This is a genomic window from Bradyrhizobium sp. WSM3983 (assembly GCF_000473045.1).
Taxonomy (GTDB): domain Bacteria; phylum Pseudomonadota; class Alphaproteobacteria; order Rhizobiales; family Xanthobacteraceae; genus Bradyrhizobium.
Genome location: NZ_AXAY01000007.1, coordinates 286651 through 337438, shown reverse-complemented (window position 1 = coordinate 337438; position 50788 = coordinate 286651). Strand labels below are relative to the sequence as shown.

Genomic DNA, 50788 nt, shown 5'->3' with positions numbered 1-50788 from the left:
GTCGGCATCATCCTGCTGATCGGCATCGTCAAGAAGAACGGCATCATGATGGTCGACTTCGCGCTCGATGCCGAGCGTCAGCGCGGCCTGTCGTCGGCCGAAGCCATCTTCGAGGCCTGCCAGGCGCGCTTCCGCCCGATCCTGATGACGACCATGGCGGCGCTGTTCGCCGGCATTCCGCTGGTGGTCGCGACCGGACCGGGCACGGAGCTGCGCCGCCCGCTCGGCATCACCATCATCGGCGGCCTGTTCGTCTCGCAGATCCTGACGCTCTACACCACGCCCGTGATCTACCTGCTGATAGACCGGCTGCGCCGGTCGCGAGCGCCGGTGCCAAACGTTGCGGCAGCGGAATGAGCCGGCCCGGCAGACCTAGACTGCGTCGTCGGGCCGACCGATGATCTGCAACTTCCATTTCATCTGCGGCTGGCTCTGCCTGACGCAGAACCGCCCGTCGATGACGGGGAGCTTGAGGACGGAGCTGGGCTGGTTGCGGCAGCAGCTCTGGGTGCTGTCGGGAAACCCCGGCTGGTAGACGTAAAGCCGGGTGTAGAAGGGCTCGACCGAGATCAGCAAATCGACCGTCTTGATGGCGCGAGGGATCTTGCCGCTGAGATCGATCAACCGATCTCCGGGATTGCAAGCGAGCGTTACGAGTGCGAGGGCCCAATACACCATCTGAGCTTAGCCGAACGATCGGAGGACGTCAGCGCGAAAGCGCGGCTCGCCCTGCCCGCCGAGTTGATCAGAGCCACCCGGTAAGGTTGACCGGTTAGGTTAAATTCCGAGTCCTGTTGCTCATGCTGCGAGCCTCACTATTGGTTCCTTATGGGCAAGAAGCAATCCAAGCCTTCAACAAGTCAACCGCCGACGGCGGCGCTCAGTCGCATGCGCGAAGAAGTGCTGAGGCTGAGGCAGGAAGTCGAACTCGAACAAGCACGAGCCGATGCCATCGCAGCTCAGCGACACGATCATTTGAAACGGACCGATTAGGCCGCCGACGAAGCGCTCCATAGGTGCAGACTAGTCCTGCCCACCGCGAGGCTTTTTGTCGTCGCCGCTTCGCATCGCACAGACAACTCTCTGGGCCAAGACCGCATGATCGGTCCCGTTCCGGTCAGCCGGATTCCCGTCGCTTGCTGCCGCTCGCAGTCTCGAAAGTTCGGAAAGAGACTTCAGAGTCAGCTTTGGCTTGAGGCGCACACCACCAGAACGCAAGAAGGACATGGGTGTAATCTCATGTAAAATGCCAAGTCTAACGGCTGCGCTGCAGCCGTCAATTCGGTCGCGCGTAGGAAGAAAGACTATCAGGGCCTCCGGTATCAGCGAACGAAGGGGCGTTGGCCCAACTCCATCGTTTCACCCATTGTCTGCCCAGGCACGGCTCGCGCTCGCTGCGGAGGCAGGCTTCTTGGTCCCCTTACCCGTCGGCCCGAGCGAGTAGACATTGTATTCGCCCTGCTCCGAGACGGAGTATTGATAGGGGCGCCCCCACGGATCGAGCAAAGTCCTGGCGTTCTTCAAATAGGGGCCGTTCCAGCGAGGCGCTTCCGGCGTCGCTTCGACCAATGCCTTCAGTCCAGCGCTCGAGCTCGGATAGGAGCCATTCTCCACATAATACATCTCGAGCGCCGTGTTGATGTTCTCGATCTGAAGCTGGGCGGATTGCGTCTTCGCCTTTCCGAAATAGCCCATCACTTGCGGCGTCGCCATGGCGGTAAGCGCGGCGAGGATGCCCATCACGACGAGCAGCTCAAGCAACGTATACCCGGCCACAGCTCGGCGACGCCTGCCATGACGAAGCTTCCTGACGCGCTGTGGCGCCGAAGATTCATTCGTGTCGACGGTCATGATGCCCCCAAACAAGTATCCTTGCATTTCGGGGTATCCTCATCTCGCCTCGTGTTCACCGGGTTAACGGAACCGGGAACTTCGAGCCAGTCTGAATACGGGGATAGCGAACCGGCGAGAATGCTCGGCCACACGAAAGCCAGGCGTTAAGCTTTTCGGCAAGTTAATGGCACTCATGAGCGAATCGAATCCGCCATCAAGCTTAACCGGCGAGTTCATTTGTATCGAAATCCGCGCTCCTATAGGTCTGCACCGTAGATCGAAAAAAACAGAAGTTCGTCAAATGTTTGCGGGAGAGCTCGACTTGCAGCGCATCAACGTCTCCAAGAGCACTACACGCGACCCGATCGAGAAATCGCTGTGCTTGCGCTATGCAGAGGTTCTCGCGCTTCGCGAGGCCGTGCGGAAGGAGAGCTCGACCTTGACAGCGAAGAGGCCCAGGCGGAGCGGCAGCAAACGGACGCGCGTGAACGGCAAGTGAGATTGGTGTTCACGCACGCCTCTGACCGATGCCGGCGACGCGCTCTCCTTGCGATCATCGGCTAAAGCCGTAGACCGAGCCCAATCCTTCAGCGCAGAGACCTGGTATCAATTGCAGCGGTTAAGGCTGCGCAATCGCGGACCGTCGAACCAGACCAGGCGGCACCGCGTGACGTCGGGCCGGCCATAGGCATCACGCGCCCACTTCCCGTAAATCGCGTATTCGCCGTAACCGAAGGGATAGTCGTAACCGTCATCCAGCCTGTTGTCGACGTAACGAGCGACAGGATAGGAGAGGTCTGGCGTCACGACGCTCACCACTGGAGGCGCAATCCGCGCGAGGCGTGCATCATATCCATACGCGCCGCGCCAATGAGGCTTGCGATAGAGTCTCGCCCCGTCGCCCGCTTCGACGATGGAAGGAGCGAGTATCGCGATCATCGCGACAGTGGCGACGGTAAACGTCGTGGCTTTCATCGATCTCCTCGCTCCGTTCGCCCTCCCCTTGTGCGACGATGACCAGCCTATCCTACTCTCGGCTGAGGCGCGTACTGCTCGCCCGAGACGTGGTTAAGCCTTCGAGCGCAACGAGGCCGAGAAATGCCGGTTAACGCGGGGAGCGCAGCCCCTCGGAGAGGATCTCACCGCGAAAAAATATGGACGCTTCGCGTTTTGCCCTGCATAAGCGAGGAATGAATAGATCGATTGTCACAACCGCGCTTGCAATTGCCGCCTGGGCCGCAATCTCGCTGATTGGCTATGCCACGCTGACCAAGGTGCAGTTCATCTATTTGATCTACAGCAGGATCAAACCGTTCCTTTTCGGGGTGAGTATCTCGACGTGGGCCCATTTGGAGCACGCCATCGCGTTCCTGACACTGGGTAGCCTGTTCGCATTGGCCTACCCTCGGCGCACACGCATGGTTTGCGCGATCGTGATCGGAAGCGCCATCATCTTCGAGTTGCTTCAGACCCTGACCCCTGATCGCCACGGCACCTTGTTCGACGCGTCCGAGAAGATCGTCGCGGGCTGTGCGGGCATTGCCGCGATCAGACTCGTTCAGCTCGTTTTGGCGACCAAGAAGGAAGCGTGAACCTCGAGCGCGCATCCAACGATTGGGTAGTGTCTCAGTTTGAAATCTCGTCGGCTTCGCGCTTCTTGTAGGGACCGCGAATGGCGGGGCCCGGGTTGGCGGCGTCGATCAGCGCAACCACGTCCGTCATCTTCATAACCCGGTCGATCAGGCCCGACGCCATTGCCGGCGTCGCGCCCAACGTCTTGTGGACGCGGCAGAAGTTGCAGAACACGAAGTAGAGCGCCAGCGCGTGGCAGTGATTCTCAAACTTCTTGCTGAACGCATTAGTGAGGCGGGTGAACCGGCGCATTGACATGCGCATGGTCAAGTTCTGCCGCTCCACAAAGGACGTGTTGATAAGGTCCGGGTCGGGGTTGCCCATGATCGGGGTCTTGATCGCGCCAATACACTTGGGCGGGCTGTAGCGGCCAGCGCCAGCGTAGTCCGCCGCGAAAATCTTGTTCAGCATCGCATAATCGGCGTCAAAATCGACCGCTGCCACGGCCTTCAAGTAGGCCTTGTGACCGCCCGTGGTGAGCTGGACCTTATTGGCAAGCCGGGCCTTCAAGTCGCCCATGAATGCAATGCCGGTGTGCTGACTGCGGTCGCCAACGTGCCACGACACGATCAGCTTGGAATCGGTATCCAGCGCCGTCCACGTCCAGACGTCACCAGCAGCCTCAGGGGCGGCCTTAGCGAACTTGACGTCCCTCTGCTTAGCGTAGCTAAACGACCAAATCTCATCGCACTGGACGGCCTTGGCGACTACGCCGCGCACGGTCTTGTCGTGGAGGGCCGCACAAGCCAGTCCAGCGTCGATCAGAAGCTTGGAAACCGTGTTGATCGACACGCCAGTTACCCGCGAGACCGAACGCATGGACGATCCCTCGCAGAGCATCAGAAGGATTTGGACGCGGGTCTGGAGCGGCAGCTTGTTCACACATTTCATAATGAACTTTTTGTGCTTACAGTCAAGCAAATATTTCAGTTTGCAGATTTGCGCAAACTTGCTAAGCTGCTGCTATGCATCGAAATTTGGATCAATTCCGCGCGCCAAGCCAGTTGATAGACGCCCTTTTGAAGGAAAAGGGATGGACTAACAGAGTGTTGGCAATCGTGCTCGGGATGGACGAGACCGCTGTCTCGCGAATCGTCAATGGGAAGCGTCCGGTCGACGCAGAATTGGCTGTGACGCTCGAAGAAGCGTTCGCCGTCCCCGCAGAGGATTTTCTCGAACTTCAGCAGAGTTACGACTTGGCCCAAGCCCGGCTTTCTGCCCGGCATGATCCCGTCCGCGAAACCCGCGCTCACCTATTCGGCAAGCTGCCCGTGGCTGAGATGATCAAGCGGGGCTGGATCAATGCCAAGGACGTGAAAGACCCGATGGTCCAGCCCGAGCTGGTGCGTTTCTTTGGCGTCGATCGAATTGAGGACATTGAAATCCTTCCTCACGCCGCGAAAAAGACTGAGGTTAATACTGAGGCGACTCCTGTCCAGCTCGCTTGGCTTTACAGGGTAAGAAAGATAGCGAGCGAAATGCTCGTTCCTCGGTACGCTACTTTTGGAGCGACGCAGGCTGCATCAAAATTGAAGCCGCTTCTGGTTGCTCCAGAAGAAGCTCGCAAGGTGCCGAAGGTCTTGGCGGAGCACGGCATTCGGTTTCTCATCGTTGAATCGCTCCCATCAGCCAAGATCGACGGCGTGTGTTTTTGGCTCAACGAGACGTCACCCGTCATTGCGCTATCGATGAGGTTTGATCGGATCGACAACTTTTGGTTCGTGCTGCGGCATGAGCTGGAGCACGTTGCCCGCGAGCACGGCCGTTCAAAAATGATGCTCGACGCGGAGCTTGAGGGGGAAAACGCGGGGACAGGGGCGCAGATCAACGAAGAAGAGCGGATAGCAAACGCTGCTGCGGCTGAGTTCTGTGTACCGAAGAAGATGATGGACGCCTTCATAGCTCGTAAGGCGCCCATCTTCAGCGAGAGGGATATTCTCGCGTTCTCCAAGATGATGAATGTTCATCCTGGATTGATTGCCGGTCAATTGCGGCACCGAACGGGCCGTTATGATCGGTTCGTAAGTTACCTTTCCAAGATCAGATCCATCGTGACGCCGAATGCGATCACAGATGGATGGGGGGATGTTGCTCCCCTCGGCAACTAACGGAGACAGAAAGTGTCCAAGAAGCGAGAAATGCAGCGTTTGATTAGAGCGTACAAAGACGAGACGGGTGATCGTGAACTCGATATGCGCAAGGTTGCGCGTTGGGCTGTCAGCAAAGGTTGGTCGCTCCCGAAGCCAGCAGACCCGATGGAAGTGCTCGCCCGCGATTTTCAACGGCGGCGCGAGAAGTCATCGACTACGATAAAAAGACAGGGAAACCGTTCCGCATCTATCACGCCCTCAAGGCTTCGCAGGGCGGCACCCAACTTCACTTCTTCGTTGATATCGAAGAGGCAACCCGCAGCCAGATGTTGGTCTCTCTGGTGAACCGCCGGGAGCAAATGGTCAGCGACGGCCTTATGCTCAGCTACGATCAGGACCACTGGAACGACGCCCACGCAAGCGAAGAGCCAATCCAACTCCCGATGGACCTGACTTTCGATATCGAATTGCGCAAGAATGTGCCTGATGAAGATGAGGGGGCGGCCTAACGGTCGCCCTTCTTCCAGCGGGCCTCAGCGGCCAAGCGCGCTATTTCTGATCGCTGCTGCGGCGTCAGGCTGGCCGCTCTGGCTTTTCCGCCACGCTTGCCGAGGGCGGCTGCCGCTTTAGTTTCCGGCTCTCCGTCCTCAATCTCGCCGGTCGCGATCTTGGCGATCATGATGGCGTTGCCGATAGCGTCGGCGGGTCGCCTCTCGCCCTTAGGGCCTCTTGGCATCAGCGTTCCTATTTGTGGTGAATCTCGTTTTCGGTTTCCCAACCCTGACGCCAGAAGTCGTGGTCAGGCGAGACAGGCGGATAAGGATTGTCGCGCTCCAAATCCTTGTTGTCACGCCAAGCGTCTTGCCCATGCTGGAAAGCCTTTTGATGCGCCGCGTCGCTTCTATCGCTCATAATTTCCCGTTCTGCTTCCAAATAATCAGACGATAGGCTAATGCTTAGCGGTAAGCTTCGCAAGGGAGAGGCAAAATGGAATTGAATAGGTTGGGCAAATCGCCGTTCAATCGCACTGAAAACAGCGTCCACCAAAATATGGAAAGCGCGAATGTCGTAGAGGTCCGTTTCCTCGGACCGGAGAACACCAGCGATTTTCGGCTGGACCTGACTTGGGACGACGTTGAAAAGCTCATCGTTGAATTTGTGACGATGAAAGAACCAAAAGCCGTCTTGCTCGATCAAGCGAAGTCGCTAGGCGTTGCGGCGCGGCGAGCTGGCTGGATTCCAAAGGCCGAAAATTCAAACTGAGACACTACCAACGATTGCGTGCCTATCCCAACAGGAAACTCATCGGATCGAACACCCATGCCAACCAAAGCCCGACGGCGAGATGAGGGCCGAACGGAATGGCATGCCGGCCATCGACCTCATAGCGCGCCGACTTGAGCAGAAAGGCGCTGGCGAGCGCCGAGACGACTGCGATCAAAAGCAGTGCTGGAAGCGAGCGAAAGCCGATCCAGAATGTAGCGGCAGCGAGAAATTTCACGTCGCCAAAGCCAAGCCCGTCATAGCCGCGAGTCCAACGATAAATCGCACGAAAAGCCGCAATCGCTATCGCCACGACGACGACCTCAGCGAGGCGGTACATGACCTCGTCCGGATCCAGAATCCAGACCGCCGCCAAGCCGCTTGCAGCCATCGCGCCGACAAGCTTGTCCGGGATGATGCCAAAACGGGCGTCAATTGCGCAGATGGCGGCCAGGAGGGTGGCGAGCGCAACGCTCAGCACGAAATAGGCGATCCACTTCTGGTCGACTTGGCCGCTCAGGAGGATCCAGAACAATCCGAAGACCAGGAGCCAGACGACAAGCACCTGGTCTCGGTAGGGCTCGCGACAAACCAGAGCGCGCGTCAGGTAGTAGCCGGTACGCCTCGCCGTTTTACGTAGCTCCGTGATCATTTCAGGACGGTCAGCGGTAGAGTCTGCCGTTCACCGTCGGCCTCGAGCACAATCTCGTTCGGCTTGACCTCGGAGAGCCGCCAACCCGACCATTGCTCATTCAATGCGATCCAAATCCCCACCGGGTTGTCCGATGAGGTCAGGAACGCCTTGGCTCGCTCGCCATTCATGAAGACGCCTCTGAGCGCGACGCTGGGGTCAAGCATGGTCCGGATCGGCGCCGCCGCCTCGGTGGCCGCCGGCGCCGGCGTGGTCAGTAGGCCCTGACGATTTCTGGAGAACAGCGGCCGCTGCAGGATATTCTCATAGCCGCCGGTCCGGCTTTCCTGACGCGCTGCGACCAGTGTCCCCCGGCCGTCCCACGTTGACTGGCTGGCGACGGCAACCTCCAGTGCGACGATGGTTGCGACCGGCGTCACGACGGCAAGGCCGATCAACACGGCAAGCCCGATCAACAGGCCACGCCTTGGCGGGGTGATCGCCATCAGCTCGCGACGGCTCGGAAAATCATTGCGCAAGAACAAGCGCGAAGCCACCGACGCGGCCAGTTGGCGCGGCGCCGAGATCTCCCGCCAAAGCTGCCGGTGGCCGGACTGGGATACCACCTCCGTCATCGGCTTGCCGCCCTAGCGGCTTCGCCGGGCCGGTTCTCGCTCAGCAGCGGGCCAGGCGGCGGGCTTCCCGGGTTGCGCAGGGCGCCCTCGATCGTCAGGCTCACCCGCATCCGGCTGTCATCGCCGTCACCAAGCGAACGCAGCGAGAAATCCGTAATGAACAGAAACGGGGTCTGTGTCTCGATGGCGGAGATGAGCTCCCGCACGGCGGCTGACGCCCCTTCGACCTCGAGCCGTACCGGGATTGCACGCCATTGTGCCGCCTGCCGGCCCGGCAGACCGCGAATGGTTTGGATCGCGAGGCCCCTGGTGCTCGCCAGAGCCTGCAGGCTCGCCTGAAGATCGGCGCTGGCGACCCGCTCTTCCGCACCCGGCAAATAGGGATCAATGTCCTGCGCGGTCGTTTTGGCGAGCCTTGCGGCCTCATCCGTGACCCGCTGGATCTGGGCGAGCTGTGCCGCATTGTCGAGGATGTCGTCGTTGCGCTCGCCGAAATGCGCAACGAGCGGTCCCAGGATCAGGAAACCGACGGTCAGCACGATTGCGCCATTCAATCCCGCGAAGAGGAGGCGCCGCTTGAGAAGTCCGTCGCCATTCATGACTCCGGCCTCTCCGCCGCCTTGACGGGACGGCCCGCGCCGATCTTTCGTACCTTCAGCGTCATGCGGAACCGGTCCTTCCGCTCAGTTGCGTCCGGGGTAATCGGACCGGCCAGAGTCGCGCCGGCAAAAATACGGGAGGCATCCACAGCGCGCACGAGCCGGGCCGCATTGGACGACAATCCCGCAAGGCTTACCACGCTCCCGGTGATCCGGAGCTCGGTGAGGAAGGTGTGGTCCGGAATCACGCGGGAGAGTTCGTCCCAGATCGCGAGACTGCCCGGCTCCGTCTTGAGCGCGATGAGGCGAAGCGGGACGCCGGCGCCCTGCGATCCGTCCTGGCCCCCCTGTTTGGCCTCATAGAGCGCGTCTTCAAGTTGCCCCGCCCTGATCGATTGCCACGTTTCGACAGAAGCCAGGGCAAGAGCGCAAACTGCGACCAGCGCGATCGCCAGCGTGCGGATCGCGCGAAACGCCCATGGCGGGTCCTGGCCCTGCGCGGCGCTGAAGGTGACGACGCTGAGCGGCTTGCCGCTCGGCTGTTTCGCGGCGATGAAATCGATGTCCGAACTTCGCCAGCCAAGCCGGACGATCTCGGACTCCGCTCGATCCTTCGGAATGATCCAGTGACGAAACTCCACCACACCTGCGCGCGGCGTTTCATCCGCCGGCGTTGCGCCATGCCAGATTTCGGCAGGCTGGAACGGCGTGCGATGGATGATCTCCTGCGCCAGGACTCGCGTCAGGACATCGAGCTCCGATCGAGGCACGTTGAGCCGGCGCTGAAAGAAGCGATCGGCTTCCAGTGCGACGCCAATCTGCACCGCGTCACGCTCGCATCCAATTTCAGCAAGCCAGGCGTCGACCTGCGGACGACCAGAATTGCCAGCCGCGAACCGCTTCTCGTGCACGCCCGACGGAGCGACCAGACGACCTATCAAAGCGCCCTGCTCGTCCCACATGAACAGGCGAGTAGCAGTTTCCGCTTGCAGCAGATGTCGCCAGGCTTTCGGGGTGCATTCGCGCAGCTCGTTCAGCCACCAGCACGAAAACTGTCGCCACGCCGTGGTCAGCGTGCCGAGCCCTTCGAACCGTGCCACCGTGACGTCGGTCATCGGCTTGCCTTCCCGCCAATCCAAGCTTTCGATTCGGCAATCCTATTTACTAAATCTTTACGGGAGGTAACGCCGGACCACGATCCGCAGGCTCAGGATCCCGGCTGATTGCGGAGAGCGACAATTGCCGCAGGCCCATTCCGCCCGGAGTCCTCGAATTCGAAGCCAACCTCGACCAGCGAAGGCAGCCGCTCCGCCTTGATCCAGTCGTTGCGCCATGCCGGGTCACCTTGCGAGCTCGAGACGCCGAAATAGCGAAAGTGGACTCCGCGGACACCCTTCAAGACGACGGTCGAAGCCAACGGCGGCTTGCGCTCGCCGTCCTTCGGCGCTCCGAAGACATCGAGGATCAGTTCGTCGCCGCTGCGGCGAATGCGAATGTCCTGCAAGCCTCCCGGCAAGGCGCGTCCCTCACTCAGCGCAATGAAACGCATTCCCTCGCGCCCGCCCTCGAACAGAACGCCCCCGGGCTGGGAAGGATTCGCCGTCGGCATTGCCGAGGCGATGAAGCCACGCAAGCTTTCGACCACGGAGTTTGTTTCCATTTCCACGCCATTGCGACGATCCGCATCGAACGCCCGGATGGCTGTCGACAATCCGCCAACGATGAAGCCGGTCAAGACGGTCAAAAGTGCAAGCGAGACCACAAGCTCGATCAATGTGAGCCCACGTTCGCTCTCGCGCCCGATCGGCGCGCGCATTGTCCGGCAACGCCGTCGCCCCTTCACTGCGCGGCTCCCTGGGCGAATTTCAGTGCCGCCAGTCTCGTCTCAAGTCCGCCGTCCGCCTGCACGACGATCTCGACCCATATCGGCACGATCTGAGACTTCGGCCCCGGTGTAGCGCCTTGCTGGCGCGAGTTTCCGATATCCACGACCGAGACAATCTCCCGCCACTGATACCGTCCGATGCGTCCCTCACGACGTCCGCTTTTCAGCGAAGTCGCCCGTCCTGCAGCTTCGAGCCTGGATTCGGCGATCCGATCGAGGATATGCTTGGTCTGAAGTTTGGCATCGGAGCGCAGCGCCGCCGTAATGCCGGCGGTCAAAGCTCCCAGACCGATGGCGAGCACAGTGAACGCCACCATCACTTCGATCAACGTGAAACCGCGTTGACGCAGCAGGCCGGCATTGCCGGTCATCGGTCGGCGCAGACCGAGGCGAGCGGGCATCATTCAATCCTCGGCTCACCAGTGAACCAGTTGACGATGATCCGCTCCTTTTGCCCTTTGTAGCTGAGCAGAATCTCGCCGCCGCTCGACTGACCATCCGGATAGAACCGCACCCCGCCGACCCGGCCACGCCGCTCGGTTTCTGCAACCGTCAGAGCGATCTCCATCCCGCTGGGCAATTGGCGCATGGCATCGACGGCACCGAAGCGCCCGTTCCGCGTATCCACGTCGACCACAATTTCCGCATTGCGGGCCCGCGCCCGGCTTCTGGCAAGCTGCAGGGTCGCCGCGATCGCGCGCGCTTCCGCACTCGTGCGCGCAGCCGCCGATCTCGGCTTGGCGGCCAGAACCGATACGACGACGAGCGCCATGATCACGAGCACCACGAGCGTTTCGATCAGCGTGAACCCCGCCGATCCGGTGTCAGAGCGCCTCATTGATAAGCCAGATTGTTGATGGAGAGGACGGCGCTCATCACCTGAAGGATGAGAGCTCCGACCAGACCACCGATTCCCACCGTAAGGAGCGGCGTGAGCAACCCTACGAGTTGCTCGATCTTGCCTTGGACTTCGGTTTCCAGATTGGCGGCAACGCGAGCCAGCATCTTTGCCAATTGCCCGGTCTCCTCACCAACCGCGACGAGGCGGATGGCGGCCGGAGGTAGCAAGCCCGCTCCGTCCAGAACCTGGCTCAACGCATTTCCTTCCGGCACGCGACCGACCGCTTCTCCATAGCGAGCCTTGAGATGTCGGTTACACACCAGGGAGAGCGCAGTTTGCAGCGCCGTCATGAGCGGCACTCTTGCGTCGATCAAGCTGCCCACGGAGCGGGCAAAGTGGCCGGCTTCGCGACGCTGAATGACGGCACCGACGACCGGCAGGCGGCATTTGAGATGGTCGACCTTCCTCATCATAGAGGCGTCACCGGCGATCCTGCGGTAGATGACCAAGCCGGCCGCCGTCACGAGCCCGAGCCAGATCAAGAGCTTCGGCCAGCGCTCCGGTAGATCGGCCAGGACCGCCAGAATGCCCGGCAGTGGCAGACCCGCATCGGAAAAGATCGGCAACAAGTTCGGAATGAGCACCAGAACGATGACGGCGATCGATACCAGCGACATCATCAAGAGAACAGCGGGATAAACCAGAGCCGCGCGGACCTTGTTTCGGACGTCGACCCTTCGCGCCAGCATCTCGCTGATCTGCGTCAGCGCCTGCGAGGTTTTCCCGCCGGCTTCACCGCCGGCAAGGATGGCGACATAGTCGGCGGGGAAAACGTCGGAGCGGCGCGCCATGGCCTCCGAAAGCTGGAGGCCGGACAGGATATCCTTGAGCAGGCCGTTCGCGAGGCCAATCTGTTTGCGCGATGCACCGGCACCGGCCAGCACCCGAAACGACGCATCGACAGGAACCCCGGAGCTGACCAGTGACGCCAGCTCGGCCGTAAATGCAGACAGCTCCTTCAATCCGACCCGTTCGGAGCGCATCCAGCCTCGCCTCGGTGCCTTCCGTTCATCCGGATGCACCTGCGACGACGCGGCGTCTTCGCAGAGCGTCGTTTCCACCGGCGTCAGCCCGGAGCTGTAGAGCGCTTCGATGGCAGCGTCGAGCTCATCGGCAACGATCTTGCCCGACGTGACGATGCCCTGGCTGGTGTAGGCGCGATACTGGAAGGTGGACACGCAAAGCTCCCTAGCTCGTTCGCGACACCCTGAGAACTTCCTCGATGGTCGTCTCGCCCAGCGTCACCTTGACGAGACCGCTCTCATAGAGAGTGTGGAATCCGGCACCTCGTGCCCGCGACATCAACGCCCGCTGATCATCGCTTCTCCTGCCGATCGCTTCCCGCATCTCGTCGTCGATCACGAGGAGCTCCACGATGCATGTGCGCCCCAGATAGCCGGTGCCATGACAGGCTGCGCAGCCTACGGCTTCGCGCGCGCCCGACCAGTCGAGCTCGAGGCCGTCCGGGATAGGCCAACGCAACCGCGATGGCGCCTCGGTGCGATAGGCCGCGGGCCGCGCGCAGCTCGGGCACAGGCGGCGAACCAAGCGCTGGGCCATGACGCCGGCGAGCGTCGATGCAAGCAGGTAACGCTCGATCCCTATGTCGATGAGACGGGTGATGGCGGCAACGGAACTGTTCGTATGCAGGGTCGAGAAAACCAAATGGCCGGTGAGCGAGGCCTGAACGGCAATGCGAGCCGTCTCCAGATCGCGTATTTCGCCAATCATGATGATGTCGGGATCCTGACGCAGGATCGAGCGAAGCGCAGCAGGAAAATCGAACCCGATCTGAGGCTGGACCTGAATCTGGTTGATGCCACCGAGCTGGTATTCGATGGGATCCTCGACGGTGAAGAGTTTTAGCTCCGGACGGTTCAATTCCTTCAACGCCGTATAGAGCGTCGTGGTCTTGCCGCTTCCCGTCGGCCCGGTCACCAGGATGATCCCGTTCGGCAGCGACATCAGTCCATGCAGGCGGGCTTGCACGGCCGGATCCAGGCCAAGCTTGAAGAAGTCGAGTTCGACCCTGGTGCGATCGAGAATCCTCAGGACCAGGCTCTCGCCGAACGCGGTCGGCAGCGTGGCCACGCGAACGTCGATCTCGACGCCGCGGACGGCAGTCTTGATCCGACCGTCCTGCGGCAATCTTCGCTCGGCAATGTCGAGCCTCGCCATGATCTTGATCCGGGTCGTCAGCGCGGCCCTGAGCGTCGACGGAACGACACGTTCTTGCTGGAGAAAGCCGTCGAGCCGGAAGCGAACCACGACCGCATCACGTCCCGGTTCGATGTGAATGTCGGATGCCCCGCGCTCAACCGCACTGGCTATGATCTGATTCACGAGCCGGATGATCGGCGCCTCATTGGCGATGTCGCGAAGACGCTCGACGTCGATCTCGTTTCCGTCGATATGGCCCCCGGCAATCGTGTTCGGATCGCCATCGACGGACTGGGGAGCCGCGTCCTGATAGAGCTTGCGGAATGCGTGCTCGATGTCGGCAGGCGCGATCACCGCGAGATCGACATGACAGCCGAGCATATAGCTGATTGCCCTACGCCCCTCCTCGTTGAGGGGGTCTACTGCGGCCAGCACCAGGGAATTGCCGTGCGCCGAGATCGGCAGCGTACGGCTGGCTTTCAGAAAGGGCAGCTTCAGACGATCCGGAAGAACCGGCTGCAACGGGATGTCGGCCGGTCGAACCACCGGAAGCCGGCAATAGTCGGCATACGCCGCGCAGAGATCCGCCTCGGAGATGAGCCCCAGTTTCACCAGGACGACGTCGAGGCGCTCGGACGTGGCATCCGAGGCCCGTCTCGCCCGGGCAACCGCACCGGCATCGACGAATTCTCCACGCATCAAGAGCCCCGCGAACGCATCGGCGAAGCCATCGTCCAGGGGTCCCAGGACCATGGCCGGGCCGGCCGCCGGCGCAGCCTGGCGTGTCGGTGTCTGTGTATCGCCTGGCATTGGCTCGAAGGTCCCGATCTCAAACGCGGACCCCGACGCTAGAGCGATTTTGTTAAGGAAGGCTTTTCACACTTTATTTGCCATTTTCATTTACCAAGCGGCAATCAATGCGGCTGACTGACCATCATACCTTGCGAGCAAGGTCCAAGCCGATTGCGCCGGCCCATGAGCACGCTCATCCTGGTCGCCGCGGCTTCGCCCTCGTCACAGTGATCTGGGGACTTGGCCTGCTGACCGTGCTTGGAACGGCAGTGATCGTAGGCGCACGCTACCGGGCCAAGACTGCCACGGCCGATAGTATGGTCGCATCCACGGCGGCGGCGGCGGAAAGTGCGGTCAATCTGGCCATCTCGGTCATTCTTGATCCCGCGCCGGACACCAGCTTTCCGCGTCGCTGCCGTTTGCCGGAGGGCGAGCGCGTTGACATTGCCGTCGAGGAGGAGATCGGCAAGGTCGACCTCAATGCCGGCAATTTACCCACGCTTGAGCGCTTCTTCGTCGGGCTCACGCGGGATAAGGCACTGGGAAGCAGGATTGCCCAGAACGTCGTCGACTTTCGCAAGCCTCCGCAGGCCGGCACCCTCGCCAAACAGGCCAAGAGCTCCGGTTTTTCGACCATCATGGAGCTTGATCAAATCGACGGCATTTCGCCTTCGGTATTCCGCGCGGCCGCTCGCTACACCACGGTGCTCTCCGGTCGCGTGGAGCCCGCGCCCGAAGCGGCAACGGCTGCCTTACGCATTCTCATGAACCTCGATCCCAGCCGACCGGCGCGCCGACGGCCAGCCCTGCCTGGCAGCGTCACCATCAGGGCCGACGTCAGCGCGCCCAACGGTTCACGCTACATTCGGGAAGCGCTGGTCTCGTTTGGAGCCGCGTCCGGACAACTCTACGTCATCCGCGAGTGGCGTCGCGGCGACGTGGTCGGTGAGCCCGGGAAGCGATCCGACGGCGAAGTCCTGCACCCCTGCTTCAAGCTCTGAAGTCAGACCGACGCAGTCCCCGCCGCTCACCCCTTCGAACGAAGGACCTGTTGTGGGCGCGAATTTCTCGCGGATTCTTCGAGGCGTTCGCGTTCCTCCGCGACCGCCGGCCCTGGCTCCATCACCGTACAGCCCTTTGTGCGCTGGAGATCCGTCAGGGCATCGAGTCGTCGGCGTTCGTCCATCAGCTGCTTGGGCGCATCAAGCGGAAATCTGTCGGAATCGTAGCCGGCCAGAGATCCGGCGGCGAGCCAATATTCGAGCCGGGCAGCGCGCTTGACCGAAAAGCGAAACGACCCCGCGATCGCGTTGCAGGACATGGACTCGTCGACAGGCAGCAGCATATAGGGCGCCGGCGGATCGATCACCAAGGGCTGTTCGGTCACGCAGCCGGCCAACAGAAGTGGCAAAACGCAAACCCTGCCCAGCCAGAAAACCGTGAGAGCGGAGCGTGTCACGGCGTCACCAAGCGCTGCGCCGTATTGTAGGGTGCCCGCTGACGCGTCGAAGCGTGCGGCATATAGACGTTCATTTTGCGCCGATATTCCTCGGTGACCAACCGGCTTTCCGTGCCATCGCGAACCACCTTCGGAGTGATCAGGATGACAAGCTCGGTCTTTTGAACCGAGTCCTTTCGATTTGCGAACACCGCTCCGATGCCGGGGATATCTCCGAGGATCGGCAACTGGTTGCTGCTCTTGTTCGCGCTGTCCTGGATCATGCCGCCGAGCGCCAGGACCTCACCATCACTCACGACCACCGTCGTCTTGACGCGTCGCTGCTGAATGGTCGGAGAATCGATGTTCGAAGTCGTGGTCTTCACGACACTACTGACTTCCTGCTCGATATCGAGCTGCACACGCCCGCTCTCATTGATCCGCGGCGTCACCGAAAGAATCACACCGGTATCCTGCATCGTGATGGAGTTCACGATCGCTGTCTGCGCGGTGACCGTGCTCGTCGCCGTCTGGGTCGTGATCGGAACCTGATCGCCGATCTGGAGGCGCGCCGTCTTGTTGTCCAGCACCATCAGCGACGGCGTCGAGATGATATTGACGTGAGTCAGCGCGTTCAGCGCGCTCAGGGTCGCGGCTATGTTTGCCGTGTTGACGGCATAGTTGAAGCCGGGGAATGAGGCGGCCACGCCACCTGCGAGGGCATTGGAGAATGTCGCAGTCGGAGTGCCGTTCTTGGCAAACTGCCACTGCAGCCCGAACTGGAGGTCGTCGTTGAGAGACACCTCGGCGATCACGGCCTCGATCAAGACCTGGCTGGCCACCACGTCGAGCCCCTGCACGACACGCAACACACGTTGGTAGTCGCGATCGTTCGCCATAATCAGCAGCGAGTTCTTGGTTTCATCGGCAACGATCTTCATGATCGGCTCGGGAGTGCCGTTCGATGCAGAGCCATTGTCAGCGATATCGGTGGCCTGGCTGTCGAGGTCCGTGTTGGAAGAACGCGATGTTCCAAGCGTATCCGCCGTCTTTCCCAGCCCGGCTTGCATCGTGGGGTCCGAAACACCCGCGCCAATTGTTGAAGATTTCGTCGAGTCGCTTGCGAATGAGACCTGCCTGGATTTCGGCGAGACGTTACGGCCCGTCGGGCGCACGACCTTCATCTCCTGCGAGAACATGGACTGAAGGATTCCGGCGAGTTCAGCTGCTGTCCGGTTCTGGACCTGGTAGACGTGCAGTTGCGGTTCTGTGCCGCTTGCGCGGGCATCGAGGCGCCTGATCCAGGATTGCGCACGCGGCAGGTAGCTTGGATTGGAGGTCACCACCAGGATCGCACCAAGCCTCGTATTGGCAATGAACCGCACCCTCCCCTTCAGAGGGCCTTCCTTATCCGAGGCAAATACCGCTTTCAGCTCGTCGACCATCTTTTCAGGCTGAGCGGCCTTGACGGGCACAACTGCGAAAGACATGCCCTTCATCACATCGACATCAAAGATCGAAACCGAGTCGAGCATGCTGTCGATTTCGGCTTGTGAGCCCTTCAACGCGATGATGTTGCGTGCGTCGTCGGCCTGAACGATAGCGCCCTTCGGCACCATCGGCTCAAGCACACGAGCCACCTCGGTGGCGGCGACGTATTTCAGCTGCACGATGCGAACGCCACTGCCCGTGACTGCACTGTTGGTGGCATCGCGGATGGTGCTTACGGCCCCGGTCGCGGCCTGGTCGGCCGGGGCGATCCGGTAGATGCCACGGTTCTGTACCAATACTGCACCGATAGGCGCGATGGCCGTCTGGAAGAGCTCGAGGGCGTCCGCCTTGGAGACCGGGCTACTGGTCTGGACCGAAACAACCCCATCGACCCGGGGGTCGACCACGTAGTTGACGCCGATCAGATCGCCCAACACCGTCTTGGCGGCCTGCTGCAGGGGTACGTTGGCCAGATTGAGGACCACATCGCCGTTGGCTGCCGCTGAGCTCGACCTGGCGGCTGTCGAGCCGATCATTCGACCGTCGCCCCCTTCAACGCTGGCGACCGCCTTGGACGAGGGGGTTGGAAGCGCAATAGCCCCCGTCGGCATCAGATCCTGAGCGTTCGCCTCGAGCGATACCGGCTGGCCGGATAGCTTGGGCTGAGCGTTCAGGGTTGGACTGACGATTCCCGGGGCGCCACAGCCAGCAACCAAGCCTGCGAGCAAGCAAACCACAGAACCCGTGAGAGGGCCACGAGACATCGGCAAAAGGTGCTCCGAACATGGAAAGGCGCACGCGCGGGAATTCGAGCGTAAAGAATGGGTAAATCATCATGGTTAACCCAACGTAAAAAGTTCCATGAGGCCGGGATTGCGTGGCCGGCAATTGGCTACCAAGGGGCCCGACGAACCCGTCCCCCAACCGCCGGATACGATGCAGCGCTCCGAGCACGCCTGTTACGCCCGAGCGATACCGCGAGGACGCGCAGAACCCCGCTTCCGCGCAGACCCTGTCGGCAGTGATCCAATCAGTCCCAGAGGAGTTCGACGGCTGGCAGCCGTTACTTGGATTGGCACCCCTGGCGACAGACCTGAGCTTGGCTGTCGCAGGAGGCAATGCACGGTGCGCCGAGGGTGGTAGGGCAAACCCGCCTACATGCCGCATTTTGGTTGTCACAATTGGATATGCAAGCATCGGCGGCGGCGTCAGCCAATCGCAGCCTTGCCGGGCTGAAATTTCCAGCCCAGACGCTCCCGAGCGGAGACAACGCGATGCAAACAAAAAGGGTCAGAGCGATTCGCAAAAGAACCTCCTGCTTTGGGTGCAGCGTTCCGCCGCAACGCGCCACGCACTTCGCGGGCAGCCGGGACAAGCTATCCGTTCGAGATGAGGAAATCCTCGATCGAGCGGCCGGTCCGCAGAGCGGCGGCAAGCCATTTCGGTTGTTTGCCTCGACCAGACCAGGTCTCGTGCGGAAGGTTGGGGTTGCGATATTTCGGGTGAACTCGCGGATATGGACGCTTCGGGCGCCGCGACGCCTCTGAAGGAGCATTCACCGCGTCATTCTCCCGGCGAAGTTGCGCCAAGCGCGTCTCAAGGGCGCGTTTTTCGGCCGTCAGCCGAACTGACAACAACCGGTTGAGCTCCTCATGGAGCTGCCAGAGCTCATCTAACGAGAGGCCGTCGAGGTTCGGTTTCTTCATCAGTGCGTCATAGCGTATGTGTTTCCGGCTGCCCAATCGCAGACCCCTGATTCGATTTGCCAATAATGTTGCAGTTTTCTCGCTTTTTCCAATCGCCAATTATTTTGGTAATAGCATGGCGGAAGCGGAGAACCGGGCGGAACGGGCTAAATATATAGAAATTCAACAGCTTGTCAGGCTGCCTGGGCGCGGAAATTTGGTGGTAAGCCGAATTACGGAAGAAACGACAAAGTGGTCCGCCTAATATGCGTTTCGCTTCCGTGCGACCTCAAAAAAGGTCTTGATCAAGATCTGAATATCGAGCCAAAGGCTCCAATTGTTAACGTACCAGAGGTCGAGCCTCACACGCTCGGCGATGTCTTCGACCGTGGGCGTAGCGCCCCGCGAACCATTGCACTGGGCCCATCCCGTAAGGCCGGGCTTCACATGATGCCGAAACGCGTAGTCTTCCAGTATCTTTTCGAAATAGCTGTCGTGAGCCAGGGCATGCGGTCGGGGGCCGATCAAGGACATCTCCCCCTTCAGGACATTGAAGAGCTGCGGCAGCTCATCGATGCTGGCGCCGCGCAGGAAGCGTCCGATTGATGTAACGCGCGGATCCTGGCGCGTCGCCTGGACGACGACAGGACCATCTTCCTGCACCTTCATGGTGCGGAATTTCAGCATTACAAATTCCTTGCCATTGAAGCCTTTGCGACGCTGGCGGAAAATGACCGGCCCTTCGCTGTCCAGCTTGATGGCGATCCCAGTGAGAATCAGAATTGGAAACAGGAGGCTCAAGGCGACGCCGGCGACCACGATATCCATGAACCGCTTGACAAAACGCTCCGCCCCACTGAGCGGAGCGCGCTGCACCTCGACCGCAAGCACGCGTTGGCGGGCGGATGACACAAAATTGGACAGCGATCGGATGTGCAAGTCGGGCAGCAATCGCGCCGACACCGGGAGATTCTTGAGGTGTTCACGCACGAAGTCGATCCGTACGTCGTCATTCCATGGCAGCACCAACAGCACCTCACGGCAATTGTTGCGGCGAATGAAATCTCCAACCGCCCCAAACGTATTCTTGTCTGCGACCAGCCGCTCTCCGGGATCAGGATCTCCGCTCAGGCGGAATTCCTTGACATCCGTCGCGCCAAAGAGGGCAAGACGATCACGAGGGCCAAGGGCGGCCAACTCCCGATGGTCTCCGACGAGGACTGCGTCCAAACGCCTGATGCCCCCCCTGGTCACCGCCGAAGCCAGGTTCGCTTTCGTGAACCTGCGCACTGCCAGCAGACCCACGGGGGCAACGAAATAGAACGTAACGAACGCGCCGCGGGAATAGTCGCCGCCGATCTTGAGCAGGAATGCGAAGAACGCCAGCAAAATGCCGGTGCTGAACCAGCAGACCAGGATCTGCGTAATCTCGGTCCCTGGCTTGGCGCTGTCGGGAAGGTCATAGTAACCGATCCCACTCATCCTCAAAATGTAGATGAAGCTGGCCATGAGACCGACTGCGCAGCACGGAAGAAGGTTCGGAATCGAGGTGCCGGTAACGACGTGATACCCCAATCCTCCTCCGACGCACGCAAGGATGATCACCAATGCGTCCACGGTGGAGAGCACATAGGGAACGAGGTCTAGGGACCACAGGGTCCCCTTGCCATGCGCCTGATCGACCTTATGCGACTCTTCACGGAAATCCGATCCGATCGACATCGAACGCCACCCAATCCCAACGACCTAATAACCAGGAAATTGAACCATGGAACCTAGGTTTTCTGATAACTCTTTGTTAATATAGTTTAAAGTAGACTTAATGGGGCTCGGAAGCAACGAGATAGTTCCCTTCGACATCGATCTTTTCACGAGATAGAGCGCTTTTCTTTCGCGGCCTAAATAATTGGCAGCAGCTTCGGCTCCAAAATTCAAATGTGCCCATCCTCGTCACGGCGGCGCTGGTTGCGATGGCGTCAGGTACGCTCGCCTTGTGGCCGGAACGGCGTCTGGGCGCTTAACCGCGACGGCTATCCGCTCCTCCTTTGCCGGCTTGCTTTGCCGGCTTGTGCCATCTGCTGCGACCAAACGCTTCGTCGCCCTTGCTTGGCTTCGTGGAAAGCCTCAGGTTGCGGCGCGAGATACGGTCTCAGCGCCCAATCCTCGCCCCGAGCACCGCGTTTCACCATCGATTTTACAATGCCACGAGGACAACCAGCATTGTCCTGATGAGAAGCCTTGCGAGTTTGTCGATCGCAAGAATTGCGCGCCGCGTCGCTGGCGGACTATAAGTTTCGGAGTTTTTCCCGTCCGGTGCGCCTTCAATGGCCTTGGAGATGATTAAGTGGTTCATCGCGAAGCTCCGAAATCGTTCCTGGTGAGTTTTCTTTTCACTGTGAGGCGATTGCTCGGAATTGCAACTTTCGTCCTTGTTCTCGTCTTACTGATCCCGAAGGTCTTTCTGCTCTTCGACAATCCCAAAAACGCAAGCTTTTCGGCGACCTTGCTCGAGGCGCGCGACGTTGTTCTGAAGAAATCGGCTCCGCTCCTGCACCATTACATTCCCACCAACATCGCCGGCGCTGACCGCTCGGACTGGATTTTGATCGGGCTCGCCATGATCGTCACGTTCATCGCCGGCTCGCTAGCGCAAAAAAGCCAGCAATCGCTCAATCGACGGTTACTCCGAAAGTCGGCGCAGGCTTGGCGCAAGAAGGAAGGCGTCAAGCCGGGATCTGCACTGGACAATGAGTTGGAAAGCACCTTGAGGGTCGCGGAGGCCGGAACCACGGTCAATCGGCAAGAGCTTCTGCGCGTTTTCGCCGAGACCAAGAAGAAGCTCGATTCCTTCGGCCGCGAAGTTGCTTTTCTGGCGATCGACGTCGTCGGATCGGCCGCGATGAAGACTGGCGAAGATCCGGCATCAGTTCAGTACGACTTCGCCGAATATCGAAAACTGGTGGAGCGTATATTCCGCGCTCGGGGAGTCCTGAAGACCGCCTGGACGCCCGACGGGGTCATGGCTTGCTTTGCCCACGTGGAGGACGCCTGCCAGGCAGGAAAGGACGTGATCAAAAGCCTAAGAGCGTTCAATAGCGATGTGAAGATTTCCAAAGCCGATTTTTCGGTACGCTGCGGGGTCAATGCCGGTCTGGTCTATTTCGACGACTCGACCCAGCTGGAGACCATCTCTGACCGCGTCATCGATATCGCCGGCCACATGCAAAAGCACGCCGAGCCCAACACCGTGCTCATCGCAAGGAAGGTGATCGAGCCGCTGCGACAATTGCAGGAATTCACGCACACGAACCAGATCATTGATGGTTACGAGGCAAGCGTGTGGCGCGAGCGGCCGGATGCCTAGCTAGCAATTGTCAGCCAGTGGTGGCCGAGCCGGGGTCGGGGCGACATTCCGGTCCTATTCCTTGGCCCCACCGGACCGACAATATTTACCCTCTCCGGTCAATCATTTGAAATTGGGCGAAAATACCGAAACATCAATTGTCTGGCGCAAACGCTCAGTTTAAAGTGTTATTTGGATTAAACCTTGAGACATTCTCACCCGGCCTTGCGCGGCACAAATTCGGCGGCGCTAGCACGTCGATTTTTGGGGCTTATGCATGCATCACCCGCCTCAGGTTCAATTTTCGCGTTCTATTCCTTTGCGGACCTTTCTAATCGTCATAGGCACCCGTCCAGAAGTCATTAAGGTGGCTCCTGTCGTTCGTCGCTTGCGCAGCGTGAGTTGGGCCAGCGTGAAGATCGTCGCGAGCGGCCAGCAGAGTGACCTGCTTGACCAAACTCTGGCCGAGTTCGGCCTGAGGCCTGATATTACGATCCGCCATCGCGATGCGTCATGCGGCCCGGCGCAGGTCGCTAGCCGTCTTATCCATAGACTGGACCGCATCTTCGGAGAGGAGAAACCGGACTGTGTTCTGGCCCAGGGAGACACCACGACGGCCTATGCAGCTTCGGTCGCCGCCTTCTACCGCAAGATCGCCTTCGCGCACATCGAAGCCGGATTGCGAACGTCGGATCTCGATTCGCCGTTTCCCGAAGAGTTTCATCGGCGGGCCATCGCGGTTTCTGCAACCCTGCACTTCGCTCCGACCTCGGCTGCGGCCCGAAATCTGATCGACGAGAACGTACCGAAGGACAAGGTGATTGTCTCGGGCAATACGGTGATCGATTCGCTGCTCGAGGTTGCGGCGACCAAGCCCCCGCCTCCGGCCGAGTTTCTATATCGCCGGATGATATTGCTAACAGCGCATCGCAGGGAGAACTTCGGTTCGAAATTGCGGGATGCGCTCACGGGGATTCGCGCATTCGTCGATCTGACACCGGACGTGGGTGTGTATTTCCCGGTTCACCCAAACCCGAATGCACGCGACGCTGCCTTCGAGATCCTCTCCGGCAATCCGAGAATCCATCTTGTCGAACCGCTCGGATATCGCGAGATGGTTGCTGCGATCCAGAATGCATGGTGCGTCGTCACTGACAGTGGCGGCCTGCAAGAGGAGGCTCCGGCGCTTGCCAAGCCCGTCCTCGTGCTTCGCGATCTCACGGAACGCCCCGAGGCTGTCGCCTCTGGTGTCGTCGAGCTCGTCGGCACCTCCCGCGAGGGCGTCTTCAAATCGCTCTACGCCCTGCACAAATCTCCGGCAAGATACACCCAGATGGCTCGTCCGGTGTTTCCCTATGGCGACGGTCATGCCAGCCGAAGAATAGTCGACGCTCTCTATCGACATTTCTCGACCGCTCAGGAGCGGCAAGATGCGGCGATCGTTCCTCTTCAATATGCATCGTAGCCCATGACAAATCTGACCGCCTTCCTGCCCCAATATCTCTATGCGATTGAAATCATGATGCTCACAGCGGGCATCATCATCGCCATTTCCAGCTTCGACGATCTTCTGGTGGATCTGCTGTACTGGAGCGGCCGGCTGCTCGGGACCACGAGGGGCAGATCGAGCGAATTACCCGACGTCGAGCTTCTCGAGCAGCTGCCGGAGCGGCCGCTCGCGATCATGATCCCGTGCTGGAAGGAGCACGACGTGATCTTCTCGATGCTGTCGTCCAATTCGCGGCTTCTTCGTTATCGCCAGGCCCACTACTTCGTAGGCGTCTATCTCAACGATCCCTTGACCCAGGACGAGATACGCAAGGCACAAAGTCTCTATCCGAATATCCACATGGTTCTGGTCCCTCGCGATGGTCCAACCAGCAAGGCGGATTGCCTGAACCAGATCGTGTCGGACATCTTCATGTTCGAGGCCGAGCACGGCATTCAATTTGCCGGCGTCGTCATGCATGACTCCGAGGATCTCATCCATCCGTTGGAATTGAAGCTCTTCAACAAGCTCGTCGACATCTACGACTTCGTTCAACTTCCGGTCTATTCGTTCTCCCGTCCCATTCTGTCCCTGGTCGGCGGAATCTACATGGACGAATTTGCGGAAATGCACACCAAGGATCTCGAAGTCCGGCAACGCATTTCAGGCGTCATTCCCTGCGCCGGCGTTTCCGCCTGCTTCAGCCGAGAGGCTATCCTGCACCTCGTCGACAAGAACCAGGGCGAAGCGTTCCGCGTCGCATCCTTCACTGAAGACTACGACATCGCTTTCCGCGTGTCCGAGCTTGGCTTCAAGTCGGCCTTCATCGCCTATCCCGCAAGCTACTCCATCGATATCGACATCGATGCGGGCGCCCCCGGTATCCTGCACCGGAGTCTCCCGATCGCGACCCGCGAATTCTTTCCCTCCGGGCTTGAGGCCGCCTACCGGCAGCGAGCGCGGTGGTTGTTGGGGATCGTCTTTCAGGGCACCGAGGAAATCGGCTGGAAGGGCGCGCTCGGAACGAAGTACTTCCTGGTGCGAGATCGAAAGGGCGTGATAACGAGCCCGGCCGTGATGCTCGCATATTTTGCGATGGCCAATCTGATTGCCTTCGAACTGTTTCGATGGTTCTTCGACCCCAACCTCGAATTGAGCTATACCCTGTTGTCGACCGACTGGGTCAGGACCCTGTTCTGGGTGACGTTCGCGTTCCTGATCTGGCGCCTGTTAAATCGCATGATCTTCACGGGCATGATCTACAACCTGCGACATGCGTTGATGTCGGCGCCGCGGCTCATCGTCGGCAACTTCGTCAATTTCTTTGCGACATGGCGTGCGGTTCGCATCTACACGAGTCATCGTCTGTCCGGTCGACCGTTGGTATGGGATAAGACGTCTCACTCTTATCCGATCCAAATGGGTGAGCTTGAACTCCCCATCCCGGCCGAACCGGCCGCGAACATTCCCGGCGCCCCTAAGGCATGAAAAGCGCGTGGCGGTTTTTCGAAAAGACCAGGCTCACACAATAAGCTGGAGCGCGACGAGGATTCATCCCAATCTCATCGCGCTCTGGTCGCGTTCAAGACGTTGTTCGAACCGGCTTAAAGATACGACGGCTCGCGCGCGCCGAATACACTGCGAAAAGCCGTGCGCACGACCATGAAGCCGCCGCAGAGCCCGATGGCGGCGAGCTGCAGCTCCGGATGTAGCACAACCGAAACAAGCACGGCCCAACCGCAGACGATTGCGAGGATATCGAGCGATTTCTGTCCGCGTGGATGAGGCGGAGCATCCAGGCCCTGGTCGAGCGCCGCAGCGATCACTGCAAGGCCGTCCACGGCATCCCGGCCTGGAGGCACGGCAAACTCGGTCAAAATACGGTAGTTGCTAGTAGACATTAACGCCCCCGTCGCAAGCCTCTTGCGGGCTCCACGAGGGCATTTGACTTCGGAGCCTATTTCGTCCGACTCAAATCGATTGCTACAGTTTTACTGACTCCCGCGTTTTCGACGGCGGAAGCAGCGCTTCATCGGTGATGGATAACTCCCGCTTAACGGATTCCTTTCAAAGCCAACTTCTTGCATGGGAAGGTAGCATTGATGCAGTTTTGAACGCGTGAAGCGCGACTTCGTTCCGAAGCCAGAGATGCTATTGCCACGTCCGGATGCGCCGCCCGCAGCCTCCATCCACACGAACGCGGCGTTCCACGAGAGCTCGCGAGGCCTTTCGATGCGAGCGCTTCAGCGTCTGGGCGCCTAAGCGCCCAGGCCGAACGAAACCCGGGCCTGGTGGGTCGCCCGCTCAACGCGCGTCGCGGGAAAGCACGCCAATCCAACCAACAAGATAAAATTTTGCCCTTTAACTTAAACCAGCGATAGACGAGCCGGAGGTAGCTTCACGGGGACATTTGGAGTCTCCACGTGACGATGCTCGCCGCCTACACCATATTGATAGGGCTCATGCTCGGACTTCGGTATCGCGTATTCGTTCTGCCGCCGGTCATTCTGGTTGGCTGGCTCGCCATCGCTGCGATCTCATCGCAACCGTGGTCGTCGGCCCTGATCTTCGCCGTCCTGCTGCAGATGAGCTATTTGACAGGGACGGTTCTCAGGGGTTCCACCAGAGCAACCATCGCTCAGCCAGTGGATGCGGTTTCCGGCTCTAACGTGCATTGAGCTGCCTGCTGGCATCGAGGGAGAGGCGTTGCTGGCCAGCAATACCATATGCCTGCCTCTGCTCGTCCGCGCCTAGTCTACAACCCGGAGAACGGCTTTGCATTGTGGCTTTGATAAACTTGAGATGCGAGATGTCGAGCCAAGCTGCCGTCGTTCAGGATAGTTCTCACCGAGCGAGAAAAATAGCCAGGGCGAGCTCAGCGAGGAGCCGTGTACTTTAATCCTGGACCGGTCACAGTCGTGAACTCGTTGTACATTTAGACGCTTGAAGCGGACGCCCGCATACAGATCGGGCAAAGACGCTTTTCCGTACATTTTCGTGAGCACCACCGGCCTCACCGGCAGTATCAGTATGATCTGCTATCAGGCCTAGGGTGACGACGCGTTTTTGCCTTCTCACCGGCGCGCTTGCGACCGTCCGAAAACGAGCGATCGTCTTCCCTAGACGATGCCTGCCGAAGTCCCGCCGACGACGGGGCGTTCCCTCGCCTTTCGCGCCCGATAGCTGGACGCGCGATAGGCCGCGATTGGCGCGATTGCCCCGCCGGCCCGCATGCGGGCGACGGCGAGGAGCGGCGAGACGTCGGTGGTAAAGGCACGTTTCAATTCGAGATGCGCACCGAGCGCGTCATTGGCCTCTTGCGCCGCTTCAAGCGCTGCGCGATCGACGATTAGCGCCTGCGCATAGGCGCGCTGCAACTCGATCGCCGATTGCATCAGACTCTCGATCGGATCGGTCACATTGTGCGACTGGTCAATCATATAGGCGGGCGCGAAGCCTTCCGCCCTGCGGCGCTCGGCGTCGATCAACTCGTTGAAGACCAGAAACAGCCGGAACGGCTCGACCGAGCCGCTGTCGAGATCGTCGTCGCCATATTTAGAATCGTTGAAATGGAAGCCCGCGAGCTTGTTGAAGCGAACGAGCCGGGCAACGATCTGCTCGATATTCACGTTCGGCGCATGATGGCCGAGATCGATGAGGCAATACGCGTTGGGCCCGAGTTCCTGCGCGACCGCAAAACTCGTGCCCCAATCCGAGATCACGGTGGAGTAGAACGCCGGCTCGTAAAGCTTGTGCTCGAGGAACACCCGCCAGTCGGCAGGCAGCGCCGCGACGATCTCACGCATCGCGTCGATATAGCGGTCGAGCGCTTTGGTCAGATTCGATTGGCCCGCAAAGTTCGAGCCGTCGGCGATCCAGACGGTCAGCGCCTTCGAGCCGAGCTTGCGGCCGATCTCAATACATTCGACGTTGTGGGCGATGGCCTGCGCGCGCACACCTGCATCGGTATGCGACAGCGAGCCGAACTTGTACGAAAGGTCTTGCCCCGGCTGATCCTGGAAGGTGTTCGAGTTGACTGCATCGAAGGCAAGGCCGTGACTCGCGGCCTGTTCCCGCAAGGCGCCATAGTCGTCGACCTTGTCCCACGGGATATGCGGCGAGATCGTCGGGGTTGCCCGCGCCAATCGCTGGATCACGGCGCAATCGTCGATCTTCTCAAAGACATTGCGCGGCTCACCCGGCCCAGGAAATCGGGCAAATCGCGTCCCCCCTGTGCCGACGCCCCAGGTCGGAATGGCGACGCCGAAGGCGATCACCTTCTGCACCAGGGCATCCGCATCGATCCCGTGCCGCGCCAGCGCGCGCTTCAGTCCGTCATAGTCTTCTGCGGTCGCGTCTTCGAGCTGCGCATTGTGCTCGGCGATGAAATCCGCGCTGATCGAGAACGGCGTGCTCATCGCGTGAAGGCCTGGGCGTTGCCGGCATCGACATTGAGGATGTTGCCAGTCGATTTGGCCGAAAGGTCGGACGCGAAGAAGTAGACGCCCTCGGCGATATCCTCCGGAAAAACCGACAGTTTGAGCATCGATCGCTGGCGGTAGACTTCCTCGAGCTGGTCTTCCGCAACCTTGTTGGACGCCGCACGCTGCTGGCGCCACTCACCCTCCCAGATCTTCGAGCCGCGCAGCACTGCATCCGGATTGACTGTGTTGACGCGGATGCCATGCACCGCGCCTTCCAGCGCCAAGCAGCGGGCGAGATGGATCTCCGACGCTTTAGCGGCGCAATAGGCCGAGGCGCCAGCCGAAGCGGCAAGGCCGTTCTTCGAGGCAACGAAGATGATAGCGCCGCCGGCGTTCTGGCGCTGCATCAGCCGGAACGCCTCGCGCGAAACCAGGAAATAACCCGTGGCGAGAATGTCCATGTTCCTCTGCCACAGTCCGAGACTGGTGTCCTCAACAAGCGAAGCGGAGGCGATCCCGGCATTCGAGACGACGATGTCGACACCGCCAAAGGTGCGCGCGGCCTCTTCGAACGAAGCGATCACCGCCGCCTCGTCGGTCACATCGAGCTTCACGCCGATCGCCGCGTCGCGCCCATGGCGCTTTGTGATCGCCGCGATGCGCTCGCTCAACGCCTTCTCGTCGATATCCGCAATGACGAGGCAAGCGCCTTCGCCAAGCAACCGCTGCGCGGTTGCCCCGCCGATGCCGCCAGCGCCGCCGGTCACATACGCGATCCGCCCGGCGAGCGATTTCGGCTTTGGCATGCGCTGGAGCTTGGCCTCTTCCAGCAGCCAGTATTCAATATTGAAGGCCTCCTGCTCGGCAAGGCCGACATACGCGCTGACGCCCGAGGCGCCGCGCATGACGTTGATCGCGTTGACGTAAAACTCGGCCGCAACGCGCGCCGTCGCCTTGTCCTTGGCAAACGTGAACATGCCGATTCCCGGAACGAGATATACGACCGCGTTTGGATCGCGCATGGCCGGCGAGTTTAGATGTTTGCAGCGCTCGTAGTAGGCGGCGTAGTCGTGCCGGTAAGCGGCGAGAACGTCGTCGAGGCCGGCGATCACCTCATCGAGATTGTCGCGCACGGGGTCGTAGGGCAGCAGCAATGGACGGATCTTGGTGCGAAGAAAGTGATCCGGACAGGAGGTGCCGAGCGGCGCCAGCTTCGTCAGCGCGCTGGAGTTGACGAACTCCAGCACCTCCGGCGCGTCGGTAAAATGGCCAATCTTGCGCTCGTCCACGGAGATCTTGCCGCGGATCAGCGGCATCAGCCTGGCCGCGATCGCGCGGCGCTTTTCCGGTGTGGCCGTTTGGACCTTGGCACCGCCGAAGGCCGGCTTCTGCTCATATGCGGCAAGCCAATCGGCGGCTTGCTGAATCACACGCAAGGTCATCTCGTAACAGGCTTTCGACGTCTCGGCCCACGTGAAGAGCCCGTGGCCGCCGAGGACCACGCCGACATGGTCGGGATGACGCGCGGCCATTTCGCCGAGCTTCAGGCCGAGGTCGAAGCCGGGCCGCTGCCATGGCAGGAACCCGAGCCTGCCGCCGAAAACCTCGCGGGTCAGACGCTCGGCGTCGACTGAGGCTGCAATGGCGATGACCGCATCGGCATGAACGTGATCGACGTGCCGGTGCGGCACGAAGGCATGCAAGGGTGTATCGATCGAAGTCGCGCGCGGATTGAGATCGAAGGTGCAGTGATTGAACAAGGCGACCATCTCGTCCTCATGGGCGAGGCCGCGATAGAGGCCTTTTAGGCCCTCGAGCTTGTCGAGATACAGCGTCGAAAAGCCGTCGCGCTTCATCGAGCCGATGTCGCCGCCTGAGCCTTTGACCCAGAGCACGCGTACGTTCTCGCGCGTCAGCGGATCCTTCATCTCAATCTTGGCCGAGGTGTTACCGCCGCCGAAATTGGTGATGCGCAGATCGGCCCCGAGCAGGTTCGAGCGGTACAGCAATTGATCTGCTTCATCGAGTCCGGCGGCGAGCGTGTCGTCCCATAGATTTGGCAGGGGCGTGGCCGCGACCTCGCTCATTGCGCATTCTCCCTGTGCTTGATCTCCGGGCAGCTTAGGCCACGGATTCAATCAAGGTCAATCACCGGCACTCAACACTGCGACGCAATATGATTGATGCAGCGCGATACTGAGCGATTCTGACGGTTTGCAGTTGACCACTGGTCGAGACCGTGACCTATTTACAGGCAAAAGGGAGGGCGACGTGCACGAGCGGGAGCGCTGGCAGGTCATCAAGGCACTCTTGCGCGAGCGGTCGCTGGTACGCATCGCCGACGCTTGTCGCGCGACCGGCGTCTCCGAAGCCTCGATAAGGCGCGATTTCGCCAGGCTCGCCGAGCAAGGTGTCGCGATCAGAGTGCACGGCGGACTCGAAGCCCTGCCGGAAACCGCCAACGCAACGGGCGACGTCCTCTCTCTTGCCACTCGCTCCTTCGACGTCAGCCAGACGCTCAATATAGATGCCAAGCGCGCCATTGCGAAAGCGGCGGTCGCCCTCTGCACTGATGGCGAGACGATCATCATCAACGGCGGCACCACCACGTATCAGATGGGCGAATATCTGCGCGAGCGCCGTCTGAAGGTATTGACCAATTCCTATCTGCTCGCCGATGCGCTGATCCACACGTCGAAATGCCGCGTCGCTTTGCCGGGTGGTGAGGTCTATCGTGAGCAGGGCATGATCGTCTCGCCCTTTGACGAGGATGCGATCCAGCACTATTCGGCGACCCGGATGTTCATGAGTGCGATCTCGATCGGAGCGCTCGGTGTGATCGAAGGCGATCCGCTGCTCGCCCGCGCCGAATCCAAACTGCTTAAGCGTGCCGACAAGCTGATCGTGCTCGCCGATTCCTCGAAATTCGTCTCGCGCGGCAGCCTCGTCGTCTGTCCACTCTCGCGCATCGACACACTGATCACCGATTCCGGCGTGCCAAACGACGCGCTCGACATGCTGCGCGGTCACGGTATCCGCGTCGTTGTCGTCGATGCGAGCGCTCAAACCACTGCGGCGGCGTGACCATGACAACGGGCACGCATAGTGAAACTCCCGCCGCACCGCTACTGTCGGTGCACGCGATCGAGAAGGCCTTTCCAGGCGTGCGGGCACTGTCCGGCGTCTCGTTCGACACTGCCAGAGGCGAGGTCCACGCCTTGCTCGGCGAGAACGGCGCCGGCAAGTCGACGCTGATCAAGATCGTTTCCGGCGTGTTCCCGCCCGATCGCGGCGAGGTGCTCGTGGACGGCAGGCCGGTTGACCTCGCGCGGCCGGACGATGCAAGGCGAGCCGGCATCGCCACGATCTATCAGGAGCTTCTGCTGTTCCCGGAGCTCACCGTCGCCGAGAACATTTTCATGGGGCATGCCCCGCGCGCGGGCCTCCGCCGGATCGACTGGCGAGCGATGCACGAGAAGACGAATGCGCTGCTCGCTTCGCTCGAGATTCATGACCTGCAAGCCGACCGTATCGTCGGTTCCCTCAGTGTCGGCAATCGCCAGCGCGTCGAAATCCTGCGCGCGCTGTCGCAGGATGCGCGCATCCTGATCATGGACGAGCCGACCGCGGCCCTGACTGAGTACGACGTGACGCGGCTCTTCGACATCGTGCGCAAGCTGAAAGCCCGCGGGGTCGCTGTAATTTATATCAGCCATCGGCTCGATGAGATTTTCGCGATCGCCGATCGCGTCACGGTGCTGCGCGATGGCGCACATGTAGCGACCAGGCGTGTCGCCGACACGGACGCGGCCGAACTCGTGCAATTGATGGTCGGCCGCAGGATCGAAAGCCTATTCCCGAAGATCACGGTTCCGATCGGCAAGCCGGTGCTGGAGGTGAAGGACCTCGAACGACGGCCCCTGACGAGGAGGGTCTCGCTCACGGTGCGCGCCGGCGAGATCGTCGGCCTTGCCGGCCTCGTCGGCTCGGGTCGCAGCGAGCTGGCGCAAACCATTTTCGGCGTTACGCCGGCCGATAACGGCGAAATCCGGATCACCGGACAGAAGATCGACATCCGCTCGCCAGCGCAGGCACGGTCCCTGGGCGTCGCCTATGTTCCCGAGGATCGCGGCACACAGGGCCTGGTGCGGCCGATGACGGTGCGCGAGAACTTCAGCCTCGCCGCGCTTGGAAAGGTCGCATTCGGCGGCTTCATCGATCGCGCCGCCGAGCGCAAGCTTGCCGGCGACGGCGTCAAGCGCTTTGCGGTCAAGACGAGCTCGCTCGAGCAGATCGCGGGCAAGCTCTCTGGCGGCAATCAACAGAAAATCGTGCTCGGGAAATGGCTCGCCAACGGGCCGAAGCTGTTGATCCTCGACGAGCCGACGCGCGGTATCGATGTTGGTGCCAAGGCGGAGATCCATCGGCTGATGGGCGAGCTTGCGGCCCAGGGGCTCGCCATCCTGATGATTTCGAGCGAGCTGCCAGAGGTGCTCGGCATGAGCGACCGCGTGCTCGTGATGCGCGAAGGCCGTATCGTTGCCGAATTCTCGCGCGAGGAAGCAACCCAGGAGTCGATCGGCGCAGCGATGATGGGCAGCCATGGAAACGCGGAGAAAGCTGCATGACGGCGGAGACCTTAGCCGGCGCCGAGGCTGATCCGCGACGGCGGCTAAGGGTGCTTGCCTCGCAAGAGGCTTTGCTCGCGATCGCGGTGATCGGCCTCGCCATCGTCGTCGGCCTTTACAATCCGCGCTTCCTGGCGGCACGCAATCTTTCCGACGTGCTGCTCGGCAACGCCTATATCGCCGTCGCAGCAGTCGGCATGTCGATGGTGATCATTTCCGGCAACATCGATATTTCCGTCGGCGCGCTGATCGGCGTCCTGGCGACGATCAGCGGCACTCTGGCCGTGAACGGCGCACCGATCGTGGTCGCCTGGCTGGCGGCGCTCGTTGCCGGCGTCGTCGTGATGGCGTTGCAGGGCGTCATCATCGCCTATCTGCGCATTCCGGCAATCGTGGTTACGCTCGGCATGCTATCGGTCCTCAAGGGCGGCCTGATCAGCGTCACCGGGGGAAAATGGATCACCGACCTGCCCGACAGTTTCCATCTCGCCGATATCGAACTCTTCGGTGCGCTGCCATTTCCGGTTTTTCTCATGATCCTGGTGACGATCCTGGCCGCGTTGTGGATGCGTTATTCGGCCTCGGGACGCGCGATCTACGCGGTCGGCGGCAGCGCCGAAGCGGCGCGGCTCTGCGGAATTTCGCACCCGCGCACGATCGTGATGGTCTTCGCGCTGCACGGCCTGTTCGCAGGGGCTGCCGCCCTGCTCTACGCGACGCAACTGCGCGTCATCCAGTCGACCGTGCCGCCCAATCTCGAGCTGACGATCATCACCGCGTCGGTTGTCGGAGGCGTCAGCATTCTCGGCGGCGTCGGCACGGTGGTCGGCTCGACCCTTGCCGCCGTACTAATCGCCGAGATTGCCAGCGCGCTGGTCTTCATCGACGTCTCGCCCTACTGGATCCGCGCGGTCCAGGGCGTGCTCATCCTCGTGACCGTGATCGCCGACATTCTGCGACGCCGGCGCATGGCCGGAGCATGAGCACCATGAGCGAGATCCCTCTCCCCCAGGCAGCCAAGCGCGTCGTACCCTGGTGGTTGCTGCGCCACGAGACCATGCTCGCGATGATTCTGCTCATTGCGCTGATCGTACTCGGGGGCTTCAACAATCGCTTCCTCACGCTCGACAATCTGCTCAATCAAGGCAGGCTGACGACCGAGGTTGGGCTCATCGCGCTGCCGATGACCTTCATCATCATCACCGGCGGCATCGATCTCTCGGTCGGCTCGATCGTCGGGCTCTGCGCGATCCTGCTCGGATATTCCTGGAAAATTTTCGGCCTTCCCTTGCCGCTGGCGATCTGCTTCTCGCTGCTCGTCGGCGCTGCGGCGGGCTTTCTCAACGGGATCGTCATCACCAAGGTGAAAGTGCCGCCGCTGATCATGACCATCGCGACGCTCGCTCTCTACCGTGGGCTAGCGGAGGGCATCAGCCAGGCGCGTTCGGTGCGGGGGTACCCGGAATGGTTCTACTTTGTCGGACAGGAAAACCTCTTCGGGGTGCCGGCGCAGCTCTGGCTCTTGCTGATCGCGATCGTGGTCGCGGCAATCGTTCTTGACCGCACCACTTTCGGCCGGACACTTTATGCAATCGGCAACAACGAAACCGCCGCGCGCTTTTCCGGTTTGCCGGTCGATCGCGTCAAGCTGATCGTCTACACGCTGTCGGGTTTGATGGCCGGCCTTTCCGCTTGTGTTCTCGTGTCGCGCGTGACCACGACCCGCTCGGACATGGGGATCGGTTATGAGCTCGACGTGATCGCGGCGGTGGTGCTCGGCGGCACCAGCATATTCGGAGGCGTCGGCACGATCTGGGGCACGGTGGTCGGCCTGGCGATGATCCAGCTCTTGAAAAACGGGCTGGCCCTGACCGGCGTCAAGGGCGACGCGACGATCGTGGTCATCGGCACGGTGCTCATCTTTTCAACTCTTGTGGCGAGTTCGCTCCAGCGGCGACGCGAGGGCGTTTGATGGCGTGTCTGGCCGCAGAAAAAGCGGCTTCAACATGGGAGGAGAACAAAATGAAACTCGGATTTTCTGCTGCATTCCTCGGCGCGACGCTGCTGGCCGGAACGGCCTCTGCGGCGGACAAGAGATGGGACGGCGCGGACGACCTGCCTGTCAACCCGCTTGCATGTTCGGCTGGCGAGGCCAACGCCGCGCCCGCGGCCAAGCCTTATGACGGCGGCCGGCCAACCAATGCGGCCGACAAGGCAGGCAAACCAATCACGCTGGTCGACGTGCCGAAGCTGATCGGCATCGGCTATTTCAACGCAACCTCGAAAGGCATGCAGGACGCCGCCAAGGCACTCGGCAATGTCACGGTGAAGACCGACGGCCCGACCGAGGCCAAGATCGACGAGCAGATCAAGTTCATCGACAATTACATCACCAGCGGCGTCGACGGCATTCTCTTCGCGGCCAACGATCCGGTGGCGATCGCGCCAGTCCTGAAGAAGGCGCTGTCGAAGGGCATCCATGTCGTCGGCTATGACGCCAACTCGACGCCGGATGCGCGCGAGTGGTTCGTCAATCAGGCCGAGTTCAACGGCATCGCCAAGGCGATGATCGACTCGATGGCCAAGGAGGCCGGCGAGGACAAGAGCTTTGCGATCGTCACCTCAACCTTCACGACGCCGAACCAGGCACGCTGGATCGCTGAGATGTGGGCCTATGCGCAGAAGTGCCATCCCAAGCTGAAATGGCTGGAAACGGTCGAGGCGCAGGAGGACAACAATCTGTCCTTCAACCAGGCAACGACACTGATCAACAAGCATGGCGATAAACTGGCTGGCCTGTTCGGCATGACCTCGGTCGCGACGCCCGCTTCGGCGGAAGCCGTGACCAAGGCTAAGCTCTGCGGCAAGGTGGCGGTGGTCGGCCTCGCCACGCCAAACGCGATGAAGCCGTATGTCAACGCGGACTGCGTCAAGTCGGTCGTGCTGTGGAATCCGGTCGATCTCGGCTATGCAGCGACCTACGTGATGCGTGCTGTGGTAGACGGCACCCTAAAGCCCGGCGCGACCTCGGTGGAAGCCGGCAAGCTCGGCAAGCTGAACGTGGTCAATGGCAGCGAGATCCTGCTTGGCTCGCCCTTCATCTTCACGAAGCAGAACATCAAGGACTTCGATTTCTGATCTGAACTCGTCGCCCGGCTGCCGAACGCGGTCGGGCGACGTACTTTTGGCCTCCGCTGTCATGGATTTAGCAGGCCGACCATGACATGGTGGTGATGTTGGGGTCGAGATGTTCCATCTGCCTTGAGCTTGACGATGAGCCAGACGGTCGCAGTTCTCGACATCGGCAAGACCAATGTAAAGCTTGCTTTGTTCGACCACGGCCGACTCCTCTGGGAGAAGTCGGCGCCCAACCGCGTTTTGCCCGGGCCGCCTTATCCGCACGAAGACGTTGAGAGCGCGTGGCACTTCTTCCTCGATGCGCTTCGTGAGGCCGCACGCACGCATCAGATCAGTGCGATTGTTCCGACCGCGCATGGCGCAGCCGGTGCTTTGATCGGCGAGAGCGTCCTCGCCGCTCCGGTCATGGACTACGAATTCACAGGCGTAGAAGTGATCGAATCCGAGTATGCCAGGCTGCGGCCGCCCTTTTCGGAGAGCCTGTCGCCGAAAGTGCCCGCCGGCCTCAATCTCGGTCGGCAACTCGCCTATCAGAAGTGGCGCTGTCCGGACCTCTTCGCCAAAGCGAGGCATTTCGTTGGCTATCCACAATATTGGGCCTGGCGCTTGAGCGGCGTTGCCGTCTCCGAAGTCACTACCCTCGGCGCTCATACTGATCTCTGGGCGCCGCGGCAGGGACAGGTCTCAAGCCTCGCCAAAGCTCTCGGCATCGACCACTTGCTGCCGCCGCGGCGCCGCGCCTTCGATCCGCTCGGTCCGATTCAGCCTGAAATCGCCGCCCTCACCGGACTCGCGCCTGAAACGCAAATCTTTTGCGGTATCCACGATTCCAACGCTTCACTTCTGCCCTACCTCGTCTCGCGCCAGGCGCCGTTCACCGTGCTGTCGACTGGCACCTGGGTGATCCTGATGTGCGTGGGCCTTTCGCTCGATCAGCTTGATCCTCTCGACGACACGCTCGCCAACGTCGACGCGCTGAGCCGCCCCATCGCCTGCGGACGCTTCATGGGCGGACGCGAATACGCCGTCATCGCGGGCGGCGGCGGCAACGCTGATCTTGACGCGATCGAGCGCGTCATCGCCTCGGGCGTGATTGCCCTACCCTGCTTCTCCGGCCATGGCGGACCATATGCGACGACCAAAGGCGTGATCTACGGCGAAATTGCAACGCGCGATCGAACCGCGCTTGCGACACTCTATTGCGCTCTGGTCAGCGATCTGATGCTGACACGGATGGGAGCAACCGGTGGAGATCTCATCGTCGAAGGGACGTTCGCCGGCAATCTTCCTTTCTGTCAGACTCTCGGCGCATTGCGACCGACGCAGCGTGTCTTTGGGGCGGAAGACGCCGCAGGCACGGCACGCGGCGCCGCAATGCTCGCGCAATGGCCCCCCTCTTACCATATCCGGGAGCCGGGCCCCGTCGCTCCGATTTCGATTACCGGCCTTGATTCTTATCGCAAGGCCTGGACGGCAGCAGTCAACATGATCGCTCGGTGACCAGACGCCGAACGAGCGATCAGCGCTCGCGCCGTATGCGTACCTCTGCTCGCGACCTCACTCTCAAGCCTACCTAAACTTCTGCGGATCGCTCCGAGCGCGACAGCCTACGCCGGCCCTCAATAGACTTTTTCTTGATCTCCCGCTGCAGACGCAGTGGCACCTCCAGAAACTGGTCTGCAGAAAATTCCGAACTATCGTCAAACTGACGAGGCGTTACTCTTGCCGATGATCGGATCTCACTCATTCGACGCTATCACGCTGATGTCCCGCCGTCACCGAGCCACTAGCGGCACGTAGTGTTCGAGCTCAGGTATCTCGGATAAGGCGCGCAGTCTTGGCCTTGGACAGGCGTATGTGTTCGACAGCATCGAGGCGTTGGCCATGTCCGGCGAGGTCGATGCGCTCTGGCTGCTAACGCCGAACGACACTCGTCTCGACATCATGCGCGAGATTCACCGCGTGACCAAGGCTGGAGCTCGCCCACCGCCAGGGAGCGTCCTGGCACCATGAAATCGCGCTGTCCCCAGCTCATGCCCTTCTCCGATCATTGGTATGAGGCCGGTCGATAAGCGCAGTGGCTGCCGATTCATCGCAGAGAACATCGACGTTGCCATGCAGCCGAAGTGCCGATGCGGGGCAAGCAGTCCCAATCGGACCCTCGATTGCCGCCGCGACCGCGGCTGCCTTCTCCGGTCCTGTTGCAATCAGAAGGATCCTTTTCGCATGCAGGATTGTCGCGATACCCATCGTGATGGCACGTCGGGGAACAGATGCGCGATCGGGAAAATCACCGGCATTGGCAATGCGGGTCGCTTCGTCGAGCCTGATCTCGCGGGTGCGCGAGGCGAAATCCGAACCTGGCTCATTGAAGCCGATATGGCCGTTGGTACCGATGCCGAGCAGCAGCAGGTCGATGCCACCGGCTGCCGCTATCTGCGCCTCGTAGCGTGTGGCCTCGGTGGCAACGTCGTAGGCCATGCCGTCAGGGATTCTGGCCCTATCGGCGGGCATATCCACGTGCCGGAACAAATGCTCCTGCATGTAGGCATGGAAGCTTCCCCGCGATTGCGGCGCGATGCCGACATATTCATCGAGGTTGAAGCTCGATGCCGCGTGGAATGAGATCAGGCCGGCGCGTGCTGCAGCGACAAGACGGGCATAGAACGGCGTCATTGTTGCGCCGGTCGCAAGACCAAGAGTAACCGGCTGTCGATCGCGCAACTCGGCGATGACAATTGCGACTGCGCGCTCTGCGACGGCACCCGGACTGCCGACAACCTCAATTCTTGGCGGATATTCTTTCATGCCGCAACATCTGCCGCCGCAGCGGGAAGGGCCAGCGGGCCCGCCTCCCTGCCGATGCCAAACAGCGAACGATGCACCAGGTCAATCGCGCTGCCGACCGCGCCGATCAGCGTGGCACGATTGCCGAGGGCGCTGAGCTCTATACGAACGGGCTCGCGCATGCACCGCCCGAGATACTCATCGATCCGCAGCTTCAACTCGGGCCGCGCGCCGATGCTGCCACCCATAATGACGATCTCTGAATCGAGGATGCTGTGCACGGCCAGAATCAATTTCTCCCTTGTGCTTGCGGTTCGCACCATGTCAGTCATGGCGGGCACGCAAACCCCGCGTGGACGGCACCAAGAGACAAAGCGGCTCAAGCTGCATGAGAGCGGCACCCACGTGCGGTTGTTGGCACCAGGCGTCGACATATTTTCATGTCAGGAGAGCAACATCACCGACATCCACGCAGCCAGCGACGTGCAAAGAGCAATTCCAAGATAAGGCAGTATAAGGCGCATCGGCTTTCCCCTCCGAAACGCGAAATATGAATCAGTATCTCATGCCGATAGGCCGACCACTACGAATCTAGGGTTGCACCTCGCTGCTTAGGGACGCGCTCAAGGGACCCCGCTTTGATATTCGCTGGTTCGCCGCCGAGGCGAGCTGCGCTTTCCTCTGGATAAGCTCATTCACTGAGTAGCATGCATCGCATTTGGTATTTTGCCGCATTCATAACCGTCACGGCGGCCGTCTTCTGGCTCCTGCTTCGCTTCGCTTCGATAAGCTCATCGGCAATTGATGCGGTAGGCCGTTGATCTTTGGGCGACGCTGAGAAGGCAAACAGAACTGTCCTAATTTCCCCTCTACCGCGGTTCCGAATCAGGAACATTGAACCTTCAATTGGTCCGTGTAGACTGATCTTTACCGGGGTTTTGCATCATCCCCCCTGGGGCTGGTAAGCCGCCGCCCGCGAGCCATTTAAGCGGGCGGCGTTTTTGCTTCTGAAAAACGAAAAGGCCCCTAGCCCGGGGCTGACCGGCTAAGGACCTTTCGTGAGGAGCGCGTACTCGGAACGCCGCGCAGCTCATTGACATCCATTTGTCACAAAACAACGTGTCCTAATTCAGGAGCGCTGGTGTCCTAATTGGGACGGCAGCCGAGGCCGCGGGCGCTGCGGCAGCGAGCAGATGCCGGCGAGGCGCAGTTGGACAGGCTGCTCCGAAAGGCGTACGCCCCCGCCCGCTTGGAATACACGCAGCCTGATCAGACAATCCCATACGACCTGCCCCACCACCGATCCACTGGGCAGTATTTTTTCCGATATGCGTCGATCGCGCGATTGGCGATCATCATAGGTCGGCGCTCGCCGGACCGGATGGCGAGATCGGACGTGGTCTGGCCTGCCGCCACCGTGTAGCTGAAGGTGAGCGCGGTGCCGCCGGAGCCGCCGGTGTAGCTCGCCGTACCGCCGTCGTTGAGGGCGAGCGTCGGCGTGCCGCCGCCGGTGTTGACCGTCACGGTCGCGCTGAAGTTGACCGTCAGCGTGACCAGCTTGCCGGCGTTGAGATCGCCGCTGCCATTGGTGATCCCGGTACCGGAAGCAGCAATCGAGGCGATCGTCGGACCCGCCCCCGTCGGGTTCTGGATGGCAATCTGTGCGACCGCCGTCTGCCACCAGAACGGCATCGAGCAGGAGGCCCTGTCCGAATCTGCACTTCTTCTATCATTCTCTTTGCCGCGGAAACTTCGGTAACGCCGCACCAAGATTCACTGAAGCCCGCACCATCTATCCGAGATCTGAAATCCGACGTCATCTCCGGCACCGCTCACGCGGACCCGAACATGAATGATCCTGTCAGCCGCCAGCGGTAACATTCGCCTGCGGGCGCGACATGCGGCCAGGAGATTGAAGCACCACGACAGACCGTTCCGCCGTCCCAGAAGGGGTACTTCCTCACGGGATCGGAGTATCCGCTCCCCACCAAGTTCGTTGCACCGAATGGGTCACTTCCCTTGTCGCCGACCTGGAGGAGGACGGCCGCATGATCGATCATGCTTCCAGACGGAGCCTTGATCACTATACCCGTGGACGGCGAGCGACTGTATGCTGCCACGGCATTCGCCCCTATTCGACCGTCACCGATTTGGCGAGATTGCGCGGCTGATCCACATCGGTGCCCATGATCACGGCCGTATGATAAGCGAGCAACTGGATCGGAACGGCGTAAACTATCGGCGCGAAGGTCGGCGCCATGTCCGGCAGCAATATCGTGGCTACGGGCTCGACAGTTGCTTCCGCCGTACCTTTGGAATCCGTGATCAGAATGATCTTGCCACCGCGCGCTACCACCTCTTGCATGTTCGACACGGTCTTTTCGAACACACCGTCGAACGGCGCGATAACCACGACGGGCATGTCCTCGTCGATCAGAGCGATCGGGCCATGCTTGAGTTCGCCTGCGGCATAGCCCTCGGCATGGATATAGGAGATTTCCTTCAGCTTCAGCGCGCCTTCCAGCGCGAGCGGATAACTGGTGCCGCGCCCAAGATAAAGGACGTCACGCGATTTTGCGATATAGCGAGCCAGCTTCTCGATCTGCGGCTCGCTGGCAAGGGCAACGGCCATCAAACGCGGAATTTCAATCAGCCCCCTGACGAGCCGTTTCTGCTCGCTCACGGAGATTTCGCCACGCGCTGCTCCCGCAGCGACCGCGAAGGCGGCGAGCGCCATCAACTGACAGGTGAAGGCTTTACTGGAGGCAACGCCGATTTCCGGGCCGGCCAGGGTCGGCAGCACCGTTTCGCTTTCGCGCGCAATGGTGGAGGTCGGCACGTTCACGACAGAGACGGTGTGAGCCCCCTTCTCCTTGGCGTAGCGAAGTGCAGCCAGCGTGTCGGCGGTTTCGCCGGATTGCGAGATGAAGACCGCGAGGTCGCCCTTGCCGAGCGGCGCTTCGCGATAGCGGAATTCGGAGGCGATATCGACATCAACAGGGATATGTGCCAGCCGTTCGAACCAATACTTTGCGATGGCCCCGGCATAACTTGCGGTGCCGCAGGCCGTGATTGTAACACGCCTGACCTCGCTGAAATCGAACGGCAGCTTGATCGGCAGCGCCACCCGCTCGGCTCTCATATCCACATAATGGGCGAGTGTGCGGCCTACTACATCCGGCTGCTCCCAAATCTCCTTGGCCATGAAATGGCGATAGTTGGCCTTGTCGGCGACGAACGACGCTCCACCCGATTCAAGCAACTCGCGAGTAACGACGGCGCCATTCGCATCCCGGATCACTCCTCTCGCGCGCGACAGCACCACCCAGTCACCGTCTTCCAGGTAGCTGATGCCCTGGGCAAACGGAGCGAGGGCAATCGCATCAGAGCCGAGATAGTTCTCGCCATTGCCATAGCCTACCGCCAGCGGCGAACCCCTACGCGCTCCGATCAGAAGATCGCGATATCCGTTGAAAAGAAACACCAGCGCAAAGGCGCCGCGCAACTGCGGCAATGAAGCCTTGACGGCGTCCTGAGGCGAATAGCCCATCAGCAGGTAGGAATGAACGAGGTGTACGACGACTTCACTATCCGTGTCGCTCGCGAACTTCGCGCCCCTCGCTTCGAGCACCTGGCGCAGTTTCCGAAAGTTCTCGATGATGCCGTTATGGACCACCGCAACGCGTTCGGTCGCGTGTGGATGCGCGTTGTACTCTGTCGGCTTGCCATGCGTAGCCCAGCGCGTGTGACCGATTCCGGCGTCCCCACCCAGTGGCTCAGCAAGCAGCCGCACCTCCAGGTTCCTGAGCTTACCTTCGGCCCGCCGGCGCTCAAGATGACCGTCATCAAGGGTGGCCACCCCCGTCGAGTCGTACCCCCGATACTCGAGGCGCCTAAGCGCATCGATCAATCGGCCCGATACCGCAGTTTGTCCCAGAATGCCGATAATTCCGCACATCTGTCAGGTCTCTCGCCTCGCCAACGATCACCAAATGCACGCGCGCAACGATCCATCATTGCCGATTGGCGTAGATTGGGGCGGTCGAATCGGGAGAACTGCAGTAACAAACGCGGGGTACTCCGCTTGAACGAGCGAATGCCGCAGGCGCCTTCCTCGTTTCGAGGACGTCTCCCCGCGGCGCAGATCATTGTAGTGAATGTGACTGCCGCGGTGGGATGCATGACCTAGATGCGGGCCATACTTCCACGTTCCTCATGCGAGCGGGTGAACCAGCAGAGCAAGCCCTCCGCGTCGCTATAACGTCGATGCGAGGGGATCGCGGCCCCGGCGGGGGGCTTATTCGCAGGAAAGCCGGGGCCGTCGAACACGCCGAAGTGGGCGGCACTTGCGGCGCAACGTGATTCTAGACCCCAAGACGCAATTGTCCATGTCAACCATGGGAATCCGGTTCGACGTTGAGGTACTCAACAATGATCATGGACCCCGAATGGCAGCTCGTCGTAGGTCCATTCCGGGACGCTACCGCGACGTCCGCTTGGTCTTGTCCCGGGGATGCACCCGTTTTCCGGAAGCGCCAATGCCACGCTATTTTTTCCACGTTCACGATGGCGGCTCAGTACCCGACGACCTCGGTTTGAATCTCCCCGACATTGCTGCCGCGCGGACAGCGGCCATTGAGTTGAGCCGCGAGATCCTCCGAAGCGAGATCGTTGGGCCATTTCAGGACCATCCGTCCTGGCGGATCGAGGTGAGCGACAGTCCCGAAATGAGCAGTCTGCCGCTGTTTGTCCTTCACTTTTCGGTCACGTAGTAGCCTGCAGCAATCGCCTGCCGATGTTGTTGAATCCGCGAGTGTCGGATTTTCCTAATCGAACGTCGGCGGGCCCCGGCAACCCGTTGCCCGTGCGCGGAGCGGACGAGCGCAAGATCGGCTCTGCTCATTCGGATTCCATCGACTTGACGGGCGCGCCTCGGTCATTCTGCGAAATGGCCAAGGCCGCGAGCGCCGTCCGATTGCTGATCTCCAGCTTCTGGAAGATGTGGTGAAGATGGACTTTGATCGTGCCGTCGGCGATGTTCAAGCGGCGTCCAATTTGCTTGTTTGATAGTCCTTCCGAAACCAGGCTCATGATCTGGCGCTCTCGGTCCGTCAGCACGGCCAACGCATTGTCCGAGCTCACCCCATGACCTGCCGGCACGACCTGATCCATGGAGGACTGCGGCACGATTCTTACGCCGCTCGCGATTTGCCGCAAGGATTGCACCAGCGCCTCGGGTGAGGTCTCCTTCAAGACCACGCTGCAGCCATCGAACGCGTCCGGCAAGACGAGCTCGTAGTCTCCTAAAGGGATGAAAAATACCAAGCGAGTCGAGCGATCGGTTGGATTATGGGAGGAGGAGTTCAGTGCGATCAGCTCTGGCAGTGTTGAATCGAGAATCGCGATGTCGGGCGCAAGATTCTCGATCGCCTGCACGCAACTTGTAACATCGCCACAAGATGCAACAGTCTCGAAATCGCCTTCCGCGCTGAGCACGCTGCTCAGACCGAGCAGAACCACCGGATACCGGCTTGCGATCACTACCCTTGTGCAACTCATTGGGCGCTCGCCCACCTGTCTTTGTTTCACCTATCTCCTGGCCCTACGGCCGCGGGCGAAAGCTTACGCAAACGCATGATCAGTGTCCCGAGGGACCTCGCCCGTAAAAACCCGGTGCGGGCATCGCAACATTGCATTCTCTCGAGTCCAGCTTCCGTAACGATAGGTCGAAAACCTTATCCTTCTACTTCTGGAAGTTCAGTCAACGAATCTCCCGGAGATTATGCCACTCCGTGACGTTTCAGGCCGACGCGCGGCTCCAGGGATTCATGCAATGTGTGGGAATACCCCCATATTGGCTCATCTGCAGATTGCGCGAACCGCGCTTTAGGACACCAGTCGATTCCGCAAGTGCACCTATAACTAACGATATATATGGAAATCGGAAATTCAGTTTTAACGTTCATAAAACCTTAACAAAGAATTAAGGCCAGAAACCTGCCAAAGAATGGCAAAGGTTGGAAGCACACAGCCGGGGTAGCACGAAAGAGAAGTGCGCCGAACAGCAACGATCAACTGAACGACCTGTGAGGAGGCAGGCAGACTGATCGGCGCAGATCATTTTGACTTCCCAATGTTTCATTACAGTCGCGTCATTGCGTAGCGTATGTCGCTGGAGGGTAAAATGCCGAGGCGTCAAGCTTACGAAACCATTCTTATTGGAAAAAACATTTTGGTCAGGGAGGGAATTTCACGGATCCTTCATGCTGCAAATTTCCGGATCGTGCTCTCCACTTCGAGCGCCGATGGACTGCCAAGCGAACTCCAAGCACATCAACTGCTGTTTCTCATCATCCACAACGGCGACAGTTTCGATGTCGCATTGGACCAGATACGCCTCGTCAGAGGTCACTATCCTGATGCTCGGATCGCAGTCGTATCGGATCATTATCGCCCGGATGAACTTGTCTCGGCATATCGAGCTGGTGCGAGCGGCTATTTCGTGAACGTCAATTCCTGCGATGCCTTCGTCAAATCCATCGAACTCGTGACGATGGGAGAGGCTGTCTTTCCTCCGGCATTTCTGTCGTTCGCCCTTGACGGCGTTGTTGAGCGCGAAGCAGCACCAACCGAGCAGGTCAAGCATGACATCGTGGACGTTGAGCATGGCATCGTGCTCAACGCGGAGGAGCCGGTTGCGCCACATCTTTCTCCGCGTGAGAAGGCGATCCTGTCTTGCTTGATTGAGGGTAGTTCGAACAAGTCCATCGCCCGAAAGATCGACATAGCTGAGGCGACCGTGAAAGTTCACGTCAAGGCGATCCTGCGCAAGATCCGGGTCCAGAACCGGACGCAGGCTGCGATCTGGGGAATGAACAATGGGCCACTGGTGCGCTCCGCAAATGGACACGCGCTGCCCTCGATGATCTCTCAACCTACAGCTCTCGGCGCCTTGCGATCCGACCGCCGAAATCATTCCGGCATCACTAAACTCGATTAACGGGCGTTGGTCGCGCCTACCACCTGATCGCAACGACATGCGATAAAGGACTAATCCCACGTCAAGGCAACCGTCACGCGGCTTGCGCTTTTCTAGATACGCCACAGCAGCCACGCTGCTGTGGCGTACGTTTGCCGCGTAGATCTCGACCGTCCCGGTCCACCCACAGCACACTGATTGTGCTTCGATTTCCGCGCGTTTAAGCGCGCCAACCGGCACGGCCGCGTAGCGATCGCCTTCGCACTCTCACACCCACGCGCGGCATTCGAATCTCGATCGCGATCGCACCGGACACACTCGATCATGTCCGCATACCCAACTCGTCTCATGCAAACGTACGAAGACGTGTTCGGCCATTTGCGTTTACGTTCTTTCCACGTTCCCGCGCGACCAGCACGTTGAGATCGGATACGCGGGCGAAAGGACATAGTTGAACAATTGCGGACTCTAGCAATACGGAGGGTTTAATGAAGGCGGTTATTCAATGCGGCGGCAAAGGAACACGCTTACGCCCCCACACCTCGATTTTGCCGAAACCACTTATGCCGATTGGTGCGCGTCCTGTACTTGAGCTCGTCCTCAAATGGCTCAGGCGGAACGGGATCAGGGAGGTCTACGTCACGACCGGATATCTGGGCCATCTCATTCGCAGCGTCTGCGGAGATGGCAACCAGTGGAACATGCGCATCAACTACACCCAGGAAATGGAGCCGCTCGGAACCATTGGCCCACTGTCGCTACTGCGCGACCAGCTCGACGAGCCGTTTCTCGTTCTCAACGGCGACGTGCTGACGGATCTGAATCTCAATCAGTTCGTGAACAGCCATCGGCGCGGCAATTCTCCAATCACGATCGCCACGTCGATCCGTCCGACAAAGATGGATTTTGGCGTGATCGAGGAGGTGGAAGGGCGGGTGAGTAATTTCCGCGAAAAGCCCGAGCTCACGCATCTCGTCAGCATGGGAATCTACTGCATGGACCCGTCCGTGTTCGAGCGAATCCCGTCAGGCGTTCCCTTCGGGTTCGACGATCTGATGTTCCAGATGCTCAACGACGATGTGCCAGTCAACGTCTTCAAACACAGCGGCCTCTGGCTCGACATCGGACGCGTCGAGGACTTCCTGAAAGCACAGGATGTCGCATGGGATGAACAATCACCGGTATTCGCAAGTCCGGTCGCGGCCTGAGGCCGGTTCTCGTCCTGCAATGATCGCAGCGGTCGCGCTCACCTCGCGAGCTCACGCCCAGATTGGAGATGAACACATGCTATTGGTATCAGAGCCGGTCCTGGGCGAAGAGGAGACAGCCGCTCTCGCTGCGGTCATTGAAAGCGGCTGGGTGACGATGGGAGATCGAGTTCGCGACTTCGAGCAGGCGTTCGCCCGCCTGCACGAGGCCGAGGATGCGGTCGCCGTCGGCTCCTGCACGGCGGCCCTCCACCTGATCCTGCACGCTCTCGGCATTGGCCCCGGGGACGAGGTCCTCGTTCCCTCACTGACGTTCGTCGCCAGCGCCAACAGCGTTCTCTATGTCGGTGCCCGGCCAGTCTTCGTCGATATCGGGTCCGCAGACGTTCCACTGATGTCGCTGGACGACGCGGAAGCAAAGTGCACCTCGAGGACCAAGGCCATCATTCTCGTTCATTTTGCCGGCTACCTTGCACATCGCGATGCCTGGCAATCCTTTGCGCGCCGGAAGGGGCTTCTCTTGATTGAGGACGCCGCTCATGCGCCCGGACTGCCCGAGGTCGGCAGCTATGGCGAAGCGGCCGCCTTCAGCTTCTATGGAAACAAGAACATGACCACCGCCGAAGGTGGCGCGATCATTGCGCGCAGCCGCGCCTTGCGCGAGACCATCCGGCAGGCCCGCGCCCATGGCATGACAAGCGGTACACGGCAACGCCTCTCCAGCCGCCGTCCTGACTACGACGTGACGGTTCTCGGCTTCAACTACCGGATGGACGAGCTACGGGCTGCGCTTGGCCTAGTCCAGCTCAAGAAGCTGCCGGAATGGAACGACACCAGACGCCGGTTGTCGGCCACTTACCGTGAGCTCATGGCGGAACATTGCGCGTCGGTGATGATACCCTTTGAGGATCCCTGGCCGTCGACCCACCATTTGATGCCGGTCGTGCTGCCGCCAGCAACCAGCCGCCAGCGGGTCATCGATCGCCTGCGCAAGCACGGTATTCAGACCACGATTCACTATCCGCCCGTCCACCACCTGACCTTCTACAGGGACCTCTATCCGGAGACGCGCCTCCCGCGCACCGAGGATTTTGCTCGCCGCGAACTGACGTTGCCTCTGCATCCGCGAATGACGACGTCGGATGTCGAGAGGGTCGTGATCGCCCTGACGACCGCGCTCGCCGCAAATTACCCAGTGGGAGCGGTAGCATGACCCTGCCCGAGATGGCGAACCGATGGGGCGCTCAATCTTGTTCGTTTCATTTGAGTGCACGGCGCGTGATCGATGTTCTCTGTGCCGGCACCGCGATGGTATTGCTTTCACCTGTGTTCGTCGTTGTGGCGTCCGTCGTCTGGCTTGAGAGCGGGCGTCCTCTCCTGTTCTCGCAACTCCGCCTGGGACAAGGCGGCGAACCGTTTCGGATGTACAAGTTTCGCAAGTTCGGACCGAACTGCGGTAGCGCAGGCTCTCCCCTGACGCTGCAAGAGGATAACCGTTTGACGGCCGTCGGCCGGGTTTTGGCCGCGACAAAGCTGGACGAGCTGCCGCAACTCTGGAACGTCTTGCGGGGCGACATGTCTCTCGTCGGACCTCGACCGGAGTCGCTCAGCTTTTCCGATTGCTTTCGCGACGGCTTCGAAAAGCTTCTCGACTACAAGCCAGGCGTGTTCGGCCCGTGCCAGGTGCTGTTTAGACACGAAAACAGGATGTATCCCGCCGACGCGCCTGCAGCGGAGTACTATCGAAAAGTCCTGTTTCCAGCCAAGGCGAAGATCGACCTTGCCTATTTTCCACACCGGACTCTCGCATCGGATTTCGGCTGGATCGTCCGCGCCGGGCACGTCATCGCAGTGGAATGCTGGGGCGCGCTAACACGGAAGCTTTGATCAAGGTAAGAGAAAGCGAGGGCGACGATGACCTACCTTGGAGCAAAAGTTCTTGTCACAGGAGCCGATGGCTTCATCGGATCGCACCTGACCGAGCAACTGGTTTCGGCAGGAGCTGACGTAACGGCGTTGGCGCAATACAACTCTTTCGACAGTCATGGCTGGCTCGACGATATCCCACAGTCAACCCGACAAAAGCTCCATCTCGTGCGTGGCGACATTCGCGACGCGTCTTTCGTCGGCCGGCTGGTTCAGGGCCATCATTACGTCTTTCACCTCGCCGCGCTGATCGCCATACCCTATTCCTATCTCGCTCCGCAATCCTACGTCGAGACTAACGTGCTCGGCACATTAAACATCCTGGAGGCCGTGCGGCAACACGCCATTGAACGGGTGGTCGTGACTTCGACGAGCGAGGTCTATGGCACGGCACTCAAGATGCCGATCGATGAATCTCACCCGCTGCAGGGCCAATCGCCCTACTCGGCCTCCAAGATCGGCGCGGACATGATGGCCGAGGCCTTCGCGCGCTCGTTCGGCGTTCCCGTCGTACTCCTCAGACCGTTTAACACGTTCGGACCTCGGCAAAGCGAACGCGCGATCATCGGCACAATCATCCGGCAGGCCCTCGATCCGGAATGCGGTGCGATCATGGTCGGCGATACGACCACCGTCCGGGACCTGACATTCGTGACGGATACAGCTGCGGCATTCATGGCGGCCGGGCTCGTTGACGATATCGAATATGGCCATGCCTACAACGCCGGCAGTCAGCGCGCCATCACGATTGGCGATCTGATCGACAACATTCTCGAGCTGACATCCAGTCACAAGCCGGTCCTTCGCGATGAAAAGCGCCTGCGGCCGACAAACTCGGAAGTGCGCGCCCTCCTTGCCGACTCCACCCGGTTCATACGTGCAACCGGCTGGACACCAAAGGTGACGCTGCGCGAGGGATTGGAGCAAACCGTCAAATGGTGGCGCGGGCGCCTTTCCACCAAACAAATCCGACAGCAGACAGATTTTATTACATGAGGCTGCTGCTGCCCCGGCCTGAATAGTGCAAGGAGATCGCTATGGACGGTACCAAGCGCGTTAGGACGTTCAGCCGCATCTCGATTGCCGGCTGGATGGCGATTGTTCTGCTCGTCAGCAGCCCGTGCTTCGCAGCACAGTACAGGCTGGCGGCGGGTGATACCGTCGTAGTATCGATCGGAGGCGCGTCGGAACAACGTCACCAGGCGCAAATCCAGATCGACGGCACGATTGCTCTTCCCGGAATCGGCACGGTCGAGGTCGCGGGCCTGACCACGGCAGAGTTGCAGAGCCGGATGGAAGCGCTGCTACAGTCGAAGATCTTGCGGCAGCGGCTGCCAGATGGGCGCGAACAGGCGGTCGTCGTCGTGCCTGGAGACGTGATCGCAAGCGTGGTGGAGTATCGCCCCATTTACGTTACCGGTGATGTTCTGACGCCCGGACAGTTGGCATACAGGTCCTCGATGACCGTGCGCCAGGCGGTCGCGGTTTCCGGTGGTTACAGCCTGTTGCGTTCCCGCAATCAGCCCGGCACCAATGATCCGGCGGATCTTCTGCGCGACTATCAATCCTTGTCCACGGAGTATGTGAAGGAGTACTTCCATATCCTTCGTGTCGATGCCGAATTGGCGGACAAGGACACCTTCGATCAGACCTCGCCCCGGGACATATCTTTGCCGCCATCTGCAATCGTCCCGATCGTGCAGGCTGAGGCGGAGTCGCTAAAAACCGCACAGCGCGACTATCGCAAGGAACGCAAATTTCTCGAAGACGCCGTAAAGCAGGCGGACGGACAGTTCGCGGCGCTCAGCAAGCAGCAGGAGGGCGAAGAAAA

50 protein-coding genes (1 of these 50 cut by a window edge) are annotated in these 50788 nt (G+C 60.4%); 23 read left to right on the top strand and 27 right to left on the bottom strand.

The window, feature by feature from the left end:
• Positions 1-357 (top strand): efflux RND transporter permease subunit (locus YUA_RS0114505; protein WP_027531350.1); only part of this gene is annotated, 357 nt, incomplete at its 5' end.
• Positions 358-372: 15 nt separating this feature from the next.
• Here the strand turns inward: YUA_RS0114505 and YUA_RS0114500 are convergent.
• From YUA_RS0114500 to YUA_RS0114480, 3 genes are all read right to left on the bottom strand, one after another.
• Positions 373-624 (bottom strand): hypothetical protein, encoded by a 252-nt coding sequence (locus YUA_RS0114500; protein WP_156947126.1) that lies wholly within the window; start codon positions 622-624, stop codon positions 373-375.
• A gap of 735 nt (positions 625-1359) precedes the next feature.
• Positions 1360-1776: a type II secretion system major pseudopilin GspG gene (gspG, locus tag YUA_RS44000; protein ID WP_063627787.1), complete on the bottom strand. Its 417-nt coding sequence runs from the start codon at positions 1774-1776 to the stop codon at positions 1360-1362.
• A 663-nt stretch (positions 1777-2439) separates the two neighbouring features.
• Positions 2440-2808, bottom strand: a complete 369-nt coding sequence (locus tag YUA_RS0114480; protein ID WP_027531347.1) for a hypothetical protein — start codon at positions 2806-2808, stop codon at positions 2440-2442.
• A 179-nt stretch (positions 2809-2987) separates the two neighbouring features.
• Here YUA_RS0114480 and YUA_RS0114475 point away from each other — a divergent pair, with 179 nt between their 5' ends.
• Positions 2988-3425, top strand: coding sequence for a hypothetical protein (locus YUA_RS0114475; RefSeq protein WP_051383177.1), 438 nt, complete (start codon positions 2988-2990; stop codon positions 3423-3425).
• 34 nt (positions 3426-3459) lie between these two features.
• Here the strand turns inward: YUA_RS0114475 and YUA_RS0114470 are convergent, their stop codons facing one another.
• Positions 3460-4347 (bottom strand): IS1 family transposase, encoded by an 888-nt coding sequence (locus tag YUA_RS0114470; protein ID WP_084292546.1) that lies wholly within the window; start codon positions 4345-4347, stop codon positions 3460-3462.
• A gap of 83 nt (positions 4348-4430) precedes the next feature.
• Between YUA_RS0114470 and YUA_RS0114465 the strand changes: the two genes are divergently transcribed.
• The gene (locus tag YUA_RS0114465; RefSeq protein WP_027531344.1) at positions 4431-5573 is read left to right on the top strand and encodes a helix-turn-helix domain-containing protein; all 1143 of its coding nucleotides are present in this window, start codon (positions 4431-4433) and stop codon (positions 5571-5573) included.
• Between the two features lie 119 nt (positions 5574-5692).
• Positions 5693-6064, top strand: coding sequence for a hypothetical protein (locus YUA_RS43995; RefSeq protein ID WP_198029418.1), 372 nt, complete (start codon positions 5693-5695; stop codon positions 6062-6064).
• Here the strand turns inward: YUA_RS43995 and YUA_RS0114455 are convergent.
• The 11 genes from YUA_RS0114455 to YUA_RS0114405 form a co-directional block, all read right to left on the bottom strand.
• Positions 6061-6234: an RNA-binding protein gene (locus YUA_RS0114455; protein WP_245285167.1), complete on the bottom strand. Its 174-nt coding sequence runs from the start codon at positions 6232-6234 to the stop codon at positions 6061-6063. The two genes, YUA_RS43995 and YUA_RS0114455, sit on opposite strands and share 4 nt — an antisense overlap.
• Before the next feature lie 65 nt (positions 6235-6299).
• Positions 6300-6752, bottom strand: coding sequence for a hypothetical protein (locus YUA_RS49975; protein ID WP_156947125.1), 453 nt, complete (start codon positions 6750-6752; stop codon positions 6300-6302).
• Between the two features lie 88 nt (positions 6753-6840).
• Positions 6841-7383: an A24 family peptidase gene (locus tag YUA_RS43990; protein WP_051383176.1), complete on the bottom strand. Its 543-nt coding sequence runs from the start codon at positions 7381-7383 to the stop codon at positions 6841-6843.
• A gap of 83 nt (positions 7384-7466) precedes the next feature.
• Complete coding sequence (locus tag YUA_RS0114440) at positions 7467-7955, bottom strand: hypothetical protein (protein WP_156947124.1); 489 nt, start codon at positions 7953-7955, stop codon at positions 7467-7469.
• Between the two features lie 125 nt (positions 7956-8080).
• A complete protein-coding gene (gene gspM / locus YUA_RS0114435) occupies positions 8081-8683 on the bottom strand; it encodes a type II secretion system protein GspM (RefSeq protein ID WP_027531340.1) in 603 nt (200 codons plus the stop codon).
• Entirely contained in the window at positions 8680-9798 is a 1119-nt protein-coding gene (locus YUA_RS0114430; RefSeq protein ID WP_156947123.1) for a PilN domain-containing protein, read from the bottom strand. Before YUA_RS0114430 ends, gspM begins: the two co-directional genes overlap by 4 nt.
• Before the next feature lie 92 nt (positions 9799-9890).
• A complete protein-coding gene (locus YUA_RS0114425; protein WP_027531338.1) occupies positions 9891-10499 on the bottom strand; it encodes a type II secretion system protein GspJ in 609 nt (202 codons plus the stop codon).
• Positions 10500-10522: 23 nt separating this feature from the next.
• Entirely contained in the window at positions 10523-10969 is a 447-nt protein-coding gene (locus YUA_RS46865; RefSeq protein ID WP_198029417.1) for a prepilin-type N-terminal cleavage/methylation domain-containing protein, read from the bottom strand.
• Positions 10969-11406 (bottom strand): GspH/FimT family pseudopilin, encoded by a 438-nt coding sequence (locus YUA_RS0114415; RefSeq protein WP_027531337.1) that lies wholly within the window; start codon positions 11404-11406, stop codon positions 10969-10971. Before YUA_RS0114415 ends, YUA_RS46865 begins: the two co-directional genes overlap by 1 nt.
• Complete coding sequence (locus tag YUA_RS0114410) at positions 11403-12647, bottom strand: type II secretion system F family protein (protein WP_027531336.1); 1245 nt, start codon at positions 12645-12647, stop codon at positions 11403-11405. Before YUA_RS0114410 ends, YUA_RS0114415 begins: the two co-directional genes overlap by 4 nt.
• Positions 12648-12657: 10 nt before the next feature.
• Positions 12658-14439, bottom strand: coding sequence for a GspE/PulE family protein (locus tag YUA_RS0114405; protein WP_198029416.1), 1782 nt, complete (start codon positions 14437-14439; stop codon positions 12658-12660).
• 107 nt (positions 14440-14546) lie between these two features.
• On the opposite strand from YUA_RS0114405, the gene YUA_RS0114400 reads away from it, so the two are divergent.
• Complete coding sequence (locus YUA_RS0114400) at positions 14547-15422, top strand: type II secretion system protein GspK (protein ID WP_027531334.1); 876 nt, start codon at positions 14547-14549, stop codon at positions 15420-15422.
• A gap of 26 nt (positions 15423-15448) precedes the next feature.
• Here the strand turns inward: YUA_RS0114400 and YUA_RS0114395 are convergent, their stop codons facing one another.
• From YUA_RS0114395 to YUA_RS0114380, 4 genes are all read right to left on the bottom strand, one after another.
• On the bottom strand, positions 15449-15808 hold the full coding sequence (locus YUA_RS0114395; protein ID WP_156947122.1) for a hypothetical protein: 360 nt from the start codon (positions 15806-15808) through the stop codon (positions 15449-15451).
• A gap of 68 nt (positions 15809-15876) precedes the next feature.
• On the bottom strand, positions 15877-17886 hold the full coding sequence (gene gspD, locus YUA_RS43980; RefSeq protein ID WP_051383174.1) for a type II secretion system secretin GspD: 2010 nt from the start codon (positions 17884-17886) through the stop codon (positions 15877-15879).
• A gap of 840 nt (positions 17887-18726) precedes the next feature.
• Positions 18727-19056: an H-NS family nucleoid-associated regulatory protein gene (locus YUA_RS0114385; protein WP_027531332.1), complete on the bottom strand. Its 330-nt coding sequence runs from the start codon at positions 19054-19056 to the stop codon at positions 18727-18729.
• 240 nt (positions 19057-19296) lie between these two features.
• Positions 19297-20757: an undecaprenyl-phosphate glucose phosphotransferase gene (locus tag YUA_RS0114380; RefSeq protein WP_035970984.1), complete on the bottom strand. Its 1461-nt coding sequence runs from the start codon at positions 20755-20757 to the stop codon at positions 19297-19299.
• A 622-nt stretch (positions 20758-21379) separates the two neighbouring features.
• Between YUA_RS0114380 and YUA_RS0114370 the strand changes: the two genes are divergently transcribed.
• From YUA_RS0114370 to YUA_RS43970, 3 genes are all read left to right on the top strand, one after another.
• Positions 21380-22399 (top strand): adenylate/guanylate cyclase domain-containing protein, encoded by a 1020-nt coding sequence (locus YUA_RS0114370; protein WP_156947121.1) that lies wholly within the window; start codon positions 21380-21382, stop codon positions 22397-22399.
• A gap of 256 nt (positions 22400-22655) precedes the next feature.
• A complete protein-coding gene (wecB, locus tag YUA_RS43975; protein ID WP_063627784.1) occupies positions 22656-23843 on the top strand; it encodes a non-hydrolyzing UDP-N-acetylglucosamine 2-epimerase in 1188 nt (395 codons plus the stop codon).
• A gap of 3 nt (positions 23844-23846) precedes the next feature.
• A complete protein-coding gene (locus YUA_RS43970; RefSeq protein ID WP_051383172.1) occupies positions 23847-25355 on the top strand; it encodes a glycosyl transferase family protein in 1509 nt (502 codons plus the stop codon).
• A gap of 116 nt (positions 25356-25471) precedes the next feature.
• On the opposite strand, the gene YUA_RS0114355 is transcribed toward YUA_RS43970, so the two are convergent.
• Positions 25472-25768, bottom strand: a complete 297-nt coding sequence (locus YUA_RS0114355) for a hypothetical protein (protein ID WP_156947120.1) — start codon at positions 25766-25768, stop codon at positions 25472-25474.
• A gap of 522 nt (positions 25769-26290) precedes the next feature.
• Here YUA_RS0114355 and YUA_RS43965 point away from each other — a divergent pair.
• Complete coding sequence (locus tag YUA_RS43965; protein ID WP_156947119.1) at positions 26291-26545, top strand: hypothetical protein; 255 nt, start codon at positions 26291-26293, stop codon at positions 26543-26545.
• A gap of 441 nt (positions 26546-26986) precedes the next feature.
• Here YUA_RS43965 and rhaI read toward each other — a convergent pair whose 3' ends face one another.
• Complete coding sequence (rhaI, locus tag YUA_RS0114345) at positions 26987-28285, bottom strand: L-rhamnose catabolism isomerase (RefSeq protein WP_084292527.1); 1299 nt, start codon at positions 28283-28285, stop codon at positions 26987-26989.
• A complete protein-coding gene (locus YUA_RS0114340; RefSeq protein WP_027531327.1) occupies positions 28282-30378 on the bottom strand; it encodes a bifunctional rhamnulose-1-phosphate aldolase/short-chain dehydrogenase in 2097 nt (698 codons plus the stop codon). Before YUA_RS0114340 ends, rhaI begins: the two co-directional genes overlap by 4 nt.
• 184 nt (positions 30379-30562) lie before the next feature.
• Here YUA_RS0114340 and YUA_RS0114335 point away from each other — a divergent pair, with 184 nt between their 5' ends.
• The 7 genes from YUA_RS0114335 (at position 30563) to YUA_RS49970 (ending at position 38070) form a co-directional block, all read left to right on the top strand.
• On the top strand, positions 30563-31375 hold the full coding sequence (locus tag YUA_RS0114335) for a DeoR/GlpR family DNA-binding transcription regulator (protein WP_027531326.1): 813 nt from the start codon (positions 30563-30565) through the stop codon (positions 31373-31375).
• A gap of 2 nt (positions 31376-31377) precedes the next feature.
• A complete protein-coding gene (locus YUA_RS0114330; RefSeq protein ID WP_035970981.1) occupies positions 31378-32919 on the top strand; it encodes a sugar ABC transporter ATP-binding protein in 1542 nt (513 codons plus the stop codon).
• On the top strand, positions 32916-33902 hold the full coding sequence (locus tag YUA_RS0114325; RefSeq protein ID WP_027531324.1) for an ABC transporter permease: 987 nt from the start codon (positions 32916-32918) through the stop codon (positions 33900-33902). Before YUA_RS0114330 ends, YUA_RS0114325 begins: the two co-directional genes overlap by 4 nt.
• Positions 33899-34891, top strand: coding sequence for an ABC transporter permease (locus tag YUA_RS0114320; RefSeq protein ID WP_027531323.1), 993 nt, complete (start codon positions 33899-33901; stop codon positions 34889-34891). Before YUA_RS0114325 ends, YUA_RS0114320 begins: the two co-directional genes overlap by 4 nt.
• 50 nt (positions 34892-34941) lie before the next feature.
• On the top strand, positions 34942-36057 hold the full coding sequence (locus YUA_RS0114315; protein ID WP_027531322.1) for a substrate-binding domain-containing protein: 1116 nt from the start codon (positions 34942-34944) through the stop codon (positions 36055-36057).
• 135 nt (positions 36058-36192) lie between these two features.
• Positions 36193-37557 (top strand): FGGY-family carbohydrate kinase, encoded by a 1365-nt coding sequence (locus YUA_RS0114310; protein WP_027531321.1) that lies wholly within the window; start codon positions 36193-36195, stop codon positions 37555-37557.
• A gap of 357 nt (positions 37558-37914) precedes the next feature.
• Positions 37915-38070, top strand: a complete 156-nt coding sequence (locus YUA_RS49970; RefSeq protein WP_198029415.1) for a hypothetical protein — start codon at positions 37915-37917, stop codon at positions 38068-38070.
• A gap of 18 nt (positions 38071-38088) precedes the next feature.
• Here YUA_RS49970 and nagB read toward each other — a convergent pair whose 3' ends face one another.
• The 4 genes from nagB to glmS all read right to left on the bottom strand — a co-directional run bounded on the left by nagB (position 38089) and on the right by glmS (position 42802).
• Positions 38089-38865, bottom strand: coding sequence for a glucosamine-6-phosphate deaminase (gene nagB, locus YUA_RS43960; protein WP_035970979.1), 777 nt, complete (start codon positions 38863-38865; stop codon positions 38089-38091).
• On the bottom strand, positions 38862-39176 hold the full coding sequence (locus YUA_RS0114300) for a hypothetical protein (RefSeq protein WP_198029414.1): 315 nt from the start codon (positions 39174-39176) through the stop codon (positions 38862-38864). Before YUA_RS0114300 ends, nagB begins: the two co-directional genes overlap by 4 nt.
• Before the next feature lie 937 nt (positions 39177-40113).
• Complete coding sequence (locus YUA_RS0114290; protein WP_027531318.1) at positions 40114-40536, bottom strand: hypothetical protein; 423 nt, start codon at positions 40534-40536, stop codon at positions 40114-40116.
• A gap of 439 nt (positions 40537-40975) precedes the next feature.
• Complete coding sequence (gene glmS, locus YUA_RS0114285) at positions 40976-42802, bottom strand: glutamine--fructose-6-phosphate transaminase (isomerizing) (protein WP_027531317.1); 1827 nt, start codon at positions 42800-42802, stop codon at positions 40976-40978.
• Positions 42803-43382: 580 nt separating this feature from the next.
• Between glmS and YUA_RS0114280 the strand changes: the two genes are divergently transcribed.
• Positions 43383-43616, top strand: a complete 234-nt coding sequence (locus tag YUA_RS0114280) for a hypothetical protein (protein ID WP_027531316.1) — start codon at positions 43383-43385, stop codon at positions 43614-43616.
• 127 nt (positions 43617-43743) lie between these two features.
• On the opposite strand, the gene YUA_RS43955 is transcribed toward YUA_RS0114280, so the two are convergent.
• A complete protein-coding gene (locus YUA_RS43955; protein ID WP_245285165.1) occupies positions 43744-44433 on the bottom strand; it encodes a response regulator transcription factor in 690 nt (229 codons plus the stop codon).
• Positions 44434-45028: 595 nt separating this feature from the next.
• On the opposite strand from YUA_RS43955, the gene YUA_RS0114270 reads away from it, so the two are divergent.
• From YUA_RS0114270 to YUA_RS0114245, 6 genes are all read left to right on the top strand, one after another.
• Positions 45029-45844 carry a response regulator transcription factor gene (locus YUA_RS0114270; RefSeq protein ID WP_027531315.1) on the top strand — a complete coding sequence of 272 codons (816 nt, stop codon included), beginning with the start codon at positions 45029-45031 and terminating at the stop codon, positions 45842-45844.
• A gap of 467 nt (positions 45845-46311) precedes the next feature.
• Positions 46312-47031 carry a sugar phosphate nucleotidyltransferase gene (locus YUA_RS0114265; RefSeq protein ID WP_027531314.1) on the top strand — a complete coding sequence of 240 codons (720 nt, stop codon included), beginning with the start codon at positions 46312-46314 and terminating at the stop codon, positions 47029-47031.
• A gap of 76 nt (positions 47032-47107) precedes the next feature.
• Positions 47108-48244, top strand: coding sequence for a DegT/DnrJ/EryC1/StrS aminotransferase family protein (locus YUA_RS0114260; protein WP_027531313.1), 1137 nt, complete (start codon positions 47108-47110; stop codon positions 48242-48244).
• Positions 48241-48918, top strand: a complete 678-nt coding sequence (locus tag YUA_RS0114255) for a sugar transferase (RefSeq protein WP_051383171.1) — start codon at positions 48241-48243, stop codon at positions 48916-48918. The genes YUA_RS0114260 and YUA_RS0114255 overlap by 4 nt, the downstream gene beginning before the upstream one ends.
• Positions 48919-48945: 27 nt before the next feature.
• A complete protein-coding gene (locus YUA_RS0114250; protein WP_027531311.1) occupies positions 48946-49953 on the top strand; it encodes an SDR family NAD(P)-dependent oxidoreductase in 1008 nt (335 codons plus the stop codon).
• A gap of 41 nt (positions 49954-49994) precedes the next feature.
• A protein-coding gene (locus tag YUA_RS0114245) for a polysaccharide biosynthesis/export family protein (RefSeq protein WP_027531310.1) crosses the window boundary here: on the top strand, positions 49995-50788 show its 5' portion. The gene runs 466 nt beyond the window's last position; the window shows 794 of its 1260 coding nt (coding positions 1-794); it begins with the start codon at positions 49995-49997; its stop codon lies off the right edge, out of view.

Coding starts and splice junctions, on each gene's coding strand:
- YUA_RS0114480 (WP_027531347.1), bottom strand. CDS start 2,808: ATGAAAGCCACGACGTTTACCGTCGCCACTGTCGCGATGATCGCGATA.
- YUA_RS0114475 (WP_051383177.1), top strand. CDS start 2,988: ATGGACGCTTCGCGTTTTGCCCTGCATAAGCGAGGAATGAATAGATCG.
- YUA_RS0114465 (WP_027531344.1), top strand. CDS start 4,431: ATGCATCGAAATTTGGATCAATTCCGCGCGCCAAGCCAGTTGATAGAC.
- YUA_RS0114455 (WP_245285167.1), bottom strand. CDS start 6,234: ATGATCGCCAAGATCGCGACCGGCGAGATTGAGGACGGAGAGCCGGAA.
- YUA_RS0114440 (WP_156947124.1), bottom strand. CDS start 7,955: ATGGCGATCACCCCGCCAAGGCGTGGCCTGTTGATCGGGCTTGCCGTG.
- gspM (WP_027531340.1), bottom strand. CDS start 8,683: ATGAATGGCGACGGACTTCTCAAGCGGCGCCTCCTCTTCGCGGGATTG.
- YUA_RS0114430 (WP_156947123.1), bottom strand. CDS start 9,798: ATGACCGACGTCACGGTGGCACGGTTCGAAGGGCTCGGCACGCTGACC.
- YUA_RS0114425 (WP_027531338.1), bottom strand. CDS start 10,499: ATGCGCGCGCCGATCGGGCGCGAGAGCGAACGTGGGCTCACATTGATC.
- YUA_RS46865 (WP_198029417.1), bottom strand. CDS start 10,969: ATGCCCGCTCGCCTCGGTCTGCGCCGACCGATGACCGGCAATGCCGGC.
- YUA_RS0114415 (WP_027531337.1), bottom strand. CDS start 11,406: ATGAGGCGCTCTGACACCGGATCGGCGGGGTTCACGCTGATCGAAACG.
- YUA_RS0114405 (WP_198029416.1), bottom strand. CDS start 14,439: ATGCCAGGCGATACACAGACACCGACACGCCAGGCTGCGCCGGCGGCC.
- YUA_RS0114400 (WP_027531334.1), top strand. CDS start 14,547: ATGCGGCTGACTGACCATCATACCTTGCGAGCAAGGTCCAAGCCGATT.
- gspD (WP_051383174.1), bottom strand. CDS start 17,886: ATGATCGGCTCGACAGCCGCCAGGTCGAGCTCAGCGGCAGCCAACGGC.
- YUA_RS0114385 (WP_027531332.1), bottom strand. CDS start 19,056: ATGAAGAAACCGAACCTCGACGGCCTCTCGTTAGATGAGCTCTGGCAG.
- YUA_RS0114380 (WP_035970984.1), bottom strand. CDS start 20,757: ATGTCGATCGGATCGGATTTCCGTGAAGAGTCGCATAAGGTCGATCAG.
- wecB (WP_063627784.1), top strand. CDS start 22,656: ATGCATCACCCGCCTCAGGTTCAATTTTCGCGTTCTATTCCTTTGCGG.
- YUA_RS43970 (WP_051383172.1), top strand. CDS start 23,847: ATGACAAATCTGACCGCCTTCCTGCCCCAATATCTCTATGCGATTGAA.
- YUA_RS0114355 (WP_156947120.1), bottom strand. CDS start 25,768: ATGTCTACTAGCAACTACCGTATTTTGACCGAGTTTGCCGTGCCTCCA.
- rhaI (WP_084292527.1), bottom strand. CDS start 28,285: ATGAGCACGCCGTTCTCGATCAGCGCGGATTTCATCGCCGAGCACAAT.
- YUA_RS0114340 (WP_027531327.1), bottom strand. CDS start 30,378: ATGAGCGAGGTCGCGGCCACGCCCCTGCCAAATCTATGGGACGACACG.
- YUA_RS0114330 (WP_035970981.1), top strand. CDS start 31,378: ATGACAACGGGCACGCATAGTGAAACTCCCGCCGCACCGCTACTGTCG.
- YUA_RS0114325 (WP_027531324.1), top strand. CDS start 32,916: ATGACGGCGGAGACCTTAGCCGGCGCCGAGGCTGATCCGCGACGGCGG.
- YUA_RS0114320 (WP_027531323.1), top strand. CDS start 33,899: ATGAGCACCATGAGCGAGATCCCTCTCCCCCAGGCAGCCAAGCGCGTC.
- YUA_RS0114315 (WP_027531322.1), top strand. CDS start 34,942: ATGAAACTCGGATTTTCTGCTGCATTCCTCGGCGCGACGCTGCTGGCC.
- YUA_RS0114310 (WP_027531321.1), top strand. CDS start 36,193: ATGAGCCAGACGGTCGCAGTTCTCGACATCGGCAAGACCAATGTAAAG.
- nagB (WP_035970979.1), bottom strand. CDS start 38,865: ATGAAAGAATATCCGCCAAGAATTGAGGTTGTCGGCAGTCCGGGTGCC.
- YUA_RS0114300 (WP_198029414.1), bottom strand. CDS start 39,176: ATGACTGACATGGTGCGAACCGCAAGCACAAGGGAGAAATTGATTCTG.
- YUA_RS0114290 (WP_027531318.1), bottom strand. CDS start 40,536: ATGCCGTTCTGGTGGCAGACGGCGGTCGCACAGATTGCCATCCAGAAC.
- glmS (WP_027531317.1), bottom strand. CDS start 42,802: ATGTGCGGAATTATCGGCATTCTGGGACAAACTGCGGTATCGGGCCGA.
- YUA_RS0114280 (WP_027531316.1), top strand. CDS start 43,383: ATGCCACGCTATTTTTTCCACGTTCACGATGGCGGCTCAGTACCCGAC.
- YUA_RS0114270 (WP_027531315.1), top strand. CDS start 45,029: ATGCCGAGGCGTCAAGCTTACGAAACCATTCTTATTGGAAAAAACATT.
- YUA_RS0114265 (WP_027531314.1), top strand. CDS start 46,312: ATGAAGGCGGTTATTCAATGCGGCGGCAAAGGAACACGCTTACGCCCC.
- YUA_RS0114260 (WP_027531313.1), top strand. CDS start 47,108: ATGCTATTGGTATCAGAGCCGGTCCTGGGCGAAGAGGAGACAGCCGCT.
- YUA_RS0114255 (WP_051383171.1), top strand. CDS start 48,241: ATGACCCTGCCCGAGATGGCGAACCGATGGGGCGCTCAATCTTGTTCG.
- YUA_RS0114250 (WP_027531311.1), top strand. CDS start 48,946: ATGACCTACCTTGGAGCAAAAGTTCTTGTCACAGGAGCCGATGGCTTC.